The organism is Streptomyces sp. WG7 (assembly GCF_049975785.1).
Lineage (GTDB): Bacteria > Actinomycetota > Actinomycetes > Streptomycetales > Streptomycetaceae > Streptomyces.
Map to the genome: position 1 here is coordinate 1 of NZ_JBNGGE010000057.1, position 42,397 is coordinate 42,397.

37 protein-coding genes and 1 pseudogene are annotated in these 42,397 nt (G+C 71.2%); 24 read left to right on the top strand and 14 right to left on the bottom strand.

What is annotated here, in order from left to right; translation table 11 throughout:
- Together ACP4J0_RS33820 and ACP4J0_RS33825 are read right to left on the bottom strand one after the other, a co-directional pair.
- Window positions 1–657, bottom strand: a pseudogene (locus tag ACP4J0_RS33820) (hypothetical protein); the annotation flags it as partial.
- A gap of 63 nt (window positions 658–720) precedes the next feature.
- Window positions 721–1,884 carry a PP2C family protein-serine/threonine phosphatase gene (locus ACP4J0_RS33825; protein ID WP_426602631.1) on the bottom strand — a complete coding sequence of 388 codons (1,164 nt, stop codon included), beginning with the start codon at window positions 1,882–1,884 and terminating at the stop codon, window positions 721–723.
- A 145-nt stretch (window positions 1,885–2,029) separates the two neighbouring features.
- Between ACP4J0_RS33825 and ACP4J0_RS33830 the strand changes: the two genes are divergently transcribed.
- From ACP4J0_RS33830 to ACP4J0_RS33845, 4 genes are all read left to right on the top strand, one after another.
- The gene (locus ACP4J0_RS33830) at window positions 2,030–2,524 is read left to right on the top strand and encodes a hypothetical protein (protein ID WP_426602566.1); all 495 of its coding nucleotides are present in this window, start codon (window positions 2,030–2,032) and stop codon (window positions 2,522–2,524) included.
- A gap of 171 nt (window positions 2,525–2,695) precedes the next feature.
- Window positions 2,696–3,634, top strand: a complete 939-nt coding sequence (locus ACP4J0_RS33835) for a hypothetical protein (protein WP_426602568.1) — start codon at window positions 2,696–2,698, stop codon at window positions 3,632–3,634.
- Between the two features lie 87 nt (window positions 3,635–3,721).
- The gene (locus ACP4J0_RS33840; protein ID WP_426602570.1) at window positions 3,722–4,075 is read left to right on the top strand and encodes a hypothetical protein; all 354 of its coding nucleotides are present in this window, start codon (window positions 3,722–3,724) and stop codon (window positions 4,073–4,075) included.
- Window positions 4,076–4,202: 127 nt separating this feature from the next.
- Window positions 4,203–5,216, top strand: a complete 1,014-nt coding sequence (locus tag ACP4J0_RS33845) for an endonuclease/exonuclease/phosphatase family protein (protein WP_426602572.1) — start codon at window positions 4,203–4,205, stop codon at window positions 5,214–5,216.
- A 28-nt stretch (window positions 5,217–5,244) separates the two neighbouring features.
- Here the strand turns inward: ACP4J0_RS33845 and ACP4J0_RS33850 are convergent, their stop codons facing one another.
- Window positions 5,245–7,335: a PhoX family protein gene (locus ACP4J0_RS33850; protein ID WP_426602574.1), complete on the bottom strand. Its 2,091-nt coding sequence runs from the start codon at window positions 7,333–7,335 to the stop codon at window positions 5,245–5,247.
- Window positions 7,336–7,601: 266 nt separating this feature from the next.
- Between ACP4J0_RS33850 and ACP4J0_RS33855 the strand changes: the two genes are divergently transcribed.
- The 4 genes from ACP4J0_RS33855 (at window position 7,602) to ACP4J0_RS33870 (ending at window position 12,325) form a co-directional block, all read left to right on the top strand.
- A complete protein-coding gene (locus tag ACP4J0_RS33855; RefSeq protein WP_426602576.1) occupies window positions 7,602–9,068 on the top strand; it encodes a VWA domain-containing protein in 1,467 nt (488 codons plus the stop codon).
- A 109-nt stretch (window positions 9,069–9,177) separates the two neighbouring features.
- Window positions 9,178–10,794, top strand: a complete 1,617-nt coding sequence (gene metG, locus ACP4J0_RS33860) for a methionine--tRNA ligase (RefSeq protein ID WP_426602578.1) — start codon at window positions 9,178–9,180, stop codon at window positions 10,792–10,794.
- Window positions 10,795–10,896: 102 nt separating this feature from the next.
- Window positions 10,897–11,262, top strand: a complete 366-nt coding sequence (locus tag ACP4J0_RS33865; RefSeq protein ID WP_426602580.1) for a PH domain-containing protein — start codon at window positions 10,897–10,899, stop codon at window positions 11,260–11,262.
- 103 nt (window positions 11,263–11,365) lie between these two features.
- Window positions 11,366–12,325 (top strand): hypothetical protein, encoded by a 960-nt coding sequence (locus ACP4J0_RS33870; RefSeq protein ID WP_426602582.1) that lies wholly within the window; start codon window positions 11,366–11,368, stop codon window positions 12,323–12,325.
- Window positions 12,326–12,462: 137 nt separating this feature from the next.
- Here the strand turns inward: ACP4J0_RS33870 and ACP4J0_RS33875 are convergent, their stop codons facing one another.
- On the bottom strand, window positions 12,463–12,675 hold the full coding sequence (locus ACP4J0_RS33875; protein WP_426602584.1) for a DUF397 domain-containing protein: 213 nt from the start codon (window positions 12,673–12,675) through the stop codon (window positions 12,463–12,465).
- Window positions 12,672–13,547 (bottom strand): helix-turn-helix domain-containing protein, encoded by an 876-nt coding sequence (locus ACP4J0_RS33880; protein WP_426602586.1) that lies wholly within the window; start codon window positions 13,545–13,547, stop codon window positions 12,672–12,674. The genes ACP4J0_RS33875 and ACP4J0_RS33880 overlap by 4 nt, the downstream gene beginning before the upstream one ends.
- Window positions 13,548–13,705: 158 nt before the next feature.
- Here ACP4J0_RS33880 and ACP4J0_RS33885 point away from each other — a divergent pair, with 158 nt between their 5' ends.
- The 3 genes from ACP4J0_RS33885 (at window position 13,706) to ACP4J0_RS33895 (ending at window position 15,932) form a co-directional block, all read left to right on the top strand.
- Window positions 13,706–14,251 (top strand): ATP-binding protein, encoded by a 546-nt coding sequence (locus ACP4J0_RS33885; protein ID WP_426602587.1) that lies wholly within the window; start codon window positions 13,706–13,708, stop codon window positions 14,249–14,251.
- 141 nt (window positions 14,252–14,392) lie between these two features.
- Window positions 14,393–15,268 carry a helix-turn-helix domain-containing protein gene (locus ACP4J0_RS33890; protein ID WP_426602589.1) on the top strand — a complete coding sequence of 292 codons (876 nt, stop codon included), beginning with the start codon at window positions 14,393–14,395 and terminating at the stop codon, window positions 15,266–15,268.
- A 58-nt stretch (window positions 15,269–15,326) separates the two neighbouring features.
- A complete protein-coding gene (locus ACP4J0_RS33895) occupies window positions 15,327–15,932 on the top strand; it encodes a Uma2 family endonuclease (protein ID WP_426602591.1) in 606 nt (201 codons plus the stop codon).
- A gap of 66 nt (window positions 15,933–15,998) precedes the next feature.
- Here ACP4J0_RS33895 and aspS read toward each other — a convergent pair whose 3' ends face one another.
- Complete coding sequence (gene aspS / locus ACP4J0_RS33900) at window positions 15,999–17,762, bottom strand: aspartate--tRNA ligase (protein ID WP_426602593.1); 1,764 nt, start codon at window positions 17,760–17,762, stop codon at window positions 15,999–16,001.
- 180 nt (window positions 17,763–17,942) lie between these two features.
- On the opposite strand from aspS, the gene ACP4J0_RS33905 reads away from it, so the two are divergent.
- On the top strand, window positions 17,943–20,111 hold the full coding sequence (locus ACP4J0_RS33905) for a SpoIIE family protein phosphatase (protein ID WP_426602594.1): 2,169 nt from the start codon (window positions 17,943–17,945) through the stop codon (window positions 20,109–20,111).
- Here ACP4J0_RS33905 and ACP4J0_RS33910 read toward each other — a convergent pair.
- From ACP4J0_RS33910 to ACP4J0_RS33920, 3 genes are all read right to left on the bottom strand, one after another.
- A complete protein-coding gene (locus tag ACP4J0_RS33910; protein ID WP_426602596.1) occupies window positions 20,039–21,127 on the bottom strand; it encodes an AI-2E family transporter in 1,089 nt (362 codons plus the stop codon). The genes ACP4J0_RS33905 and ACP4J0_RS33910 overlap by 73 nt on opposite strands.
- Window positions 21,128–21,258: 131 nt before the next feature.
- Window positions 21,259–22,236, bottom strand: a complete 978-nt coding sequence (locus ACP4J0_RS33915) for a pirin family protein (RefSeq protein ID WP_426602598.1) — start codon at window positions 22,234–22,236, stop codon at window positions 21,259–21,261.
- 134 nt (window positions 22,237–22,370) lie between these two features.
- Window positions 22,371–22,850 (bottom strand): SseB family protein, encoded by a 480-nt coding sequence (locus ACP4J0_RS33920; RefSeq protein ID WP_019324792.1) that lies wholly within the window; start codon window positions 22,848–22,850, stop codon window positions 22,371–22,373.
- 162 nt (window positions 22,851–23,012) lie between these two features.
- Here ACP4J0_RS33920 and ACP4J0_RS33925 point away from each other — a divergent pair, with 162 nt between their 5' ends.
- From ACP4J0_RS33925 to ACP4J0_RS33950, 6 genes are all read left to right on the top strand, one after another.
- Entirely contained in the window at window positions 23,013–24,839 is a 1,827-nt protein-coding gene (locus tag ACP4J0_RS33925) for an acyl-CoA dehydrogenase (protein WP_426602600.1), read from the top strand.
- 98 nt (window positions 24,840–24,937) lie between these two features.
- Window positions 24,938–26,236, top strand: a complete 1,299-nt coding sequence (locus ACP4J0_RS33930; protein ID WP_426602602.1) for a M18 family aminopeptidase — start codon at window positions 24,938–24,940, stop codon at window positions 26,234–26,236.
- Window positions 26,237–26,359: 123 nt separating this feature from the next.
- Complete coding sequence (locus ACP4J0_RS33935; protein WP_426602604.1) at window positions 26,360–26,611, top strand: DUF6458 family protein; 252 nt, start codon at window positions 26,360–26,362, stop codon at window positions 26,609–26,611.
- Window positions 26,612–26,688: 77 nt separating this feature from the next.
- On the top strand, window positions 26,689–27,027 hold the full coding sequence (locus ACP4J0_RS33940) for a hypothetical protein (protein WP_426602606.1): 339 nt from the start codon (window positions 26,689–26,691) through the stop codon (window positions 27,025–27,027).
- 310 nt (window positions 27,028–27,337) lie between these two features.
- Window positions 27,338–27,955, top strand: a complete 618-nt coding sequence (locus ACP4J0_RS33945) for a hypothetical protein (RefSeq protein WP_426602608.1) — start codon at window positions 27,338–27,340, stop codon at window positions 27,953–27,955.
- A 130-nt stretch (window positions 27,956–28,085) separates the two neighbouring features.
- Window positions 28,086–30,413 carry a hypothetical protein gene (locus ACP4J0_RS33950; RefSeq protein WP_426602609.1) on the top strand — a complete coding sequence of 776 codons (2,328 nt, stop codon included), beginning with the start codon at window positions 28,086–28,088 and terminating at the stop codon, window positions 30,411–30,413.
- 385 nt (window positions 30,414–30,798) lie between these two features.
- Here the strand turns inward: ACP4J0_RS33950 and ACP4J0_RS33955 are convergent, their stop codons facing one another.
- Complete coding sequence (locus tag ACP4J0_RS33955; protein WP_426602611.1) at window positions 30,799–31,191, bottom strand: cupin domain-containing protein; 393 nt, start codon at window positions 31,189–31,191, stop codon at window positions 30,799–30,801.
- Between the two features lie 51 nt (window positions 31,192–31,242).
- Between ACP4J0_RS33955 and ACP4J0_RS33960 the strand changes: the two genes are divergently transcribed.
- From ACP4J0_RS33960 to ACP4J0_RS33970, 3 genes are all read left to right on the top strand, one after another.
- On the top strand, window positions 31,243–32,247 hold the full coding sequence (locus ACP4J0_RS33960) for a helix-turn-helix domain-containing protein (RefSeq protein WP_426602613.1): 1,005 nt from the start codon (window positions 31,243–31,245) through the stop codon (window positions 32,245–32,247).
- Window positions 32,244–32,738, top strand: a complete 495-nt coding sequence (locus tag ACP4J0_RS33965; RefSeq protein ID WP_426602615.1) for an LURP-one-related/scramblase family protein — start codon at window positions 32,244–32,246, stop codon at window positions 32,736–32,738. The genes ACP4J0_RS33960 and ACP4J0_RS33965 overlap by 4 nt, the downstream gene beginning before the upstream one ends.
- Window positions 32,739–33,107: 369 nt before the next feature.
- The gene (locus ACP4J0_RS33970) at window positions 33,108–35,732 is read left to right on the top strand and encodes a peptidoglycan recognition protein family protein (protein ID WP_426602617.1); all 2,625 of its coding nucleotides are present in this window, start codon (window positions 33,108–33,110) and stop codon (window positions 35,730–35,732) included.
- A gap of 207 nt (window positions 35,733–35,939) precedes the next feature.
- Here the strand turns inward: ACP4J0_RS33970 and ACP4J0_RS33975 are convergent, their stop codons facing one another.
- Window positions 35,940–36,734, bottom strand: a complete 795-nt coding sequence (locus ACP4J0_RS33975) for a carbon-nitrogen family hydrolase (protein WP_426602619.1) — start codon at window positions 36,732–36,734, stop codon at window positions 35,940–35,942.
- A gap of 195 nt (window positions 36,735–36,929) precedes the next feature.
- On the opposite strand from ACP4J0_RS33975, the gene ACP4J0_RS33980 reads away from it, so the two are divergent.
- Entirely contained in the window at window positions 36,930–37,754 is an 825-nt protein-coding gene (locus ACP4J0_RS33980; protein ID WP_426602621.1) for a maleylpyruvate isomerase family mycothiol-dependent enzyme, read from the top strand.
- Between the two features lie 122 nt (window positions 37,755–37,876).
- Here the strand turns inward: ACP4J0_RS33980 and ACP4J0_RS33985 are convergent, their stop codons facing one another.
- Together ACP4J0_RS33985 and ACP4J0_RS33990 are read right to left on the bottom strand one after the other, a co-directional pair.
- Window positions 37,877–39,205 carry an MFS transporter gene (locus ACP4J0_RS33985; protein WP_426602623.1) on the bottom strand — a complete coding sequence of 443 codons (1,329 nt, stop codon included), beginning with the start codon at window positions 39,203–39,205 and terminating at the stop codon, window positions 37,877–37,879.
- Window positions 39,202–39,852: a GntR family transcriptional regulator gene (locus ACP4J0_RS33990; RefSeq protein ID WP_426602625.1), complete on the bottom strand. Its 651-nt coding sequence runs from the start codon at window positions 39,850–39,852 to the stop codon at window positions 39,202–39,204. The genes ACP4J0_RS33985 and ACP4J0_RS33990 overlap by 4 nt, the downstream gene beginning before the upstream one ends.
- Window positions 39,853–40,059: 207 nt before the next feature.
- On the opposite strand from ACP4J0_RS33990, the gene ACP4J0_RS33995 reads away from it, so the two are divergent.
- Window positions 40,060–41,046 carry a D-alanyl-D-alanine carboxypeptidase family protein gene (locus ACP4J0_RS33995; RefSeq protein WP_426602627.1) on the top strand — a complete coding sequence of 329 codons (987 nt, stop codon included), beginning with the start codon at window positions 40,060–40,062 and terminating at the stop codon, window positions 41,044–41,046.
- A 187-nt stretch (window positions 41,047–41,233) separates the two neighbouring features.
- Window positions 41,234–42,169, top strand: a complete 936-nt coding sequence (locus ACP4J0_RS34000; protein ID WP_426602629.1) for a BRO-N domain-containing protein — start codon at window positions 41,234–41,236, stop codon at window positions 42,167–42,169.
- Between the two features lie 78 nt (window positions 42,170–42,247).
- Here the strand turns inward: ACP4J0_RS34000 and ACP4J0_RS34005 are convergent.
- A partial coding sequence (locus ACP4J0_RS34005; protein ID WP_389455262.1) for a 2-oxo acid dehydrogenase subunit E2 occupies window positions 42,248–42,397 on the bottom strand: 150 nt, incomplete at its 5' end.

The following is a 42,397-nucleotide window of genomic DNA, read 5'->3' on the forward strand; positions in this document are numbered from 1 at the left end:
CGCCGCCGGCCCGGGCTCCGTCAGCACCAGGTCCGCGCCGGCCGGCCCGCCGCTCCCCGCGCCCTCGGCCGCGCCGCGGGCCAGCGCCTGCTCGTGCAGCTGGTCCGGCGGCGGCCGGTGCCCGCTGCGCAGGATCGTCGCGACGGCCCGCATGTACGACGGGGTGGCCACCGTCCGCCGCGCGGGCGGCGGCGCGATGCGCCCGTAGACGGCGTTGTTGCGCCCGCAGTCCAGCGGGTTCTCCCGCAGCCACTGCCAGGTCTCCTGGTCGGCGTGCAGGTCGAGCAGGAGCGTCGTCGCGCCGCTCGGCCGCAGCCGCAGCTCCTCGCGGAGCCAGTGCCAGGGCAGGGCGGTGTAGCGGACGGTCGCCGGTGTGGTGCGGGCCAGCGCCAGGTGCGGCAGGCGCTGGCGCCGGTCCAGCTGGAGCTGCCCGACGACGTAGACGGTCAGCGGTCCGGGTGCCGCCGCGGCCGCACGCAGCCGGGTGAGGACGGCCTGCGGCTCCAGCGGGTCGGCGAGCTCGACCACGTTCGCGGTGTCGGTGCCGGAGAGCACGGCGGGCGGCACGGCCGCGAGTACGGGGAGCACGGAGGCGGCGTCCACCAGGCCCCCCTTGCCCACGGGCGACGCCGCGAGCAGCAGCACGGTTCCGGGCATGTCCCTCCCCCTGTCGATCACGTACGGCAGCACCGTAACCGGTGCGGCTGCGAAGCGGGGCACTCAACCGTCCACGGGCACCCCCCGCCGCCGTACCGCGAAGACCGTGGTGTCGTCGACGAGCCGCCCCCGGCAGTGCCGCAGCGTGCCGTCCCGTACGAGCGCCACCAGCCGCGACGGCGCGGCGTTCGAGGGGTCGGCGGCGACGGCGCGGGCGATGTCCTCGGCGTGCCGGTAGAAGCATCCGTCGGGGTCGCGGGCCTCGGTGACCCCGTCGCTGACCAGCAGCAGCGTCTCGTCCGCGGCGAGGGCCGGCCGGCACACCGGCGGCACCGGCGAGCCGGGGACGAGGTCGCTCATGCCCAGCGGCAGTCCGCCGGCGGCCGGCAGGGCCCGTACGCCCGCGGGGCCGACCGCCAGCGGGGGTTCGTGGCCGAAGACGACGGCGTCCACCACGTCGGGCAGGTCGTCCGAGAACCCGATCAGCACGGCGGTGGCGAAGCGGTCGCCGTCGGACCGGCCGAGGGCGGCGGTCCGCGCGCGGTGGCGTCGCATACGGATCTCCAGGCGCTCGGCGACCGTCGCGAGGTCCGGCTCGTGGTAGGCGGTCTCGCGGAAGGTGCCGAGCAGCGCGGCGGCCGTGTCCACCGCGCCCAGCCCCTTGCCCTGCACGTCGCCGACGAGGACACGGGTGCCGTGCGGGCCGGGCTGGATGTCGTAGAAGTCGCCGCCGACACGGGCCTCGGTGTCCGCGGAGAGGTAGACGGCGGCGTGGTCGAGGCCGCCGAAGCCCACCGGGAGCGGGCGCAGGACGGTGCGGCGGGTGGTGTCGGCGATGTCCCGCATGTGCAGCATGCGCTGCTCGCCGCCGACCCGGACGGCGGCGGCCACCACGGCGATGGTCCCGCCGAGGGTGACGAGGACCAGGCCGGACAGGCCGGTCTCGTCGCGGTGCTGCCAGACGGTGTCGGCGAGGACGTAGACGACGACGGCGACCACCGCGAACGCGGCCGTCGCCCGCACCCCGCAGACCGCGGCGGCCACGCCGGGCACGAGCACCGTCCAGGAGATGATCTCGAACGCCCCGGTGGTGATGTCGGCCGCGGCGATACCGACGAGCAGGAGCAGCGGGAACGCCCAGGCGACACTGTGGCCGCGGACGCTGAGTAGTTCGTGCCGGGACGCGGCGTCGCCCCGGCCGGCGGCCTGGACGAGCCGGCCGATCAGCCGCCACCGGCCGCGCACCGGCCTGCGGTCGCGACCCCTCACGGAGCCAGCGAAACACGCGCCCCCACGGCCCGCATCCTGACTTGCCGGTCCGCCTGCCCAGGTGTGCCCTGGTAGTCGGGGGCGAGGCGAGAGGAGTGCGCTCATGGCTCACGCGGTACCGGCACGCGGCACATCCACCGGAGCACCCACCGGAACGTCCCCCGGGACGCCCCCCGGGACGGGCACGCGCGGCCCGCGTACGAAGGCACCCGACGTCTTCAGCGCGCGGACCCACCGGGTGGCGCGGTGGGCGGGGCCCGTCGCGGCCGGACTGGTCTACGGCTACTGGGCCGCGTCCATCCGCCGTTACGGCGGCCCCATCACCGGCCGGAACCTGCTGTTCGGCTTCCTGACCGTGCTCGCGTTCGTCGTGCTCTACGCCGTGGTGCGGGCCGTGGCCCGGCGGCTGCCGCGCGAAGGCCACGCGGCGTTGTGGGGCGCGTTCGCGGGCAGCGCGCTGGGCTTCCTGTACGCGCAGAGCGGCGTGGCCATGTTCACGTGCGTCCTCGTGTCCCTGCTGGTCGCGGCGGCGGTCTTCGGGGCGCTGTTCTACCGCTACTACACCCACGAGGACGCGCGGGGGCACCGCGTCACCTGACGGCCCGCGCCGTCACCCGTCCCCGGGGTCTGATCCGGGAGCGGGAGCGGGAGCGGGTGGCGCCCGCCCGCAGACCCCGGGGCCGGGCGGGGCGCACGTTCGGCTCGTCCCGGTGGGCCGTATGCAGTCACGCCGGTCGCCCGTGCCGTCGCCGGCGCCTTGTCTGGGAGGGTGCCCCCACGATTCCGGAGCGCCCTGTCGGCCGTCCTGATCGCCCTCGCCTGCCTGGCGGTACCGTGCGGCGTGCCGGCGGGCTGGGCGGCGTACGGGCTGACCGACACCGGACGGTACGTCGCCGCCATGGCGCCGCTCGCCGATGACCCGGACGTACGGGACGCGGTCGCCGACGCGGCCGCGGACGCGGTGGGCGACGGGGTCGCGGACGAGGTCGCGGCCGGCCCCCTGAACGGCACCGTGCGGCTCTTCGCGCAGGACGCGGCACGGTCGTTCACCCGGACCGAGGCCTTCCGCGAGGGCTGGGACGCGGCCAACCGCACCGTCCACGACGCCGTGCTGCGCGCCCTGCGGGACGACCGGGCGGACGGCCAGGCGGTCACCGTCGACCTGGCCCCGGTCGCCGACCGCGTCAAGGACCGGCTCGCCGAGGACAACGTGCCGTTCGCGCGGCGCATCCCGGTCCGGCACATCGCGGTCACCGTGCTCCCGGCCCACGAGGCGGACCGGCTCAGGAAGGGCTACCACGTGCTCGACGTCGCCGCCTTCTGGCTGCCGGTCGCCGCCGTCGTCTTCGCGGTCACCGGCATCGCCGTCGCCGCCTGCCGCCGGCGCGCCGTCACCGCCGCCGGGGTCGGCACCGCCCTCGGCGGGGCGCTGCTCGCCCTCTCCGTCGTGGTGGGCCGCCGGCTCACCGTCGCCGAACTCCCCGACGCGGTGGAGGGCGCGGTGGACGGGCCGGCCGCGGGCGCCGTCTACGACGCCCTCACCGGGACCCTGCGCACGGCCTCCTGGCTGCTGGTCGGCCTCGGCCTCACGGTCGCCCTGGCCTCCTGGCTCACCGGCCGGTACGGACGTCTGCTGCGCCGCCGCCGGGCACCCGCGGGGACCCCCGTCGCCCCGGCACCGCCCCGGCCGCCGCGGCCCCGCCGCTGAGCCGACCGCCGCGCGCCCCGCCCCGAGCCGCCCGAGGCCGGTAATGCCTTGGCCGGGCTCACGGCCGGGCGGCTAGGGTCACCGCCCATGTCCAAGACGACGACCCTGTGGCGTCCCACCGGTCCCGAGGAGCTGGCCCTGGTCGAGGCCTCCGGCTGGACGGCGTGGCCGCCCCGCCTGCCCGAGCAGCCGATCTTCTACCCGGTCCTCAACGAGGACTACGCCGTCCGCATCGCCCGCGACTGGAACGTCCCCGCGTCCGGCTCGGGCTACGTCACCCGCTTCGAGGTCGACGCCGGCTTCCTGGAGCGCTACCCGGTACGCCGGGCCGGCGGCGAGACGATCCTGGAGCTGTGGGTTCCGGCGGAGGAGCTGGACGCGTTCAACGCGCACATCGTGGGGCGCATCGAGGTGATCCGGGAGTTCCACGCGCGGGTGTAGGACCTGTGCGCAACTTCCTGCCCTCGACTCCCGTCTTTGAGGGAGGATTCGGGCATCGCACAGGCAGTGGACACAGAGGCACTGAGCGCAGAGGCAGGCAACGCACCCGCGAGTGGAAGGCCGGGACTTGGACACCGACACGGCGACCGGTGAGTGGACGGACTCCCGCGAACGGCCGGCCGACCGCCGTGCCGGGCGGCGGTTCGGGGCCTGGTGCGCGGGGCTGCTGTTCGCCGGGGTGAGCGTGGTCGTCGGCTGCCGCGCCGCCGACAGCGACGGCATCACACCCGTACCGCAGCTGCTCGCCTTCCTGCCCTGGCTGCTCGTGCCGACCGGCGCCGCGCTGCTGCTGACGCTGCTCGCCCGGTGGTGGACCGGTGCCGTGTGGGGGGTGGCGCTGCTCGGGCTGCTGGCGTGGTTCATCGAGCCGTACGGCAAGACGGGCGACCCCGTCGGGCTGCCGGTCGCCGAGCTGCGGGTGCTGACCTCGAACGTCGAGTTCGGCCAGGGCACCGGCGAGCTGATCTCCGCCGTGCGGCGCGAGAAACCCGACCTCGTATTCGTACAGGAGTGCGAGTACACGTGCGACGCGGCGCTGCGGCGCGACCTCGCCGCCGACTACCCCCACCGGCAGGCCGTCGAGGGCGGCGGCTCCGAGGGGTCCGTCATCCTGAGCGCGTTCCCGCTCAAGGCCGCCCCCGACGTCCCCGGCACCATGGGCATGCCCGGTGCCGTCGCCGACGTGCGCGGCCACGCCGTACGGCTCCAGCTCGCCCACCCGATGCCGCCGCTGCCGGACCAGGTCGGCCTGTGGCGCGAGGAGCTGGACGCGCTGCGCGACGCCGCCGCCGAGGCCGAGGACAGCGGGACCCCCACCGTCCTCGCCGGCGACTTCAACGCCTCCCAGGACCACGCCGCGTTCCGCCGCATCCTCGACACGGGGCTGCGCGACGCGGCCCGGCTGGCCGGGGCCGACCGGACGGCCACCTGGCCGGCCCGGACCGCCCCGGCGTTCGGCGTGCAGATCGACCACGTCCTGGTGTCGGAGGACTTCACCGCGCGCCGCGCCCGGTTCCTGGACCTGGCCGACACCGACCACCGCGCACTGGTCGTCGACCTCACGCTGCACAGGGCCGGCTGACACACCGGCCCCGCCCGGAAGGGAGCGCTCAGACGCCGATGTCGCGGCCGTCCGCGCGCCACACCGCCACGACCGACGGGCGCACGATCTTCCCGGGCCCGTCGGGCCAGCTGCTGGCCGGCTTCTCCACGGAGGCGCCGTCGACCTCGCCCGGGTGCTGCACGGCGACCAGTACGCGCCGGTCCTGGATGAGCGGGCCGCAGGTCTCCGCGCCGTTCGGCACGGTCAGGAACTGCTTCAGCTCACCGCGCCGGTCACCCTTCGTCGCGACGCCGAAGAGGCCGTCGTGAGAGCCGAGCGCGTTGCCGTCGGTGGACAGCCACAGGTTGCCGTGGTCGTCGAAGGCGATGTTGTCGGGGCAGGAGATCGGGCTGACCCGGTCCTTCGGGAAGCCCGCGAAGTAGGTCGCCGGGTCCTCCGGGTCACCGGCGACCAGGAACAGCGACCAGGCGAAGCTGGTGGCGTCGGCCCGGTTCCAGCGCTCGGTCAGCTCCAGGACGTGGCCGTGCTTGTTGCTGTTGCGCGGGTTGGCCTCGTCGGCACCCGCGTACCCGGACTTGCCCCGGTTGGAGTTGTTGGTGAGGGCGACGTACACCTTGCCGGTCGTCGGCGACGGCTCGATGTCCTCGGGGCGGTCCATCTTGGTGGCGCCGACCTTGTCACCGGCGAGCCGCGTGAAGACGCAGACCTCCTCGGCGGTCATGCCGTCGACGTGCGAGACGGCGCCGTCCTCGGTGGCGGTGACCAGCGGGATCCAGCGGCCGCTGCCGTCGAACTCGCCGTCGCTCGGCAGCGTGCCCGTGCCGTCGATCTCGATCGCCGGGGAGTCGCCGCTGAGCTTGGCGACGTAGAGGGTGCCCTCGTCGAGCAGCGACAGGTTGTGCTCGCGCGCCCAGCGGGAGTTGCCGTGCCGCATCCGCTTACTGCCGACGAACTTGTAGAAGTAGTCGAACCGCTCGTCGTCGCCGGTGTAGACGACCGGGCGCCCGTCGCGGGTCAGCCGCACGGTCGCGGCCTCGTGCTTGAAGCGGCCGAGCAGGGTGTGCTTGCGGGGCGTGGAGTCCGGGTCGTACGGGTCGAGCTCGACGACGTACCCGAAGCGGTGCACCTCGTTCGGCTCCTGGGCGACGTCGAAGCGCTTGTCGAACCGCTCCCACTTGCGCTCGGTGGCGCCGGTGCCGATGCCGTAGCGCTTGTCGGTGGCCCGGCTGCTGTTGGCGAAGTACTGGTTGAAGTTCTCCTCGCCGTGCAGCGTCGTACCCCACGGGGTGGTGCCGCCGGCGCAGTTGTTGAGGGTGCCGAGCACCTTGCGGCCACTGCGGTCGGCGGAGGTCTTCACCAGGTCGGAACCGGCGGCGGGCCCGGTCAGCCGGAACTCGGTGGTGGCGGTGATGCGGCGGTTGAGGCGGTGCCGGGAGACGGGCGTCAGCCTGCCGCTGCGGCGCTCCTCCTCCACCACCACGGCGGACAGCCCGTGCGCGGCCCAGGCGATCTCGACCTGCTCGCGGGTCGGGTTGTCGGGGTCGTAGCCGCGGAACATGAGCACCTCGTCGGTGTACTCGTGGTTGGCGACGAGGATCTGCCGGCCGCGCTCACCGTGCAGCGGCAGCAGGGCGAGGAAGTCGTTGTTGTAGCCGAACTGACCGGCCTGGGCCCTGGCGGTCTGGTTCTCCGGGTCGAAGGCGGGCGCCCCGCGCAGGATGGGCTCGCCCCAGCGGATCACGACGTCCTGCCGGTACCCCTCGGGGACGGTGACGGCGTCGTCGGTGTTGGGCGCGACGGGCGTGAACCGCAGCCCGCGCGCGCCCTTCGACGCGGACGGTTTCCCGTGCCCGTGTCCGTGCCCCCTGCCGGCCGCCGGCGCGGCCTGCGCCGACGGCGCCCCCGCCACGCCCACGGCCCCGGCGCCCGCCGCGGCGACGGTGACGACGGCCGCGGCACGCATCATGGAGCGCCGGCTGAGCGCGCCGGCGATGACGTCGCCGACGTACTCGTTGGAGCTGGTGTTGGGCACCTCGTGGAAGCAGGCGTCACCACACCGGAAACGGCAGGTCATGGCGGACCGGCCGCCGGGATGCGAACCGGACGGCGTTCCGATCAACGGCAGCAGCTTGCGCACTGTGATTCTCCCCTGAGAAGCCCTTGGATGCCCTTGGTGTCAGCGCGACCGTAGGTGCACATACGTGCGGGAGACGGGCGCCACGGTGAACGACGGGTGAATCCACGGAAGCCGGAGGGGAATTACCGCGGCGTCTCGATCCCTCCTTGACGCGCCCGGGCTTTCGTGGCAGACCCTGCACAAGATCACAAGCCGGGGCCGCTAACCTTACGTGTCCGTCCTGGCCAGGGATTGACGGGCATCAACTCACGCGAAGGGTTGCGCACATGGGCATTCTCACTCTCCTGCGGAACGCGTTCGGACGGTCACGCAAAGAACGGACCGCCCAGGCGGAGGGTGCGACGCAGGAGACGGCACCGCCGGCCATCGCGCCGGAGCCGAAGCTCCCGTCCCAGCCCACCGCACTCCCGGAACCGGTCGAGGCTCCGGAGCCGACGGAGACCGCCGACCCCGCCCCGAAGACGGCCCAGGTCCCCGAGCCCCGCACGGCGGCCTCCCCCGACGAGCACGAACTCGTCAAGGCGGCCTTCGCCAACGTCACGGTCCCGAAACCGACGGAGTCCCCGGACAAGACCTCGGACCGGCAGCCCCCGGAGCCGGAGACCACACCGGAACCCCGGCCGGAGCCCACCCCCGCCGTGGAATCCGAGGCCGAACGCGAACCTGAGGCCGCCACCGAGCCCGAGGCCACCTCTGAGTCCGAGCCCGAGGTTGCCACCTCCAAGCCCGAAGCCGAGCCCGAGGCCGAGGCCACCTCCAAGCCCGCGCCAGAAGCCGCCCCCGAGGCAGAGCCCGTCTCCAAGCCCGAAGCCGAAGCCGGAGCCGAGGAGACCCCGGCCGCCGAGACGGCGGAACCCGCCGAGCCCGAAGCCCTGGCAGAGCCGGCCACCCCCACCCCCACCCCCGCCCCCACCCCCGCCCCCGAGCCCGCAGCCGCCGACGGCGAAGGGACCCCACAGGGGCCACCCGCACCCGACAACGAACCCGGCACGGGTGGTGCGGGTGGGAACACAGGGGCCGAAGGCGAAGCCGAGGCCAAGCCGGCCCCCCGGCCGGAGGCCCAGGCCCCGAAACCGGCGACCACCGCCGCCCGCGTCCGCTCCCGCGCCCCCGGCCTCACCACCGCCTACAAGGCCGCCGCCACCGCCCTCAAGAAGCACGGCCTCACCGGCACCCGCGCCAAGGTCCACCTCGTCCTCGACCGCTCCGCCTCCATGCGCCCGTACTACAAGGACGGCTCCGCCCAGACCCTCGCCGAGCAGACCCTCGCCCTCGCCGCCCACCTGGACCCCGAGGCCACGGTCCACGTCACGTTCTTCTCCACGGAGGTGGACGGCGCCGGCGACCTCACCCTCACCGACCACGAGAACAAGATCGAAGAGCTGCACGGCGCCCTCGGCCGCATGGGCCGCACCAGCTACCACGCCGCCGTGGAGGCCGTCCTCGCCCACCACGAGAAGGAAGCCCCCGGCACCCCCGCCCTGGTGGTCTTCCAGACCGACGGCGCCCCCGACGCCAAGACCCCCGCCACCCAGTCCCTGACCGACGCGGCGGCGAACCACCCGAACGTGCACTTCTCCTTCGTCGCCTTCGGCGACCCGGAGAACAAGGCCTTCGACTACCTCCGCAAGCTCAAGACCGCCAACGCCTCCCACTTCCTCGCCGGCGAGACCCCCAGGGAGCTCACCGACAAGGAGCTCTACGAGGGCGTACTGGCCACCTGGCGCCCGTAGGACCCACGAGGGCGGACAGGGGCGGACAGGAAGAACCATCCTGTCCGCCCCTGTCCGCCCCCCGAAACGCGTGTGAGTCGATCTCCATCCGACCAGTAGGATTTCGACCATGGCGGCCACTGGAAACGAGAAGCAGGGGGCGAAGGCGTACTACGTCTCGACCCCCATCTACTACGTCAACGACGCTCCTCACCTGGGCCACGCCTATACGACCGTCGCAGGCGACGTGCTCACCCGCTGGCACCGCCAGCGTGGCGAGAAGGTGTGGTACCTCACCGGCACGGACGAGCACGGTCAGAAGATCATGCGCACGGCCGAGGCGAACGGGGTCACCCCGCAGGCCTGGGCCGACAAGCTCGTCACCGAGGCCTGGAAGCCCCTGTGGGAGCACCTCGACATCGCGAACGACGACTTCATCCGCACCACGCAGAAGCGGCACACCGACCGCGTCCAGGAGTTCGTGCAGGACCTGTACGACAAGGACGAGATCTACAAGGGCGGCTACGAGGGCCCGTACTGCGTGGGCTGCGAGGAGTACAAGCTCCCCGGCGAGCTGCTCGACGGCGAGGGCGAGTACGCGGGCCAGAAGCTGTGCCCGATCCACAAGAAGCCGGTGGAGATCCTCAGCGAGGAGAACTACTTCTTCAAGCTGAGCGCGTACAGCGAGAAGCTGCTCGCGCACTACGAGGCCAACCCGGGCTTCATCCAGCCCGAGTCCGCGCGCAACGAGGTCGTGAACTTCGTCCGCCAGGGCCTCCAGGACCTCTCCATCTCCCGCTCGACCTTCGACTGGGGCGTGCCGGTCCCCTGGGACGACAAGCACGTCATCTACGTGTGGGTCGACGCCCTGCTGAACTACGCCACGGCGGTCGGCTACAACGAGAACCCGGAGAAGTTCGAGGCGACGTTCCCCGCCGACGTGCACCTGGTCGGCAAGGACATCCTCCGCTTCCACGCGGTCATCTGGCCGGCGATGCTGATGGCGCAGGGCCTCCCGCTCCCCGGGAAGATCGCCGCGAACGGCTGGCTGATGGTCGGCGGCGAGAAGATGTCGAAGTCCAACCTGACCGGCATCAAGCCGCAGGACCTGACCTCGCACTTCGGCGTGGACGCGTACCGCTGGTACTTCCTGCGCGCGATCGCGTTCGGCCAGGACGGCTCGTTCTCCTGGGAGGACTTCTCCGCCCGCTACACCAGCGAGCTGGCCAACGACTACGGCAACCTCGCCTCCCGCGTCGCGGCCATGGTCGGCAAGTACTTCGGCGGCGAGCTGCCGGCCTCGGCGGCCGACGGTGACGCGGAGAAGGCGATCCACGACGGCCTGACCAAGGCCGTCACGGAGGCCGACCGGAAGATCGGCGAGGAGCTGGACTTCCAGGGCGGCATCCTGGCCGTCTTCGACTTCGTCAAGCAGGTCAACGGCTACATCACCGAGCAGGAGCCCTGGAAGGTCGCCAAGGACGACTCGCCGGAGGGCAAGGCCCGCCTGGCGACGATCCTCTACACGGCCGCGGAGTCGCTCCGCGCGGTGGCGGTCCTCCTCAACCCGATCATGCCGGACACCTCCCAGAAGCTCTGGGACTCGCTCGGCGCCGAGGCGTCCCTCGGCGGCCTCGCGGACCAGAGGGTGCAGGAGGCGGCGGACTGGGGCCGGCTGCCCGCCGGCACGACGGTCACCAAGGGCGCGGTGCTCTTCCCGCGTCTCGAGGAGAAGCCGACCGCGTAACGCGCTCGCTACAGCACGGGGCCCGGGAGGGGCAGACCTTCTCCCGGGCCTTCTGCTTTGCGAAGATCGGACAAATAGCCAGCTCACGTGGGAGGACCGTCCATGGCACTGTTCGGCAACGCGCACAGCATCAACCCGGCCCAGGCGCAGCAGGACTACGCGCGTCTGCTCGGCCACGGAGAGCAGATCCACGCCGCCTACCTGCTGATCCGCGACACCATCCTGCTCACCGACCGGCGCCTGATCCTGGTCGACAAGCAGGGCATCACCGGCAAGAAGACCGAGTACCACTCGATCCCGTACCGCAGCATCACGCACTTCTCGGTCGAGACGGCCGGCCACTTCGACCTCGACGCCGAACTGAAGATCTGGCTCTCGGGCTCCCAGACCCCCATCCAGAAGACCTTCACCAAGGGCGTCGACATCTACGAGGTCCAGGCGATCCTGACCCAGTTCGTGGCCCGCTGACGCGGGCGCCCTGCCCGGAGCGAACGATTCTCCGGTCCCCGAACGAGTGAATGCTCCGGCATATGCCGAATACTCCTGCCAGGACCGCACTTAACTGGCGCTCATGGTCAAAGCAACACACGAGGCCTCCCACCGGCTCTTCCAGGAGCACCCGGAGGCTCTCGCGCCTGTCTTCGAGGCACTGGGGCTTCCGCCGCCCTCGAAGGACGACTTCGACGAGCTCTCCCCCGACGCCACCGAGATCCGGCCGATGGAGCGCCGTGTGGACACGGTGCTCAGGTTCGCGCCCGACATGGGGGAGAACTTCGTGCTCGCCCTCGAGTCGCAGACCAAGAAGGACCCCGACAAGGCGAGGAGCTGGGCGTACTACGTCGCGTACCTGTGCGCGAAGTACGACCTGCCGGTCGTGCTGGTGGCGGTCTGCCGGGACCGTGCCACAGCGGCGTGGGCCGCGGGGCCCTTCGAATGCGGCGTGGCCTCCTGGCCGACCCAGACCACCCGGCCGATCGTCCTGGGGCCCCAGACGGTCCCGGAAGTGACCGACGAGGTGGCGGTGGCCCGGCGCCCCGCCCTGGCGGTGCTCTCCGCCATCGTCCACAGCGAGAGCCGCCGCGCGCCCGCCATACTGGAAGCCGTCGCCCGCGGGCTGTTGTCCTTCGAGCCGGACATCACGAAGTACTGGTTCGAAATGGTGGAGGTCGGATTGGAATCCACTCCGACCAGGGAGAATTGGAGAAAGCTGATGCAGGACGTCATCACCCACTTCCCGGGACACCGGACACTGTTCGAGGAGAAGTACCTCGAGGGCAGGGCCGAAGGAAAGGCCGAGGGAAAGGCCGAGGGAAAGGCCGAGGGCGAGGCCCGCGGTGAGGCCAAGGGCGTCCTGCGGGTACTGGAGGTGCGTGGCCTCGTGATCACTGACGCCGTCCGTGAGCGCATCCGCACGTGTTCCGACCTCACCCTCCTCAACGACTGGCTGGACCGCGCCGGCACAGTAGAGCGAGCGGAGGACCTGTTCGCCCCGGAGACGGGCCACCCGGAGCTCCCGGAGGACACCCCGTGAACCGAGACACCTCGGTGTCGAGCGCCTGGGCCAGGAGCTACGGGACAAGCTCAGTGGCCTTCACCACCCAGGCGGCCTGACTACAACGCGCCCCGCGCCCGGTGACAACCAGGCTCGGGGCATGCGTGGTTGAGGCGTCAGGTCCCGGACGCGTACGTCACAAAGCCCGCCCACGCCTCCGGCGCCACCGCGAAGCGGGGGCTCGCGTCGCGGTACTTGGAGTCGCGGACGTGGACGGTGCCGGAGGTGGTCGCCACCTCGACACACGAGTCGCCGTCGGGACCGCTGCTGTAGCTGCTCTTGAACCACGCCAGTTCGGAGGCATCCCCGGCGGAGGCCTTGCGGATCATGTTTCTCCCAGCAGTTGCTCGATGAAGGCCAGCGACTCCCCCGGCGGGAAGGCCTGCGCCCGGATGGTGCCGTACCGCAGCTCAAGGATGCGAAGCTGCCTCGGATCGTGCGTCGGGCGGCTGTTGAACGCCCCGTCGGAGCGTCCCACCGCCGTGCCGTCCTCGAACTTCAGCACCTCGATCCTGCCGCTCATACCGGGGTGTGGTCCACTCTCCATCGGCATCACCTGGAGGGTGACACTGTTCATCTGCCCCACCTCCAGCAAGCGTTCGAATTGCTGCCGTCGGACCATTGTGCCCCCAACCTTGCGCCGGAGCGTCCCCTCTTCCAGGACGAAGCTCAGCGCGGGCGCAGGAGACCGCTCGTAGACGGCCTGCCGAGCCATACGGGCGGCTACTCGGCGTTCCAGATCTTCCGGCGTGTAGGCGGGCTGCCACGACTCAAGCAGCGCCCTGGTGTACTCGGGAGTCTGCAACAGACCGGCGATGTTGCTGTTCTCGTACACCCCGATCTCGACCGCCCGCGCCTCCATCTGAGCAAGATCCCGCACCTTCTTCGGATACCGGACCTTCGCCACGTCCTCCTTCATCGCGGCGAGCAGGCCACCCGCCCCCAGCACCTCGTCGGCCATGTCCAGGTACTCCGGCCGGGGAATCCGCTTTCCGCCCTCGATCTTGTAGACGAGATCCTCGCCGTACCCCACGGCCTGGCCGAACTCGCCGGCCCGCATTCCCACGGCCTCCCGGCGCAGCTTCAACTGCCGCCCCACGGTGGCGACCACCGCCACGCCCCACTCGTCGTCCGGGTCCACCTCCCACCCAGGCTCGTCAGCCTCGGTCCTGAGCTGCCGGACCTCACCGTCCACCGACATGCGCGCGCCCCTCCGTCGTACCGCCTCGTACCAGCCACGCCCTACCCGTACGCACCGGCCTGACAAGCCCGGACACCACCGGACAACCACCGGACAGTCACCGTACGCAACGGCGTCATCACTCCTCACGGTACGCAGCTGCGGCCACGCTGAGTGACGTGAATGAGAAACTCACCCAACCCGGCGGGCGCGTCCGCAACTTCGGCCTCCTGCTGTCCCCCACACCCCGGGGCGCACGTCTCGCCCGGCTGCTGGCAACCGAACAACTGCGCGCTTGGGGGCTTCCGTTGGATCCGGCGGCGCAGATCGTGGCCGAGCTGGCGAACAACGCCGCCACCCACGGACGCGTCCCGGGCCGGAACTTCCAGCTCCTGCTCTACGTGGTCGGCGAGACCCTCCGCATCGAGGTCACGGACACGCGCGGTGACCGGCTGCCGCGCCTGCGCCCCACCGGCCCCGCCGACGAGTCCGGCCGCGGCCTGGCCCTCGTGGCGGCCCTCGCCGACCGCTGGGGCGTGGCCCCCGGCAGGCCGCCCCGCAAAACGGTCTGGGCCGAACTCTCCCTCTCCGCACGGGAAGTGCCGGAACCCGACGGCACGCGTTCCGGTCGTACCTGCGCCCCCTATGAACTGCTAACTGGGCAGAAAGCACCCCACCAAACCCCACCCCTCCCTCCCGCCGGGCAAACTCACTCCCTCGGGTGAATATGCCAACTTGGCTGGATTCAGGGCCGGTTGTCTGTCCTACGCTCAGCGACGACACGACCACCCGACATGCGTCGGCCCCCGCCGGGAGTGGCTTCCCAGTGCGAGGGCCTAACCACCAAGGAAGAAAGAAGCTTCCCGATGACTGCACAGCACCCTAACGCGCCCGCGCCCGCCCCGTCCCGAACCCTGGACGAAGACCACCCCCACGAGCAGCCGTTCGCGGGCGTCGTCCACGACAACGTCCGCCACACCGAGAACTTCACGGTGATCGGCAACCACCTCGTCCAGCACAAGGATCTGTCCCTGCTCGCCATCGGGCTCTCCTGCTACATCCAGTCCGTGCGCCAGGGCACCTCCGTCGACATCAAGACCCTCGCCGCCCGCTTCCCCGAGGGCCCCACCCGCATCGCCGCCGCCCTGCGCGAGCTCGAGAAGCACGGCTACCTCCAGCGCACGTGTACGCGCACCTCCACCGGCCGTATCGTCACCCGCACGGTCTCCCGCAACAGGCCCGGACACAGCAGCGGCGGCGCACGGGAGACGGCATCCCGCCCTTCCGTCCGGCGCGCGGCCCAGGAGAAGCCGCCACCACGCAAGCGCCTCCCCGCCGTGCCCCAGCCGTCGCATCCCGCCCCCGCCCTCCTCCAGGCGGCCGTCGACGTCCTCACCGGCCTGCGCCGCCGCGACCCCCGGCTGCTTCTTTCCGCCACCGACGCGGAACACCTCGCCCCGGGCGTCGCCGCCTGGCTGGAACGCGAGGTCGGCCCCACCGCCGTACGCCACGCGCTGACCGAGAACCTGCCGCTGGAGCCCCTGATCCGGCCCGCCGCCTTCCTCGCCCACCGCCTGGCCGCCCAGCTGCCGCCCCCACCGCCGTTCCGGCCCCCGGCCCCGCCGGCCGCCCACGAGTCCCGGCACCCCCTCCAGACCTGCGACGGCTGCGACCGCGCCTTCCGCGCCCCGGATCCCGGCCGCTGCCGCGACTGCCGAACCGACCACCCGGAGGACGCCTAGCATGAAGGCGACGATCCTTGCCCGAGCCCGTGGGCACACACGACGAGGAGCGAGCGCCATGACCATCGCACCCGACAACGCGCAGCAGGGCGCCTCCCACCAATACCGGGCCATGCGCGACTTCGTTCAGTCCTCGGACGACACGCTCCCCGGCAAGTTCGAGATCACCAAGGAAGGGATCGTCCACGACATGATGTCGCCCAGCGGTCGGCACGAGCTGACCACACTGCGGCTCCGGAAGCGCCTGGAAAAGGTGATGCCGGAAGAGATCGTGGCGCACACCGGTGAGCCGGACGTGGAGGACGAGCCCGAAGGCGTCATGCGGCGGCCCGATCTGATGGTGATCGCCGAGGATGACATGGACGTCGAGGGGTCGTTCGACCCCCGGTCGCTCATCGCTGCCGTCGAGGTCGTCTCCCGCTCCAACCCGGGCAACGACTGGGTGGGCAAAGTGCGCGACTATCCCCTGCTCGGCATCCCCGTTTACGCGGTCTTCGACCCCCGCACAGGCACCGGCGCCGTTTTCACGGACATCCACGCCACCCCGGACGGCCCTCGCTACGCCACCCGCAAGGACTTCGTCTACGGCGAGGACGTCACGATCGCCGACTGGACCATCTCGACCCGGGATCTGCCGCTCTACCAGGGCGAGCACCAGGTGTGACGACGACGAAGGGCCCGGAACCGCTCCACGGTTCCGAGCCCCTCGCTGCGGTACTGCCGCCGCAGGTTACTTCGGCTGCGGCTTGCGCACCGTCAGGTGCAGCTCCCTCAGCCGGGTCTCGTCCAGCTCGGTGGGCGCGCCCATCATCAGGTCCTGGGCGTTGCCGTTGAGCGGGAAGGCGATGGTCTCGCGGATGTTGGGCTCGTCGGCGAGCAGCATGACGATGCGGTCGACGCCCGGGGCGATGCCACCGTGCGGCGGGGCGCCGAAGCGGAGCGCGCGCAGCATGCCGGCGAACTCGCGCTCGACGGTCTCCGCGTCGTAACCCGCGATCGCGAAGGCCTTGAGCATGATGTCCGGCTCGTGGTTCCGGATCGCGCCGGAGGACAGCTCGACACCGTTGCAGACGATGTCGTACTGCCAGGCGAGGATGTCCAGCGGGTCCTGGTTCTCCAGGGCGTCCATGCCGCCCTGCGGCATCGAGAAGGGGTTGTGGGAGAAGTCGATCTTCCCCGTCTCCTCGTCCTTCTCGTACATCGGGAAGTCGACGATCCAGCAGAACCGGAAGACGTTCTCCTCGAAGTGCCCGGCGCGCTTGGCGGCCTCGACCCGCACCGCGCCCATGATCTTCGAGACCTCGTCGAACTCGCCCGCGCCGAAGAACACCGCGTGGCCGGGGGCCAGCGAGAGCCGCTTGGTCAGCTCCGCGACGTTCTCCTCGGTGAGGAACTTCGCGATCGGGCCGGTCAGCGAGCCGTCCTCGCCGACGCGGACCCAGGCCAGGCCCTTGGCGCCCTGCGTGACGGCGTAGTCGCCGAGCTGGTCGAAGAACTTGCGGGACTGGGAGGCGACGTCCGGCACCGGCAGGGCGCGGACGTGCTTGCCGGCGAAGGCCTTGAACTCCGAGCCCTCGAAGACGTCGGTGATGTCGACGAGCTCCAGCTTGGCGCGCAGGTCCGGCTTGTCGGAGCCGTACTTCAGCATCGCCTCGCGGAACGGGATCCGCGGGAAGGGGGAGGTGACCTCGCGGCCGTTGCCGAACTCCGTGAACAGCTCCGTCATCAGCCGCTCGACCGGCTGGAAGACGTCCTCCTGCTCGACGAAGCTCATCTCGACGTCGAGCTGGTAGAACTCGCCCGGCGAGCGGTCGGCGCGGGCGTCCTCGTCGCGGAAGCAGGGCGCGATCTGGAAGTACCGGTCGAAGCCGGAGATCATCAGCAGCTGCTTGAACTGCTGCGGCGCCTGCGGGAGCGCGTAGAAGCGGCCCGCGTGCAGTCGGGAGGGCACGACGAAGTCGCGGGCGCCCTCGGGGGAGGTGGCGGTGAGGATGGGCGTCGCCATCTCGTTGAAGCCGAGGGCCACCATCTTGCTGCGGATGGAGGAGATGACCGACGTGCGCAGCATGATGTTGCGGTGCATGCGCTCGCGGCGCAGGTCGAGGAAGCGGTACTCCAGGCGCCGCTCCTCGTTGACCCCGTCCTCGGCGTTGATGGTGAAGGGGAGCGGCTGGGCGGCGCCGAGCAGCTCGACCTCGCCGACCTCGACCTCGACCTCGCCGGTGGGCAGGTCGGGGTTGACGTTGTCGGCGCCCCGGGAGACGACCTTGCCGTCGACACGGACGGTCGACTCCTTGGTCAGCTTGTCCAGCGCCTCGTACGCCTCGGTACCCGGACGGGCGACGAGCTGCGTGATGCCGTAGTGATCGCGCAGATCGATGAAGAGGATGCCGCCCAGGTCGCGCCGATTGTGCAGCCAGCCACTCAGTCGGACGTCGGTGCCGACGTCAGAGGAGCGGAGCTCGCCGCAGGTGTGGGACCTGTACCGATGCATCGTCGTTCATCCAGCCTTCGTGGATCGGGGATGGTGTTCCGCGTTTCACGTGAAACAACCCCAGCGTGAAACAACCCCCAGCGTACCGGCCGGGCACGGCTGTCCTCTTCCCCATTGACGCGACGCGGGCCCGGGAGCGAGCGGTGGCAGTGTCCGATCCCCTCTTCCTACAGTGGATGAATGCGCACTGGTGAGCCCCTGCCCGAGGTGGGGGACGTCCTTGCCGCTCTCGCGACCGGTCTGTGGCACTGGGACACCGCCGCGGGGGCGGTCACGGTGGACGCGGAGGCGGCCCGCCTGCTCGGGCTGCCCGCCGAACGGGCGACCCTCACCGAGGCCCAGGTACGGGCCCGGCTGCATCCGGTGGACTGGAACGAGATCACCGGGGTGGTCCAGCTCGCCGTCGCCGAGCGCACCCTCGCCGAGGTCCGGATCCGCATCATGGACGAACGGGGTCACATCGTCCGCGTCGTGCGCAGCCGCTCCAAGCCCTCGTTCGACCCCGTGCGCAAGGCGTACGAGCTGATCGGCACCCTCCAGGAGGTCGCCGAGCCGACACCCGGCACGCCCGCCGGGCGCAGCGCGGTCACCGGTGAGTGGCGCCGCTCGCGGGAGGCGTTCCTCCTGGACGCGGGCCGGGCACTGGCCGAGGCGCGGTCCACCGAGGAGGTGCTGCGGGTCGCGGCGGGCCTGTCGATGCCCGGTTTCTCCCCGGACGGGCTCGCGGTGTTCGGGGTCTCGGGTGACCGCCTGACGGTCATCGGCCACCACGGACAGCCGCAGAACGACATGAACCCGTTCGTGAACATGTCGCTGGACACGGACTACCCGGCCGCCGAAGTGGTCCGCACCGGCCGCGCCGTCTACCTCTCCTCCCCCGAGCAGTACCGGTCCCGCTATCCCCTTACCTGGCCCCTCGCCGAGCGTTTCGGCCGCCGTTCCTGGGCCTTCCTGCCGCTGACCGTGGCGGGCCGCACGATGGGCGCCTGGCTGGCGGCCTTCACCTATCCGGTCGCGTTCACGCCGGACGAACGGTCGGTGCTGACCACCGTGGCGCGGATGCTGGCGCAGGCCCTGTCCCGGGCGGGCGCCGCCGAGACCCAGCGGGAGCTGACCGACGGTCTGCAGCGCACCATGCTGCCCGTGCTCGGCCCGGAGATCCCGGGCATGGGCGTCGCCGCCCGCTACGTCCCCACCGGCGGCGGCCTCCAGGTCGGCGGTGACTGGTACGACATGATCCAGTTGCCCGGGGGGCGCTTCGCCCTGGTGATCGGTGACGTCCAGGGACACGACGTACGCGCGGCCGGGCTGATGGGCCAGCTGCGCATCGCGCTGCGCGCCTACGCCGCCGAGGGGCACCGTCCCGACGCGGTGCTCTCCCGCGCCTCCCACTTCTTCCACGGCCTCGCCCAGTCGGACGACGACCCCGGGGACATGCGCTTCGCGACCTGCTACTACGCCGAGGTCGACCCGGCGACCGGCACCGTGGAGAGCGCCCGCGCCGGGCACCTGGACCCGGTCGTACGCATGGCGGACGGAACGGCGCTGATCCTCGCCACGGCGGGCGGGCTGCCCCTCGGCATCGACCCGGACTCCGACTACCCGACCACGCGGCTCGCCCTGGAGCCCGGGGACACCCTGATGCTGTGCACGGACGGTCTGGTCGAGACCGGCGGCCACGACCTGCAGACCGGCTGGCACCGCCTCCGCGTCATCCTGGAGGAGCACGACGGCGGCCTGGAGGAGCTGGCCGACGCGCTGGTCCAGGCCGTCCACGGACCCTCCTCGCACCACACGACCGGCCCGCTGGCCGACCGGCGGGAGGACGACATCGCCCTGTTGCTGCTGTGCCGGCAGGGCGAGGGCTGCGGCTGCGGCGACAGCACCGTGGCCCGCGCCCCGGTGCGGCGCACGATGCTGACCGTCGCGCAGGCGGAGCCCGCGCGGATCGCCACCGCCCGGCAGCATCTGCGCGACCTGCTGCACGACTGGCCCAGCGAGGAGCAGCGGGACGCCGCGGTGCTCCTGCTCTCCGAGATGCTGACCAACGTCCTGGTGCACACCGACGCCGACGCCCTCCTGGTCGCGGAGGTCACCGGCGAGCCGGGCGAGCGGCGGATCCGGGTGGAGGTCACCGACAGCGGCGCCGACCTGCCGCACAAGCGCCGGCCGGGGGAGATGGCCTCCTCCGGGCGCGGCCTGATCCTGATCGAACTGCTGGCGGACGCGTGGGGCGTCGCCCCGCGCGGCGAGGGCAAGAGCATCTGGTACGAGGTCTACGAGTCCGTGGAGCCGGACGGCGGCCCCGGAGACGGCCGCGGCCCGGCCGGCGAACCGGAGACCGCGTAACGCGCCTGGAGCTCGTGCACGATCCCGAACGCCGCGGCCGTGAGGGGAACGGCGAGCAGCATCCCGAGGATGCCCGCCACCGACGCTCCCGCGGTGAGGGCCAGCAGCACGACGGCCGGGTGCATCTGCACGGTCCGGCTCTGGATCACCGGCTGGAGCACGTGCCCCTCCAGCACCTGTACGGCCAGGACCACCCCGAGGGCCCACAGGGCGATGGCGAACCCCCGGTCGGCCAGCGCGACGAGCACGGCGACGGCTCCGGAGATGAAGGCGCCGAGGTAGGGGATGTAGGCGCCGACGAAGACCAGCGCGCCGAGCCCGATCGCGCCGGGGACGCGCAGGACGAGCAGCCCGACGGTGATGCAGGCGGCGTCGATGAGGGCGATGAGGGTGGTGCCCCGCATGAACCCCTCGACGGCCCCGAAGGCCCGCCGGGACATCGCCTCGGCCATGTCGGCGCCGCCGGGCGGGGCGATGGCGCGCACCGTGCCGACGGCCCGGTCCGAGTCGCGCAGGAAGAAGAAGACGAGCAGTAGCGCGAGCACGGCCATGGCGATCATCTCGCCGACGACGCTGATGCCGGTGACCACGCCGGAGGCGGCCGTACCGCCGAACTTGCCCAGCAGTTCGCGCGCGTTGGACGCGATGTCGTCCAGCGAGGTCCCGGCCGCCCCGAAGTGGTCGGCGATGTCCTTCGCGGCGTCCCGCAGTGAGGCGATGATCTGGTCGCCGGTCTCGACGAGCGCGGACACCACGATGTACACGGCCCCGCCCACCACGGCCACGACGGCGACGCAGGTGAGCCCGGCGGCCAGCGAGCGCTGCACGTGCGCCTTCACCAGCCACCGGTGCAGCGGTCGGAGCAGGGCGGTGCCGAGCAGCGCGAGCAGGGCGGGCGTCACCGCGGTGCGGAACTCGGCGCAGAGCCGGATCGCGACGTAGACGACACCGCTGGCGAGGAGGATGACGGCGCACCAGGCGGCGAACCGACGGACCGGACCGGGAAGCAGCTGCACGTCCCCAGCCGATCACGCACCGGGCGGGCTGTCCTGCGCGGACGGCCCGCCCGGGTGACACGACGTCAGCGTGACGCGCTGTCAGCGCGGGAGCGCGTCAGGCATGAGGCGTGAGGCATGAGGTGTGAGCGTCAGGCGTCCGGGCCCGCCGCCGACATGCCGTGCACCGCCGGGACGGTGCCCAGCCGGCCCTTCTGGAAGTCCTCGAACGCCTGCTGGAGCTCTTCCCGGGTGTTCATGACGAACGGCCCGTAGTGCGCCATCGGCTCCCGGATCGGCTGCCCGCCGAGCAGCACGACCTCCAGGTCCGGCGTGTGGGAGTCCTGCTTCTCGTCCGCGCGGACGGTCAGCGAGCCTCCGGCGCCGAAGACCGCCGTCTGCCCCAGGTGGACCGGACGCCGCTCGGCGCCCACCGACCCGCGCCCGGCCATGACGTACGCCAGTCCGTTGAAGTCCTCCCGCCAGGGCAGGGTGACCTCCGCACCGGGCGCCAGCGTCGCGTGGACCATCGTGATCGGCGTGTGCGTGATGCCGGGGCCCTCGTGGCCGTCCAGTTCGCCGGCGATGACGCGCAGCAGCGCACCGCCGTCGGGGGAGGTGAGCAGCTGGACGGAGCCGCTGCGGATGTCCTGGTAGCGCGGGGCCATCATCTTGTCCCGGGCCGGGAGGTTCACCCACAGCTGGAGCCCGTGGAAGAGACCGCCGGACATGACCAGCTGCTCCGGCGGAGCCTCTATGTGCAGCAGACCCGAACCGGCCGTCATCCACTGGGTGTCACCGTTGGTGATGGTGCCGCCACCGCCGTTGGAGTCCTGGTGGTCGAAGATCCCGTCGATGATGTAGGTGACGGTCTCGAAGCCGCGGTGCGGGTGCCAGGGGGTGCCCTTGGGCTCCCCGGGCGCGTACTCCACCTCACCCATCTGGTCCATCATGATGAACGGGTCGAGATGGCGGTAGTTGATCCCCGCGAACGCCCGGCGCACCGGGAAGCCCTCGCCCTCGAAACCGCCGGGCGCGGTCGTGACGGTGAGCACGGGACGTGCGACGGCGTCGGCGGGTGCGGATACGCGGGGCAGCGTCAACGGGTTCTCGACGGTCACTGCAGGCATGTCGGTACCTCCTCGGGTACGCCCACTTTAGTTGAGCGTTGAACTTCTTGCCACTCAAACGAAGAAAGCCCGGAGGGCATTCCCTCCGGGCTCACGAGCGGGACGCGGCGACGCCGGCCGCGCCACCACCGGCACTAGCCATACATGCGGCGCATCGCAAAATCGACCATCTGTTCGACAGCCTTGGCGTCGAACACCATCCGGTGCTCGCCCTCCATGTCCAGGACGAAGCCGTAGCCGGTCGGCAGCAGGTCGATCACCTCCGCGCCGGTGATCACGAAGTACTTGGACTCCTTGCCCGCGTACCGGCGCAGCTCCTTGAGCCCGGTGAACATCGGGATCACCGGCTGCTGGGTGTTGTGCAGCGCGAGGAAGCCGGGGTTGTCGCCACGCGGGCAGTAGACCTTCGAGGTGGCGAAGATCTGCTGGAAGTCCTCGGCGGACATCTGACCCGTGGTGAAGGCCCGCACCGCGTCCGCGAGCGAGGGCGGGGACGGCTCGGGGTACAGCGGCGGCTGCTGCCCGTACCCACCGGACATCCCGCCGGACATCGGCTGCTGCGGCGGGGCGTACTGCTGCTGCTGTTGGCCCGCGGTCTGGTCGTAGCCGTACATGCCGCAAAGAGTAGCGAGTGACGAGTCACAGATGCCCCGCTCGGGGTTGCTTCTTATTACCGGCGGGTAGCATCATCGGAGCTACTACTCGGTACGTGTAGTTGGTATGTGTACAGATGCGAGGAGTACGTGCCTCGCCGATCTCTCAACGGAGCCGTCGCCATGGGGCACTACAAGCCGAATCTCCGGGACATCGAGTTCAACCTCTTCGAGGTGCTCGGCCGCGACAAGGTCTACGGCACCGGCCCGTTCGCGGAGATGGACACGGACACCGCCAAGAGCGTCCTGGAGGAGCTGACCCGCCTCTCGGAGAACGAGCTGGCCGAGTCCTTCGCCGACGCCGACCGCAACCCGCCGGTCTTCGACCCGGAGACCAACACCGCGCCGGTCCCGGCGTCCTTCAAGAAGAGCTACCAGGCCTTCATGGACTCCGAGTACTGGCGCCTGGGCCTGCCCGAGGAGATCGGCGGCACCACCTCCCCGCGCTCCCTCATCTGGGCGTACGCGGAGCTGATCCTCGGCGCCAACCCGGCCGTGTGGATGTACTCCTCCGGCCCCGCGTTCGCCGGCATCCTCTTCGAGGAGGGCAACGAGGTGCAGAAGCACATCGCGTCCTTCGCCGTGGAGAAGCAGTGGGGCTCCACCATGGTCCTCACCGAGCCGGACGCCGGCTCGGACGTCGGCGCCGGCCGCACCAAGGCGGTCCAGCAGGAGGACGGCTCCTGGCACATCGAGGGCGTCAAGCGCTTCATCACGTCCGGCGAGCACGACATGTCGGAGAACATCCTCCACTACGTCCTCGCCCGCCCCGAGGGCGCCGGCCCCGGCACCAAGGGCCTGTCCCTCTTCCTCGTCCCGAAGTACGAGTTCGACTTCGAGACCGGCGAGCTGGGCGAGCGCAACGGCGTCTACGCCACCAACGTCGAGCACAAGATGGGCCTGAAGGCCTCCAACACCTGCGAGATGACCTTCGGCGACCGCCACCCCGCCAAGGGCTGGCTGATCGGCGACAAGCACGACGGCATCCGCCAGATGTTCCGCATCATCGAGTTCGCCCGCATGATGGTCGGCACGAAGGCGATCTCCACCCTCTCCACGGGCTACCTCAACGCCCTGGAGTACGCGAAGGAGCGCGTCCAGGGTCCCGACCTGGCCAACTTCATGGACAAGTCGGCCCCCAAGGTCACCATCACGCACCACCCGGACGTCCGCCGCTCCCTCATGACGCAGAAGGCGTACGCCGAGGGCATGCGCGCCCTCGTCATGTACACCGCCTCCGTCCAGGACGAGATCCAGATCAAGGAGGCGAACGGCGAGGACGCCGCCACCGAGCACGCCCTCAACGACCTGCTCCTGCCGATCGTCAAGGGCTACGGCTCGGAGAAGGCCTACGAGCAGCTCGCCCAGTCGCTGCAGACCTTCGGCGGCTCCGGGTTCCTCCAGGAGTACCCGATCGAGCAGTACATCCGCGACGCCAAGATCGACACCCTGTACGAGGGCACCACGGCGATCCAGGGCCAGGACTACTTCTTCCGGAAGATCGTCCGCAACCAGGGCGCCGCGCTGAACTCGCTCGCCGAGGACATCAAGAAGTTCCTCGCCCTCGGCACCGGCGGCGAGGAACTGTCCGGTGCCCGCGAGCACCTGGCCAAGGCCGCCGTCGAGCTGGAGGCCATCGTCGGCGTCATGCTCACCGACCTCGCCGCCACCGAGCAGGACGTCAAGAACATCTACAAGGTCGGCCTCAACACCACCCGCCTCCTCATGGCCTCCGGTGACGTGATCGTCGGCTACCTGCTCCTCAAGGGCGCCGCCATCGCCGCCGAGAAGCTGCCGACGGCCTCCGCCAAGGACAAGGCCTTCTACACCGGCAAGATCGCCGCCGCGAAGTTCTTCGCCGCGAACGTCCTGCCCGGCCTCACCCTGGCCCGCAAGGTCGCCCAGGGCGTCGAGCTGGACCTGATGGAGCTGGACGAGGCGGCCTTCTAGCCCACCGGGCCCGGTCTCCACACTCCCCTCACACCCTCACGAGGGCCCGCTCCCGGTCTACCGGAAGCGGGCCCTCGCGCGTCGTTAAGGTAAACCCCATGAGCGCACCCACCCGCTTCGACCGCGGCCACACCGACGACCTCATGTCCTTCCTCGCGGCCGGCCCCACGCCGTACCACGCCGTGGCGGCCGCCGCCGAGCGACTGGAGAAGGCGGGCTTCCGGCAGGTCGCGGAGACGGACGCCTGGGAAGGGACGAGCGGCGGCAAGTACGTGCTGCGCGGCGGTGCGATCGTGGCCTGGTACGTCCCCGAGGGCGCCGCACCGCACACCCCCTTCCGCATCGTCGGCGCGCACACCGACTCCCCCAACCTGCGCGTGAAGCCCCGCCCGGACAGCGGGGCGCACGGCTGGCGCCAGGTCGCCGTGGAGATCTACGGCGGCCCCCTGATGAACTCCTGGCTCGACCGCGACCTGGGCCTGGCCGGCCGTCTCACCCTGCGCGACGGCACCACCCGCCTGGTCAACATCGACCGCCCGCTGCTCCGCGTCCCGCAACTCGCCATCCACATGGACCGCAACGTGTCCGCGGAGGGCCTCAAGCTCGACAAGCAGCGCCACCTCCAGCCCGTCTGGGGCCTCGGCGACACCGTCCGCGACGGCGACCTGATCGCCTTCCTGGAGGACGAGGCGGGGCTCACCCGCGGCGAGGTCACCGGCTGGGACCTGATGACCCACTCCGTGGAGCCCCCGGCGTACCTGGGCCGCGACAAGGACCTGGTGGCCGGTCCCCGCATGGACAACCTCCTGTCCGTGCACGCCGGGGTGGCCGCCCTGGCCGCGGTCGCGACCTCCGGCGCGGACCTCCCGTACGTCCCGGTCCTGGCCGCCTTCGACCACGAGGAGACCGGCTCCCAGTCGGACACGGGCGCGGACGGCCCGCTCCTCGGCAGCGTGCTGGAGCGCTCGGTCTTCGCGCGCGGCGGCTCGTACGAGGACCGGGCGCGCGCCTTCGCCGGCACGGTCTGCCTGTCCTCCGACACCGGCCACGCCGTCCACCCCAACTACGCGGAACGGCACGACCCGACGCACCAGCCGCGCGTCAACGCCGGTCCCATTCTCAAGGTCAACGTCAACAACCGTTACGCCACGGACGGTTCGGGCCGCGCGGTGTTCGCCGCCGCCTGCGAGAAGGCGAACGTCCCCTACCAGACCTTCGTCTCCAACAACTCCATGCCGTGCGGCACGACCATCGGCCCGATCACCGCGGCCCGGCACGGCATCAGCACCGTCGACATCGGCGCGGCCATCCTCTCGATGCACAGCGCCCGGGAGTTGTGCGGCGCCGACGACCCGCACCTGCTGGCGAACGCGCTGGTGGCGTTCCTGGAGGGCTGAGCCCCGAGCCCGCTCCGGCCGGAACGCCCGTGCGCCGCATGGGTGTTCCGGCCGGGGGTACCCGAGCGGAACCGGATCGGCCGGAAAACCGGAACCGACCGGCTCTACAGGGAGGCAACACTCATGGGCCTCGGCGGGTGCATCATCCTCATCGCCGTGGGAGCCATCCTCACGTTCGCGACCGACTGGGACATGCAGGGCGTCAACCTCGACCTGGTCGGCGTCATCTTCATGATCGTCGGCCTGATCGGTGTCGCGACGTTCAGCAGCATCGCCCGGCGCCGCCGCGTCGTGATGCCGCCGACCACCCCGGTCGTCGAGGACCGGCCCCACCACCACACCCGGGACGGGTACAGCAACGGCTACGGCTCGTGATCCGAACACATTTACCCGTGCAGTTCTCCACGCAAGGTGGACTCTACTGAGTTATTAACTCAGTAGAGTCCACACTTATGGATTTCACCGTTATCGCGCACGCCGTCGAAGTGGACCACGGCATCAAGCGCTTATCGATGCGCTTCATCAAGAGGTACGCAGCGCCGGATCGCCAGCGTCTGAGCGCTGAACTGTGCGCGGACATCTCACAGGAGTTCGAGCGACTGGGTTTGCTCACCCTGCCCAGACGGCTGCCGACTTCGGAGAACGAGTACGTGTTCGTGATCGAGAAGGACAGTCCACTGGGCCAGACCGTGGCCCTCGCCACGTCGCTGGCCATGCTCGACAAACTCGGCGAGAACCGGCTGTCTTTTCTTTTCGACAACTATCCGGAAGTCAGAACGCTTCTGACGTGAATGACCAATGATCGGTCGTTACGGAACAAAGACCGGTCAGAACCCGTTAATCGCATGAGTACAGCTTTTCACCGGCGCTAGATTCAGGACTGCGCGAAGCGAAGGCGCCTGCAACGCGCGAGCACCGCCGTTGCAGCGGACGCTCCATCAGTTCACTTGTTGTGGCATGGAGTCAACCATGAACGCCATCGCGGATCATCTCGCCGGCCCCGCCGCCGGCGGCGGAGACGATCTATCGCCCGAACCGCCCATCCGTGCGAATACACATCCCCGGTGTGTCCATGTCTGCGTCTTCTCGGGAGACCGCGACATGTCCGTGGCCGGATGGCTGCGCATCGACAGCACTGCCGTGCAGTCCAAGTCCGCCGTCGCGGTCTGGTCCGAGTTCCGCGAGGCGCTCCACGCCGACCCCGCGCTGAATATCCGGCGCGGTGACACCCTCCGCGCCAGAAAGCTCGCGGCCGGTCAGGGCAGGCCGCGCCCCTCCTCGGCGAGGAGGGGTCCCAGCAAGGCCGAGCAATGGGGGCACCGGCACGTCCTCCGGCGGGGACTCACGGCCATCGCCTCACTGCCCGGCACCACCGTCGGCACCGCCCGGGTCCGCGCCCCCGGTACGTCTGGGCCCACGGACGCCCTGCTCAGACAGCTCGCGCGGAACACCCCGGCCTCCGCATCAGGGCTTGCCGTCGTTCGTGCGAACACCGCCGCCGCCTCGTGGTACGACCTCGCCACCGAGCCCCCGCTCGCGGCGCCCCACCTCTCCGACGGCCCGCCCCACGCGGCGGCCGGGACGGAAAGCCTCCTGGAGGCGGCGGAATTCGTCGCCTACTGCGCCTACCAGTCCCTCGCCCGACAGCACAACCGCCGCTTCCTCTGGGAGTGGCTGCCCGAACTGCTTCCCGGCGCCGGGTTCCCCTTCGACCTGTGACACGGCGCGCGGGCCTCGGCTCCGCGCGCCTCGTCCGGCCTCTTCCGTCCACTCCGTACTCGGACCCGCTCGGTCCGCTCGATCCGTCCGATCCGATCGCCCCATCCGATCCGTCCGAGAGGACGTCGCCATGTCCCACAACGCCCCCCGCTCCCTCACCGTGCAGTGGGGCTCCGATTCCGTAGTGGTGTCGAATGTCGAGCCGCGACTGCCGCCTCCCGGATCCGACGCCGGTCTCGCCGAGGTCCTCGACGCGGGCAGGGCCAATCCTGTCGCGCTGCTGCCCGACGCGGCCTGGGAGGCCGTCGGCCGCGCCACGACCAGCCCCGAGGCGGTGGCCGTGCAGTTGCGGCCCACCGCCTCGGAACCCAACGGGCTGCTCATGGCCGAGAACGTCGACGGCGCGACACTGCGCTCGATCGTCACCCGGGTCCACCTGAGCGAACTGCTGCCCGGCATCCAGCCCCGTACCGGGATGGAGGTCATGGAGATCCCCGACCCCCAGGTACAGGGGATCACCACGACCGACGGCCGCCCCTGCGCCAGCGTCCGGTGCCGGTACCAGGACCTCGACCACCTGCGGGACCACGTCTGGCAGACGCTCCACGGGACCCTGTCGCTCAACAGCTACGGGCCCTCGGTCCTGGCCCGGAAGATCACCCGGAACCTGATCACCCACCCGGTCGAAATCTCGTTCGAGGACGGCACGGAGTCCTTCCACGCCCTCGTGGTGCGAGACGGCATCACCCGGCTCGCGAGCGCCTGGGAAGTCCTCGCGGGACCTGACGCGGACGCCGCGGAGGTCGCCGGCCTCGCAGTCGAGTCACTGTTCGGCAAGACCCCCGCCGCGTCCGGCGGTGATCCCCTCGGGCGGCGGCTGGCCGCCGGAAGGCAGAAGTGGAGGCGACGGATCACCGAGGAGTTCGACCGGGAGATCGCCGGGCCGGAACCGGGACCGCGCGCCGCCCAGATCGCGCAGACCTGTGTCGTCCCGGCCCAGATCGCCGTCAGCGCGGAAGGGCACCCCGGACATCTGCTCGCCGCCGAGGATGTCTTCGACGACGCGGTCCGGTCCGTACTGGCCTCGGTACACGTCGAGTTCAAGCAGTGGGACACGGCGGCGCAGAACGTGGAGGTCGCCACCCGCGCCCTGAAGCGGGTGATCCAGCTCGGCGACTCGCTGGTTCCCAAGGACGACCTCCAGACCGTCTACGGACTGGCAGTGGGCCGCATCCCGTCCGAGGACCTGCCCCGCGTCTTCGGCGACGCCGTATCACCCCCCGGCACGGCGCTGTGGCGTGCCGTTTACCTGGTGCACGCCCTGACCCGCCCTGAGCTCCTGGACCTGCTCAAGGACCAGGCCAAGGCCATCAAGGGCGGCAAGCGCATGGGGCTGAAGGGTTTCTCGGAACTGCTCGGCCCCCTGATCGACCTGCCCTGGCGTGCGCACAAGAAGCACGTCACGAAGCAGGCCCGCAACGCCTGGAACAACGGGGGCGTCCTCACCACCGACGTCCTCCAGGAGTGGGACCCGCGGCCCACGGACGATTTCACCGCCCTCGTGGCACCCGCGATGGCCGGGGACACGCACGCCCGCTGCACCCTGGCCGTGGCCGGCGGGGTGGCCCTGATCGCCGACAAGCTCCTGACCCGCAACGTCGGATCGGCGCTGATGGCGGCCAAGGACAAGGGCGGCGTACCGTTCCGGGCGGACGTCAACCAGGTCATCGAGGACCTGTCCCGGCAGAACAACGAGGTGGGGTTGTGGACGCTGGCTCTGGCGGCCGAGCGGTTCCGCGGCGACACGCTGCCCGAGAACGCGGTCACGATGCGGCAGTTGACCCGGAAGCAGCAGGCCGGCGCCGCAGCGAGCGGGGGGTACGCACACTTCCGGGTCGACCTCACCCAGCAGGACCGGACCGCGCGCGACGACGACGGCGTACCGCAGCTGCTGTCGCAGTGGGACGTCGTGTGGGCCTCGAACCCCGACCGTGCCCGCAAGGCGCACCCTCCCCAGACGGGGCTGTTCCCCGCGCCGCGCCCTGGGGCAGGCGCGCAGGGCACCGAGAGCACCACACCGACCGAGGCGGGCACCGCCCGAGAAACCCAGGATGCCGGAACGGAGAATGACGCGGAGAGCGCCGACGGCCCGGCGGCCCCCTCCTCAGGGTCGGCCAGCCAGCGCGCCGCCGGCCAACGGCAGAACCTGAAGGCGAACGTGACCGCGGCCAGAGACGCCCTGGACCAGCTGTTGCTACTCGAACCCCAAGTCGGCAACCACACTCCCGTCATCCCGCAGCACACCCTCGACATCCTGCTCGACCAGCTCATCAGCCTGCAGACGGACGTGGAGAACCTGCGCCGGAAGGCGCAGGCAGCCGGTTCCACCGACGCGGAGCAGAGCACCGAGGAGGACACGGATCAGCCCATCGAGGAGATGGAGGAAGCGGGGGTCTAGACCCCGGCAGGCTTCTTCCCTCAGGGCTTCCGTCCGCCACCTCGTCCATGCCCGCCGGACGGGGGCAGCCGGCCCGAAGTTCCCGGAAGCCAGCAGCGATGCCTCGTCGGTGCGGTGCGGGGTGTCCGGCTCAGGCTGCGGCGCGACGTACGGCCCGTCGCCGCGCCGCAGCGTGCCCCGCGCCACGTACTCCGCCTCCAGATTGTGCTGGACGGCGCGGGCCCGCCGGGTCGATGACCACGAGCGGCGGCCGGGCGCTCGCGGCGAGGAGCTGTGGGGGCGGGCCTGAAACTTTGCCCCTTATATGAGCCTTTGCCCCCCTACATGAGAGGTCGCGGCGAGCGGGACGCGCTCGAGCGTCAAGGGGGACGCCCGGCGCCGCCCCTCAGTTCAGCGCGTGCCCCGTCGTCGCGTCCACGTGGGCGGGCACCTCGTCGTGCCGGTCGCCCACGGTGGACGTCCCCGTCGGTTCGAGGAGCAGGATCTCGGTGGGGACGGGAGCGTACGGCTTGTGTTCCGTGCCGCGCGGGACGGTGAAGACCGAGCCCTTGGGCAGGACGACCGTGCGCTCCCCGTCGGGTTCGCGCAGGGCGATGTGGAGTTCGCCGTCGAGGACCAGGAAGAACTCGTCGGTGTGGTCGTGCACGTGCCAGACGTGCTCGCCCTCGGCCTTGGCGATACGGACGTCGTAGTCGTTGACGGCGGTGACGATGCGGGGGCTCCACTGCTCGGTGAAGGACGCGAGGGCGGAGGGGAGGGAGACGGGTTCCTGTGACATGACGTCATCGTGCGGGTGCCGCACCCGGCGGACGAGTGCTAGAAACCGCACATGCCGCAAGGATCCTCTCAGCCACCGCGACCCCACCGGGTCGCCGTGATCGTCGACGAAGGCACCAACCCGTTCGAAGTGGGCTGTGCCACCGAGCTGTTCGGGCTGCCGCGGCCCGAGCTGGGGCCGGCCGAGCCGCTGTACGAGGTGTCGCTGTGCGGTCCGGCCCCCGCAATCCGGATGAACCACGGGTTCTTCACGCTCGCCGGCGTACCCGGGCTGGACATCGCCGACGGGGCCGACACACTCGTCGTCCCCGGCCGGCCGGACAACGTCGTACCGCGCGGCCCGGCCGTCCTGGACGCCATCCGGCGCGCGCACGCGCGGGGCGCACGCGTCGTCAGCCTCTGCACCGGCAGCTTCGCGCTCGCCGAGGCCGGGCTGCTGGACGGGCGGCGGGCCGCCACCCACTGGCTCTGGGCGGACTCCTTCCGCCGACTGCACCCGAGGGTGCTGCTGGAGCCGGACGTGCTGTTCGTGGACGAGGGCGACATCCTCACCGCCGCGGGGAGCGCGGCGGCGCTCGACCTCGGGCTGCACATCTGGCGCAAGGACCACGGCGCCGAGACCGCCAACGCCGTCTCCCGGCGGCTGGTGTTCGCCACGCACCGGGACGGCGGGCAGCGGCAGTTCGTGGAGCGGCCGGTGCCGCACGTGCCCGACGAGTCGCTCGCGCCCCTGCTGGAGTGGGCGCAGGAGCGGCTGGGCGAGCCCCTGACCGTGCCGGACCTCGCGGAGCGCGCGGCGGTGTCACCGGCGACCCTGCACCGGCGGTTCCGGGCGCAGCTGGGGACGACGCCGCTCGCCTGGCTGACGGCCGAGCGCGTGACCCTCGCCCGGCGGCTGATAGAGCGCGGGGAGGGGCGGCTGGACGTGGTGGCGGCGCGGAGTGGGCTGGGGACCGCCGCGAACCTGCGGGCGCGGCTGCGGCGCGAGACGGGGCTCAGCCCGTCGGCCTACCGACGGCGTTTCGGCCCGGGCGCGGGGGAAGCGATCACGTCATGAGATTCCTCGTGTACGACCGGCTCCTCGGCATCGGTGACGACTACTGGATCGAGGACGACCGCGGCAACAAGGCGTACCTCGTCGACGGCAAGGCGATGCGGCTGCGGGACACCTGGGAGCTGAAGGACACCCAGGGGAACGTGCTCATCGACATCCACCAGAAGATGTTCACCCTGCGCGACACGATGGTGATCGAGCGGGGCGGCGAGCCCCTGGCGCGGCTCAGGCGGAAGCGGCTGTCGCTGCTGCGCAACCACTACCTGGTCTCCCTGGCCGACGGCACCGAGCTGGACGTCAGCGGCAAGATCCTCGACCGGGAGTTCGCCATCGAGTACGACGGTGAGCTGCTGGCCGTCGTCTCCCGGCGGTGGCTGACCCTCCGGGGCACCTACGGCGTCGACGTCGTCCGGGACGACGCGGACCCGGCGCTGCTGATCGCGCTGACGGTGTGTGTGATCCACCTGGCGGAGAAGGAGCGGGGGGACGACTGACGGCGGTGCGCGACGAGGCGGCCGGGGGCGGGGCCGGGGGGCGGTGCCGTGGCCGTGGCCGCGGCACCCCGCCGGTACGGCGTCCGGAGCGTAGGGCTCCGGCGCCGGGACGGCGCCCGGACGGTACGGACCCGGCGCCGGGAAGGTACGGACCCGACGTCCGGAAGGTACGGCTCCACTCGGTGAGGCGCCCCGCCGGCAAGGCGCCCGCGGCACGCGTACGCGGCCCGCGCGGCACCCGGGTCCCCGGCGGTCTCGGCGTCGCGGACGGCACTCCGCACGCCCCGGCACATGGCGTTCCCGCGCGGGTCAGTACCATGCGGTCGATCGTTCGTGTCATGTTCATACAGGGGTGGGGACAACTTGAGATTGAGACGTCGAGTACGCCGTACGGCCGTGGGTTCCGCCCTCGGTGTCGCCGCGGTCCTGAGTCTGCAGAGCGTCGCGGGCGGTGCCGCGGTCGGGACCGGGAACGAGACGGCGCACCAGCCGAGCGTGTACAGCGCCGCCGGGCAGGAGTCCGCGCCCGTCAAGAGCGAGGTGCACAGGCTGGCGCTCGCCGACAAGGGCCGGGGAGAGGCCGCGCTGTCCCGGCGGGACACCGAGCGCTTCGCCCTCCTGGGTGTCTCCTGGACGGACCCCACGGCGACGGTCGAGGGAACCATCCAGGCGCGGGCCAGGAACGCCGAGACGGGTGAGTGGACCGAGTGGAAGGACCTCGAGCCCTACCCGGCGCTGCTCGACGGCCGTCGCGCGGGCGCGCGCGGTTCCACCGAGCCGATCTGGGTCGAGGCCTCCGACGGCGCCGAAGTCCGCATCAGTGACGGCGCCGCCAACGGCACCCTGCCGGCCGGTCTGCGCCTCGACCTGGTCGACCCGGGCACCACCGAGGCGGACGGCGCCTCCGGGACCCTGAACGCCGAGCCCGCCGCCTTCGCGCAGGACGTGCCGCCCACGACGCCCGGCCCGGCGTCCTCGGCGCCGCAGCCGGCCATCGTCTCCCGCGCCGACTGGGGCGCGGACGAGAGCCTGAACGACGAGGGCCCCATCTACCTGCCGGACGGCAAGATTCGTGCCGCCTTCGTGCACCACACGACGGACGCGGAGTACGACTGCTCGGAGTCCGCCGCGGTGGTCCGGGCGATCCACGTCTACCACGTGAAGACCAACGGCTGGCGCGACCTCGGGTACAACTTCCTCGTCGACAAGTGCGGCAAGATCTTCGAGGGCCGTCAGGGCGGCATCGACCAGCCGGTGATGGGAGCCCACACCTACGGCTGGAACTCCCAGTCGACGAGCGTCGCCTTCATCGGCAACTACACGCAGCGGACCGCGCCCGACGCGGCCCTGGTCTCGGCGTCGCGGGTGATCGCGTACAAGCTCGGCCAGTACGGCGTCAACCCCGCCGGCAAGGCCACGCTGACCGCGGGCGCCACGCAGACGAACTACTTCCGTACGTCCTTCACCGCCGGTCAGGACTACACCTTCGACGCCGTCTCCGGGCACCGCAACGGCTACAACACCGAGTGCCCCGGCACCATGCTGTACCCGCAGCTGCCCACCATCCGCGGCTACGCGAGCGGCACCGTGGCGGGACTCGCCGTCACGTCGCTGAGCGGTGAGGCGACCAAGGCGGGCAGCGGCTACCAGACGCCCGGCCAGGCCTCGGTCAACTGGACCACGTCCACCCAGAACGGCCTGATCCACAAGTTCGAGGTGCTGGTCGACGGCCAGGCCGTCGGCTGGAGCTGGGGCCACATCCGCACGTCGTCCGTCACGATCGAGGGGTACGGCGCCCACACGGTCGCCGTCCGCGCCACGCACACCTCGGGCAAGGTGACGACGTCCGCTCCGGTCACGGTCACCGTGCCCGGCCCGAAGACCTTCAAGCCGGTCACCCCGACCCGCCTGATGGACACCCGGTCCGGCCTGGGCGTGGCGAAGGCCAAGGTCGGCTCCGGTGACGAGGTGGTCCTGCAGGTCACCGGCAACGGCGTCGTCCCGTCCACCGGCGTCGGCGCGGTCGTCCTGAACGTCACCGCGACCAACCCGACCTCGACGAGTTACGTGTCGGTCTACCCGAACGGCACCGAGCGCACGTCCGCGTCGAACCTGAACTTCACCGCCGGCCGGACCATCCCGAACCTCGTGGTCGTCCCGGTCATCGACGGCAAGGTGCGGTTCTACAACCACGCGGGCACGGTCGACCTGATCGCCGACGTCACGGGCTACTACACGACGGGCACCGACGGCTCGACCCACGTCAACATCGGTCCGAAGCGGCTGATGGACACCCGCTACGGCATCGGCGTGGCCAAGGCGGCCGTCGGCCCGCGGGGCACGGTGACGCTGCCCGTCGCCGGCGTCCAGGGCGTCCCGGCCGAGGGCGTCACGGCGGTGGTCCTCAACGTGACCGCCACCAACCCGACCTCGTCCTCCTACGTCTCGGTCTACCCGGACGGCACCACCCGCACCTCCGCGTCCAACCTGAACTTCACCGCCGGCCAGACCATCCCGAACCTCGTGGTCGTCCCCGTCGTCAACGGCAAGGTGAACTTCTACAACCACGCCGGCACGGTCGACCTGATCGCCGACATCACCGGCTACTTCACCTCGGGGACCGAGGGTGCCTCGCACATCAACATCGGTCCGAAGCGGCTGATGGACACCCGCTACGGCATCGGCGTGCCGAAGGCGGCCGTCGGCCCCCAGGGCACGGTGACGCTGCCCGTCGCCGGCGTCCAGGGCGTCCCGGCCGAGGGCGTCACGGCGGTGGTCCTCAACGTGACCGCCACCAACCCGACCTCGTCCTCCTACGTCTCGGTCTACCCGGACGGCACCACCCGCACCTCCGCGTCCAACCTGAACTTCACCGCCGGCCAGACCATCCCGAACCTCGTGGTCGTCCCGGTCGTCAACGGCAACGTGACGTTCTACAACCAGTGGGGCTCGGTCGACCTGATCGCCGACATCACCGGCTACTTCACCAAGTGAGTCCCGCCTGATTCCGAGCGGTGCGTCACGACGGCTCCCAAGGCCGGCATCCGGCCTTGGGAGCCGTCGTCGTCGTACGGGGCGCCGGCGCACCCGCGTATCCGCGGCCGGGCGGACGGGCCGCTCACGGCGGTGCCGACGGGGTCCACGGGGTCCACGGGGACAACGGGGCTGCGCGGGCCGCTCACCGGGTCCGCGCCGGCGGGTCTACCGCCGAGGCGTCTCCAGCCCCAGCACCCGGTCCTTCAGGGCCGGGAACTGCTCCCGGGTCCGCGCCACCTTCGCCGGGTCGAACTCCACCGTGAGGACCTCTTCGTCCGCGCCGGCCTCCGCCAGCACCTCTCCCCAGGGATCGACCACGATCGAGTGACCGGCCTGCGGAACTCCGGCGTGTGTCCCGGCCGTTCCGCAGGCGAGGACGAACGCCTGGTTCTCCACCGCCCGTGCCTGCGCCAGGAGCGTCCAGTGGGACCGGCGGCGCTCCGGCCAGCCCGCCGGGACGACGAGCGTCTCGGCACCGGCGTCGACGAGGCCGCGGAAGAGTTCGGGGAAACGGAGGTCGTAGCAGGTCGCCACGCCCAGGGTCGTTCCGGGCAGACGGACCGTCACCAGTTCGCGCCCCGCGCCCATCAGTACGGCCTCGCCCTTGTCGAAGCCGAACCGGTGGATCTTGCGGTAGGCGGCGGCCAGGTCGCCGGAGGGGGAGAGGACGAGAGAGGTGTTGTAGAGCCGTCCGTCGGCGGCGCGCTCGGGGACGGACCCCGCGTGCAGCCACACGCCCGCGTCGCTCGCCGCCTTCGCCATCGCCTCGTACGTCGGGCCCTCGAGCGGCTCGGCCTGCGCGCCGAACTCGTCGAAGGCGAACGCGCCCGTGGTCCACAGCTCCGGGAGTACGACGAGATCGGCGCCCGCCTGTTCCCGTACCAGCGAGGCCGCCCGCCGACGGCGCGCTTCGACGGATTCGCCCCCGTTCACGGCGATTTGGATCAAAGAGGCGCGCACGCTACCACCGTCCTGCCATTCGGGCCGTCCCCAAGGGTGTCCACACGGCCTACGATCGTCACACGAAAGCACTGCCGGGGTGCCGCACAGCAGCGTAACTTAGCGTCTCGACACACCCACTGACCGCCGCCACCTCCCGCAGGCACCGCCGCCGAAACAACCGCCCGTGTACCGACCGCCGAGGGGTCCCGTTCCGTGAGTCTGCATCCCACCCTCCAGCCCTACGCCGACGCCTGGACTCACTCCATCGAGGCGATAACCGAGCTGGTCCAGCCGCTTGTGGAGGCAGAGTGGAACCGCCGCACCCCCTGCCCGGGCTGGTCGGTGCGCGACGTCGTCTCCCACGTCATGGGTCTGGACTCCGAGATGCTCGGCGACCCGCGCCCCATCCACACGCTCCCGCGCGACCTCTTCCACGTCACCAACGACCACCAGCGCTACATGGAGATGCAGGTCGACGTCCGCCGCCACCACACGGCGCCGGAGATGACGTCTGAGCTGGAATACATGATCATCCGGCGCAACCGCCAGCTGCGGAACGAGTCGCGGGACCCCGGCACCAAGGTGCGCGGCCCGCTCGGCACCGAGCTGACCCTGGAGGAGTCGATGCGCCGGCACGCCTTCGAGGTGTGGGCGCACGAGCAGGACCTGCGCACGGCCCTCGGCCGTCCCGGCAACCTGGACTCCCCCGGCGCGTACGTCGCCCGTGACGTGCTGCTCGCCGCGCTGCCCGCCGTCGTCGCCGAACGCGCCGACGCGCCGCGCAGTTCCGCCGTCGTCTTCGACATCCACGGCCCGGTCGAGTTCCTGCGCACGATCCGCGTCGACATCCAGGGCCGCGGCACCCTGGAGACGGCCCCCGCCCTCGGCCCCGCCGCCACCCTCACCCTCGACTGGGAGACCTACGTCCGCCTGGCCTGCGGCCGCGTGAGCCCGGACGCGGCGGCGGACCGCATCAAGACGGAGGGCGACCCGGACCTGGCGGCGGCCATCCTGCGGAACTTCGTGGTCACCCAGTGACGCCGGGGAGAGTGCCACTGGGGAGTGGGACCAGCCCGTCCGGCGTCTGAGGACGAGGCCGTCCGGGCCGAAAGCGGGGTCTGGGGGCGGCAGACCCCGGGTGCCCGCTCTGGTGCCCGCGCCTACACCGGCACGTGCACCGTCTCCACCCGGCTGGCGACCAACCGCTCCCGCTCCCTGCGCGCCGCCCGCTTCCGCAGCCGCAGGATCTGCGTCACACCCAGCGCCTGCAGCACGAACACCGACGAGAAGGCGACGGCGTAGTCGTCCCCGGTCGCGTCCAGCAGCACCCCGACCGCGAACAAGGTGGTCATCGACGCCACGAACCCGCCCATGTTCGTGATCCCGGACGCCGTTCCCTGCCGCTCCGGCGGATTCGCCGGCCGCGCGAAGTCGAAACCGATCATCGATGCCGGCCCGCAGGCACCGAGCACCGTGCACAGCACGACGAGCAGCCACATCGGCGCACGGTCGGCCGGGTAGGCGAGCGTCGCCGCCCACAGGAGCGCCGTCGCGCCCACCGTGCCGAGCGCCAGCGGCAGCCGGGCCGCGTGGTGCCGGGCGATGATCTGGCCGTAGACCAGGCCGACCGTCATGTTGGACAGCACGACGAGGGTGAGCAGCCCGCCGGCCGTCGCCCGGGTCAGCCCCTGCGCCTCGACCAGGAACGGCATCCCCCACAGCAGCAGGAACACCATCGCCGGGAACTGGGTGGTGAAGTGCACCCACAGCCCGAGCCGCGTCCCCGGCTCCCGCCAGGACATGGCGATCTGCCGCCGTACGTAGGCGGTCCCCTGGTGCGGCAGCGGGTCCGGCTCGTGCCCCTCCGGGTGGTCCTTGAGGAACAGGAGCAGCAGGACGAAGACGACCACACCGGCCAGCGCGCTGCCCGCGAACGCCGCCGTCCAGCCGATGCCGTGCAGCAGCCGGGCCAGGACCAGGGTGGAGACCAGGTTGCCCGCCATGCCGACCAGGCCGGCGAGCTGGGCGACCATCGGCCCGCGCCGGGCGGGGAACCAGCGGGTACCCAGGCGCAGCACGCTGATGAACGTCATCGCGTCCCCGCACCCGAGCAGCGCCCGCGAGGCGAGCGCCATGCCGTACGAGGGGGAGAAGGCGAAGCCCAGCTGCCCGACCGTGAACAGGACGACACCGATGCCCAGCACCTTCTTGGTGCCGAGCCGGTCGACCAGCAGACCGACGGGTATCTGCATGCCGGCGTAGACCAGCAGCTGGAGGATGGAGAAGGTGGACAGGGCGGAAGCGCCCACGTGGAAGCGGTCGGCGGCGTCGAGGCCGGCCACCCCCAGGGACGTACGAAAGATGACGGCGACGAAGTAGACCGAGACGCCGACGCTCCAGACGGCGATCGCGCGCCGGCCGCCCAGGGGTACCCCCTCCGGGGGAGGATCTCCGGGCAGCGCCTTCCCGTCCGACGTGGCCGGACTCATCGGACCTCCCCCCGGGCCAGGTGCGAGAACCAGCCCACGTGCCGGTGGACCACGCCGACGGCCGCCTCCGCGTCCCCCGAGCGCAGGGCGTCGAGGATCTCCTCGTGCTCGGCGAGGGTCTTGGCGATCCGGTCGGGGTGGGAGTGCATGACGGCGACGCCCATGCGCAGCTGGCGGTCGCGGAGCTGGTCGTAGAGGCGGGAGAGGATCTCGTTGCCGCCGCTGCGGACGATCTCGGCGTGGAAGCAGCGGTCGGTGACGGAGGCGGCGGCGAAGTCACCGGCGGCGGCCTGCTCCTTCTGCCGGTCGAGCAGTTCCGCCAGCCGCTCCACGAGCGCGGGCGGGGCCGGTACGGCCTTGCGCGCCGCGTGTTCCTCGACCAGCAGCCGGGTCTCCACCACGTCCGCGATCTCCTGGGCGGAGACGGGCAGGACCAGCGCGCCCTTCTTCGGATACAGCCGGATCAGGCCCTCGGCCTCCAGCCGGAGCAGCGCCTCGCGCACCGGTGTGCGGGAGACGCCCACGGCCTCGGCGAGTTCCCCCTCGGTGAGCAGGGTCCCGCCCTCGTAGCGGCGCTCGAGGACGCCCTGCTTGACGTGGGTGTAGACGCGGTCCGCCGCGGGGGGTTGCTTCACTGCCGTGGTCATGCCGACAGGATAGATACAACAGGGACGCAAGAAGGGGGCCGGTCCACCATGCGGACGTCCGGCCACTCGTCAGGGGGACGCGGTGAACCGCCCCGGCCACCGCGCGGCCATCCGTGCTATTCACATGTCGCACGGACGCGGCCGGCACCGCATCGACCACAACTCGGCCGCACGCCAGGGGAATTCACCGAAACCGGGGTACTCGACTTGATAAACGCCATTCAGGGCATCCGCCTCCGCACAGCCGTCACCGCCGCCCTGACCGGCGGGGCCGTACTCGCGACCGGAGCCCTCGCCACCGCACCCGCGCAGGCCGCCACCGCATCCGTGCAGGCCGCCGCCGCACCCGCACGGGCCGCCGCCGCGCCCCCGCACGCCGCCGCCACGCCCGCACGGGCCGCCGCCGCGCCCTCGATCGTCGCCAAGGGCGGCTTCGTGATGAACGACGCGAACGGCCGGTCGCTCTACACCAAGGCCGCGGACACCAGGCGCGCCACCGGCTCCACCACCAAGATCATGACCGCCAAGGTCGTCCTCTCCCAGCCGAAGCTGAACCTGGACGCCAAGGTCACGATCCAGATGGCGTACAGCGACTACATCGTCTCGAAGAACGCGTCCTCCGCCCGCCTCATCGTCGGCGACAAGGTGACGGTCCGGCAGCTGCTGTACGGGCTGATGCTGCCGTCGGGCTGCGACGCCGCGTACGCCCTCGCCGACAGGTTCGGCACGGGGAAGACCCGTGCGGCCCGCGTGAAGTCGTTCATCGGCAAGATGAACGCGGAGGCGAAGAAGCTGGGCCTGAAGAACACCCGCTTCGACTCGTTCGACGGCATCGGCAACGGCGGGAACTACTCCACGCCGCGCGACCTGACGAAGCTGGCGAGCAGCGCGCTGAAGAGCTCCACCTTCCGCACGATCGTGAAGACGAAGAAGTACACGGCGAAGACGGTCACCAGAAAGGGCGGCACCCGCACGATGGCGCCCTGGGTCAACACCAACACGCTGCTCGGCAGTTACAGCGGCGCGATCGGCGTCAAGACCGGCTCGGGTCCGGAGGCCAAGTACTGCCTGGTCTTCGCCGCGACCCGGAAGGGGAAGACCGTCGTGGGCACGGTCCTCACCTCGTCGTCCTCGGCGCAGCGCGCCAAGGACGCGACGAAGCTGATGAACTACGGCTTCGCCAGGCTGAACTGAGCCGCCCCGACCACGGAACGGGCCCGTCGCCACCGCGACGGGCCCGTTCTCCTGGCGCTCGCCGTACACACGCCCGGCGGCCGGTGCGGCGTCTTTCCCTCAGCTTCGCTCGCATTCGTGAACATCCTCGACTCCGCTGGCATATGCCTGTGGCTCCGCCCTACGTTCCGCGGCGGAGGTGGTTCACATGAACGAACCCAGCAATCGACCGAACTCCGGCATGCGGCAGGAGGCCATCGACGTCAGCGACTTCGTGTACGCGGCGACCGGAGCCCGGGTGCGGAGGCTGACCATGCCGGACGGAGGCCACTGGTTCCCGGCGGTGGACGTCTGCAAGGAACTCGGCTACACCACGCCCCGGAAGGCGCTTCTCGATCACGTCCCGGAGGAACACCGAAACAATCTCGAGACAGTGACTGGAAGTCATTGTCTCGGCATTCCCGCAGGCAGGAGTTGGCGACGAGACTTGCAACTCATCGATCTGCAAGGTCTCATCCTCCTAGTCAACGCCTGTACCAAACCGGCCTGCGCCCCCTTCAAGCAGTGGGTCGCCGAAGTCATCGAGACCGTGCAGAGGGAGGGCTCCTACTCTCTCGACGAGGCCGAGGTACAACCCTCCGGGCCGGGTGCTCCGCTCGCCTACGCCATGCCGGCCCAGGTCGCCGACGCGATCGTCCGGCTGGAGGCGCACAACCTTCAGCTGGACGAGCAACTGGCCGACGGGCAGCGCGCGTCCATCGCCCTGCAAAGGGAGATGCTGGCCACCCAGCAGGCCATGACCCGAGCCATGGAACGCATCGCCGACCGGTTCGACACCCTCGTCCCCCGTCCGCGGACATCCAGTGGCCATCCCACCGCGGCGCCCACCACGGAGTCGGTGCTGGCCGACTGGCGGCAGCGGTTGTCCGTGACGGAGGACGTGTGGACGGTCGCCCTGGTCATCGCCCCGGTGCTCGTCGAGAAGGGTGAGCTGCGGGAGCCGCTGGAGTCGATCGCCGCCCGCACGGGGCTTACCGTGCGCCGGGTCAACGAATGCCTGCGGCTGCTGCGCACGCACGCCTGCATTCGCTCGCGGGGCGGCGCCGAGGACGGGGCTCCGGTGTACGTGCTGCATCAGGTCTGAGCCCGGCACGACGGAAGGGGCGTCACAACTCCAACTTGTGGCGCCCCTCCCGTCGTGAATCTACTCGGTTCGTGGCCGTCAGGCCCAGGTGATCAACCGCTTCGGCTGTTCCAGGATCGCGGCGACGTCGGCGAGGACCTTGGAGCCGAGCTCGCCGTCGACGAGGCGGTGGTCGAAGCTGAGGGCGAGGGTGGTCACCTGGCGCGGCTTGACCTTGCCCTTGTGGAC

Bases quoted from the DNA above. Each gene is read 5' to 3' on its own strand.
- ACP4J0_RS33915 (WP_426602598.1), bottom strand. From the start codon at position 22,236: ATGCCTGCAGTGACCGTCGAGAACCCGTTGACGCTGCCCCGCGTATCC.
- ACP4J0_RS33930 (WP_426602602.1), top strand. From the start codon at position 24,938: ATGAGCGCACCCACCCGCTTCGACCGCGGCCACACCGACGACCTCATG.
- ACP4J0_RS33830 (WP_426602566.1), top strand. From the start codon at position 2,030: ATGGCTCACGCGGTACCGGCACGCGGCACATCCACCGGAGCACCCACC.
- ACP4J0_RS33925 (WP_426602600.1), top strand. From the start codon at position 23,013: ATGGGGCACTACAAGCCGAATCTCCGGGACATCGAGTTCAACCTCTTC.
- ACP4J0_RS33945 (WP_426602608.1), top strand. From the start codon at position 27,338: ATGTCCGTGGCCGGATGGCTGCGCATCGACAGCACTGCCGTGCAGTCC.
- ACP4J0_RS33960 (WP_426602613.1), top strand. From the start codon at position 31,243: ATGCCGCAAGGATCCTCTCAGCCACCGCGACCCCACCGGGTCGCCGTG.
- ACP4J0_RS34000 (WP_426602629.1), top strand. From the start codon at position 41,234: ATGAACGAACCCAGCAATCGACCGAACTCCGGCATGCGGCAGGAGGCC.
- ACP4J0_RS33905 (WP_426602594.1), top strand. From the start codon at position 17,943: ATGCGCACTGGTGAGCCCCTGCCCGAGGTGGGGGACGTCCTTGCCGCT.
- ACP4J0_RS33940 (WP_426602606.1), top strand. From the start codon at position 26,689: ATGGATTTCACCGTTATCGCGCACGCCGTCGAAGTGGACCACGGCATC.
- ACP4J0_RS33855 (WP_426602576.1), top strand. From the start codon at position 7,602: ATGGGCATTCTCACTCTCCTGCGGAACGCGTTCGGACGGTCACGCAAA.
- ACP4J0_RS33890 (WP_426602589.1), top strand. From the start codon at position 14,393: ATGACTGCACAGCACCCTAACGCGCCCGCGCCCGCCCCGTCCCGAACC.
- ACP4J0_RS33965 (WP_426602615.1), top strand. From the start codon at position 32,244: ATGAGATTCCTCGTGTACGACCGGCTCCTCGGCATCGGTGACGACTAC.
- ACP4J0_RS33950 (WP_426602609.1), top strand. From the start codon at position 28,086: ATGTCCCACAACGCCCCCCGCTCCCTCACCGTGCAGTGGGGCTCCGAT.
- ACP4J0_RS33880 (WP_426602586.1), bottom strand. From the start codon at position 13,547: ATGTCGGTGGACGGTGAGGTCCGGCAGCTCAGGACCGAGGCTGACGAG.
- ACP4J0_RS33865 (WP_426602580.1), top strand. From the start codon at position 10,897: ATGGCACTGTTCGGCAACGCGCACAGCATCAACCCGGCCCAGGCGCAG.
- ACP4J0_RS33990 (WP_426602625.1), bottom strand. From the start codon at position 39,852: ATGACCACGGCAGTGAAGCAACCCCCCGCGGCGGACCGCGTCTACACC.
- aspS (WP_426602593.1), bottom strand. From the start codon at position 17,762: ATGCATCGGTACAGGTCCCACACCTGCGGCGAGCTCCGCTCCTCTGAC.
- ACP4J0_RS33985 (WP_426602623.1), bottom strand. From the start codon at position 39,205: ATGAGTCCGGCCACGTCGGACGGGAAGGCGCTGCCCGGAGATCCTCCC.
- ACP4J0_RS33895 (WP_426602591.1), top strand. From the start codon at position 15,327: ATGACCATCGCACCCGACAACGCGCAGCAGGGCGCCTCCCACCAATAC.
- ACP4J0_RS33840 (WP_426602570.1), top strand. From the start codon at position 3,722: ATGTCCAAGACGACGACCCTGTGGCGTCCCACCGGTCCCGAGGAGCTG.
- ACP4J0_RS33875 (WP_426602584.1), bottom strand. From the start codon at position 12,675: ATGATCCGCAAGGCCTCCGCCGGGGATGCCTCCGAACTGGCGTGGTTC.
- ACP4J0_RS33955 (WP_426602611.1), bottom strand. From the start codon at position 31,191: ATGTCACAGGAACCCGTCTCCCTCCCCTCCGCCCTCGCGTCCTTCACC.
- ACP4J0_RS33920 (WP_019324792.1), bottom strand. From the start codon at position 22,850: ATGTACGGCTACGACCAGACCGCGGGCCAACAGCAGCAGCAGTACGCC.
- metG (WP_426602578.1), top strand. From the start codon at position 9,178: ATGGCGGCCACTGGAAACGAGAAGCAGGGGGCGAAGGCGTACTACGTC.
- ACP4J0_RS33870 (WP_426602582.1), top strand. From the start codon at position 11,366: ATGGTCAAAGCAACACACGAGGCCTCCCACCGGCTCTTCCAGGAGCAC.
- ACP4J0_RS33935 (WP_426602604.1), top strand. From the start codon at position 26,360: ATGGGCCTCGGCGGGTGCATCATCCTCATCGCCGTGGGAGCCATCCTC.